This is a genomic window from Lacimicrobium sp. SS2-24 (genome assembly GCF_002201535.1).
GTDB lineage: Bacteria > Pseudomonadota > Gammaproteobacteria > Enterobacterales > Alteromonadaceae > Lacimicrobium.
In genome coordinates, this window is record NZ_NIWW01000001.1 from 1 (window position 1) to 57,671 (window position 57,671).

The following is a 57,671-nucleotide window of genomic DNA, read 5'->3' on the forward strand; positions in this document are numbered from 1 at the left end:
ATCTCTGTAATACCTTCTCAAGATTAAACAACACATTCCCATTTAAGAAAAATAATAGCCGGCCTTAAACCGACGCTTCGCGTGCGCTTCAGGTGCTCGCCAGCTCCATGTGGCTCACTCGCTGCGTGGGCCAGCTGAAGCTGTCAAATATTGCTCAGACATTTCAGCTTTCTTCTATCGGCAGGGGTATCACAACGGTGACAGTATTTCGTACGGTGAGGCTCGTCAGCTGCAAAAATGAACGATAAGCAATCAATTCTGTACTCAGTAACAATTAAATCAATATCCATCAACTTAAACTGCTCTCATTGATTTAACGCTCATACTAAACATTGAGGTCAAGGTTATGAAAACAACAAAGCATCCCCTTATTATTGGGTCTACAGGTAAAACCGGCTCGCGGGTTATGCAACGGTTAAAAACCCTTGGTTATATGCCTAAAGGTGCGGCTCGCACCGGTGAAGTTCACTTCGACTGGGAAGCACCTACCACCTGGGCGCCAGCACTAAATGGTATCGATTCTGTGTATATCACTTACTACCCTGACCTGGCGATGCCCAGAGCTCCGGAGGACATTTCGTGCTTTTGTGCTTTGGCGAAAATGAAGGGCGTTAGACACATTACTCTGCTGTCAGGTAGGGGCGAGCCTGCAGCGCAAAGATGTGAAGATATCGTCAGGCAATCTGGTATTGATTGGACAATAGTTCGTGCAGCATGGTTTAACCAAAACTTTAGTGAGGGGTTGTTCAGGCAGTTCATTACACAGGGCAATATTGCGTTACCGGTAAACAGTGTGACGGAACCGTTTGTCGACATTGATGACCTTGCTGATGTTGTGGTCGCGTCATTGACCGAGCCAGGTCATGAAGGTCAGTTGTATGAGATAACCGGCCCCGAGCTGCTCAGCTTTCCTCAGTTAGCCGTTCGTTTCAGTGCATTACTCAAACGCCAGGTGACGTTTGAACAAGTAAGTCTGGAGGAGTTCCAGCATCGCCTGGAGCAGCAAAATGTTGCGCCAGAGTTCATTGCAGCCCTCACGTACCTGTTTACAGAGGTGCTTGATGGCCGAAGTGAATTCTTAACTGACGGCGTGCAACGAGCGCTTGGCAGAGAACCTAAAAGCTTCAATCAATACATTTTGGATAATGCACGCTACTTTGAGGGTTCAGCATGAACACTTTAACGGTTCTCATACAAATAGCAGAGCCCATATTGAAGTTGTCAATGCTAACCATGCTGGGTTTGTACTTTGCGTTTTCGAATACCATTATGACATCACTCAAAGGCATGAGTAATGGCGCAGAGGTTATGGTTCAGATTAATAAAGTAATATTGAATCCGCTGTTTATCACATGCTTTGTGCTTTCTGGAATAAGCTCACTTTATTTTGCTATTTTTGGCACTGATATGATGAGGGTAAGTGGTGTACTGTTCTTTATCGGGACGACGCTGATCACCGTAGGTAAAAATGTTCCACTTAATAACGCACTGAGGGATTCAACCCATGAGGTAAGCCGAAAGCATGTATGGGATGAATATTTAGATAAATGGGTATTCTGGAATCACGTGAGGACGGTCAGTGCTGGCGCATCCGCTATTCTGATGGTGATATGACGCAACTCAGCAAGAACTGAAAAGCCCTTTTAGGATGGGCTTTTTTTTTCGTCCCCGCTATAGTGCTATTCAATACTTTAAAAAAGTCATACCAATGGAATTCGACTATAACAAACGCACAACAACGAAAATTAAAGATGGTCCGCTGGGCAAACTGTTACAAAGCTTGCACATGGAAAGCGCTTTTTATACGAATTCGACACTATCTTGTCCTTGGGCTGTGAGTATGCCGCCCATGTCCAATTGTATGATGTTTCATCTGGTGATTGATGGCTGTGCCCACTTCAGAATTGAAGAAGAGCACTTTAGCTTGCAACGTGGAGACTTTGTTCTATTCCCCAAAGGTGAAGGCCATATTTTGTGGGATGGCGAATGTCAGGCAGTAACGGCACTTGCCGATCTTCCCATTCAACATATTACGGAACGCTACGAAACGCTTCACTTCGGTGGAGAAGGGGAAATGACCAATCTGATATGCGGTGTCTTGCTGTTTCAACATCCGCTGGCCATCAAGCTTCTTGGTGTCCTTCCCTCTTTTATCACGATCAGAAAGAATGACCAGGACGCGATTGGTATCGTCGAGGCAGTGAGTGCTCTGCTTAAATCTGAGGCACAAAGTATCTCTGTTGGTGCTGAGGCGGTGATCGCAAGATTGGCAGATATTCTGGTGATTGGTGCGATGCGTCAGTACCTTAAAGAGCTGAGTGATGAAAAATTGGGCTGGCTTGGTGCGTTGGATGATGATCGGATCGGAAAAGCGCTCAAGCTGATTCATGATCAACCTGATAAACACTGGTCGCTGGAGGACCTGGCTTCAGCGATAGGTATGTCACGAACCAGTTTCGCGTTGCAGTTTAAGCGTCTGGTTGGAAATACCCCTATGGATTATCTGACTGAATGGCGAATGTCATTGGCATATTCAAAGTTACAACTAAGTAAAGACACGGTATTGTCCATTGCCCTTGAACTGGGGTATCAGTCAGAGGCGGCATTCTCCCGTGCGTTTAAAAAAGTGATTGGTAAAAGTCCCGGTGAGGTCCGCAAAGCCTATCAGTTAACATCATCATAACGGCGGTTCACTTTCGTCTTCTTCCACAATGAAGGTGTCTTTACTTTCTTGTCAGAAAAACCTCTTTTTTTATCCTTACCAATATTGTCTGGGTAACGCTTATTGCGCTGCGCTCGTGAACGTCGTGTCATAAAGTCTGTACGGGCTGCACAATGGCGCAATCGTTAAAGCGGTAAGCTTTGCCAATTCATTTTGTGGAGTCTGAAGATGGTAACGCTTGCCAGGGTGCTGATTTCTATAGGTGTGTTGTTTTACATATTGCTCATACCATTACTCGAATGGAATCAGACCCACGTATTTCACCCGGATTGGCCGCCTCATGCGCGCTTTCATCATGTTTGGCAATTAATAACCAATGTGACTCTTGGAATTCTCGTCCTCTGGCTAAGCTGGAGGCGCAGAGCACTAAACATTGCTGCCGCTATCTCCTGTTGTGTTATGGGGGGTGTCATCCTGTCTTATATGTTGTCTGGGTATACGGGCAGCAGTATTCAATCAGGGAATATTACTGAGCAAGTATGGGGATTAGATATAGCTGCATGGGTTGCATTATCCGTGGTGGCTGTGTCGGTCTTCGCGTGCTTCTTAAATGCTTATGCAAGAAAAGCATAAGTACCTTAATGTTATTTGGGTATCTAGGAAGTCCGTTTTCTGCGCATAACTTTACCAGTATATAAGTGATATTCAGAAAAATTTGCAGATAAAAACTCTTAACGAAATAAAAGGCTAATTTTAATCTCTTAGGTGTTTGTGGAAGTTGAATTTATATTTAATGGTGCATAAATAAATATTATGTATTTATTTTAAATTCTGAGTTTTGGGTTTTTTTAATCAGGTGTTTTTAGGTGGCGAATGAGTTTTGAATCTGATAATGAAACGTTAAGAAATAGTTTGGAATGTGCTGTATTCAGGCATGCCAGAGAGGATGAGGTAAGTGCCTTAGTATCACTGTTAGCAAAGGATGATCTGGGAAATTTGAGAGAGGACTCCTCTTTCCCCCTAAATGAAAACTATGAGTTTGCATTTAAGGCAATCCTTAATGACGCGAATAATGAGCTTATTGTCCTGGCAGATGGGAAAAAAGTATTAGGTATGATGCAATTAACCTACATACCCTCTCTCACGTATACAGGCAGTTGGCGATGTCAGGTAGAAGGAGTAAGAGTCGACAAATCCATGAGAGGTAAAGGGGGCGGTAGAAAAATGCTGGAGTTTGCCATAAGCGAAGCACGGAAAAGGAAATGTAAAATGCTGCAATTAACCAGTGATAAGCTTCGACAGGAGGCCATCAATTTTTATCAACGCGTCGGATTTGTTGCAAGTCATGAAGGAATGAAGCTGATGCTCTGACGATTGTTTTTTTTCGACGAAAGGCTCGTTGTTTTATATACCGATACATGAGATTTGCTGATGAATAAAAAACGATCTGCTCTGCTGGCTGCATTGATTTATGCTTTTGGTATTCATTTTTCTGAGGCAGATCAAAGAAGTAATATTGGCACGGAGCATATAGAACGTATTGTGGCTGCCAGCGAAGAAATCATACAACAGTACGTTAAGATGGGGTGGTTTTCGGGAAACCTTTTCATAGGCACAATAAGTGGTGTGGCGGAGACCAGAACGTACGGTTTTTCCGACAGGGATAAGATGCGGCCGAATACCATTTGCACCCGTTTTAATATTGGCTCTATCGCAAAACATTATACTGCAGTATTAGTATTGCAATTAATAGAACAGGGAAAGTTAGGTTTTGACACTGCTCTTGCCGATTTCGACCTCAATTTAGATACTTCACTGACACAGGGCGTGACCATTGAGCATCTTCTTAATCATCAGTCAGGTTTTGGGGATGTTTTTATACCTGCATATATGGAGTCACCGTTACGCTTTGATACATTGGAAAAAAAGATTCAGTTACTAAAGGATCAACAACGTCTTTTTGAGCCAGGAACAGACTATAGTTATTCAAATTATGGTTACATTTTACTCGGCGCCATCTTGGAAAAGGTGACAGGGAAATCTTTTAATACACTATTAGACGAGCAGATATTTAAACCCATTCAGGCAAAGGACAGTTCTCTAACTCGTTGGGAGGGAGACAAATGCCAGTCTGAACGATACATCTTTACTCTCGATCAAAAGCTGCAGCCGACGCATTTCAGAGAGGTCTCGGGGCCTGACGGCGGTATCGAGGCAACGGTGCAAGATGTTTTCAAGTTTTATCGAACGTTATTTTTCTCCAGTACATTACTAGACAGAGACGGACCCACCTTTTCTGAACACTTTGCAGTTAACCGTGATCATGTCAGTTCTTATGGTGGGGGAACAGGTGTCAGTGCAGCCGTTGAAGTGCTGGTGGATAAGGGCATCTTTATTATTGTTTTGGCGAACAGTGACGAATTGGTCGCAGAGAGAATAACACATCGAATTGTGCAATTTATCAATAGTGGTCGTTACCCTGAGATCAGGCTTCCAGCGACACACTTTGTCTATAAAAATTATAATGTTTTGGGTATCCAATCGTTTAAAAAACATTTCTTAGATATCTACAAAAACTCCGGATATTCAACCTTTATGGGTAAGGCGATTAATGAGTCTGGCCTGAGTCTTGTTCACCATAACAAAGCTGATGAAGGATTAGAGATCCTGGAGACGCTCATACACTTCTATCCTCGCGCCCCACAAGCTTATGACAGTCTGGCCTACGCTCATTACTTTCTTGGCGACATGGCCCGGGCGAAAGCAGTGTTTCAGCACGCTTTAGCAATTAATCCTGAATTTAACAGTGAATATCATCAACATAATTATCGTGATGAGTTTTAAAAAATTTTTCGTATTGAATGTAGGATTCTTCTGACGTGAGAAATAAAAGATGAGAAAAATAGTAATGAAAAAACCGGGTAGCCTTAGTCCAAATAAGGCGTTTGTTGTCAACCTAAACAAACCACCTGTCATAGTAGCCAGTAAATTACATCTGATTGCTCTATTCATGTTGTTATTTGCAATGACCGGCATCAGTAAAGCAGAGGAGAAAGCTCGGCTGCTTGAAGGCCCTTATCTCGGGCAAACACCTCCGGGAAATACACCCGAGGTATTCGCCCCTGGTATTGTATCGACAAAACACTACTCTTACGGTGGGGTATTCAATCCGGACATGAATGCTTTTTACTTCCTGCGTAAAACCAGCGAAGAGGCTGACATTGAACTGGTTCTTTATCGCTTCGAACAGAATCGATGGTATGAGCACAGTAAATCCAGGCCAGAAGGGCAGCTCTCTTTCTCACCGGATGGTGACATGATGCATCTTGGTGACAAGTACAAACTCAGAACACAGAGCGGATGGTCAGAGACATTTGGGCTGGGTCCACTGTTCGAAAAGCATGAGATTATGCGTCTCACCAGTTCTTCAAAAGGGACGTTTGTCTTTGACGAAATGGGCTGGCCTGATGGTGATGGTGTTATTCATTTCTCTCGGAGAATAAATGGAGAGCGCGAGGCCCCCAAACCTTTTGGGCCGGCAATAAACACTGGGACCTTTAATGCCCATCCCTTTATTGCGAAGGACGAATCTTATTTGATTTGGGATAGCAGAAGGGCAGAAGGTTTTGGTGGATCAGATCTTTACATCAGCTTTAAACAAGAAGATGGCTCATGGGGAGAGGCCATTAATCTGGGTGAAGGAATCAACACGAGTGGCTGGGATGCAGCAGCGAGTATTACACCTGACGGTAAATACCTGTTCTTTCATCGCTTGAATGAATCTGGCAATGCGAATATCTATTGGGTTGATGCGACGTTTATTGAAAACCTACGACCGACAAAATGAGCGTTTATTGAGAGGTTTAGAGCTAGAACGACCTCTCCGCTGCAGTGTTAATGTGGTTGTTCAGGCGAATTTCATCAGGCTAGCGGGCACCATATCCAGTGAATCAATCAGGCCCAGCAGGCCGCCCACTTCATGACTGTGAAATGCGCAGTTGACGAAGTTGGGTAACAGGTTGGCCTTGCGGGCGTAGCCATTGGTATCGAAATTTATGCCGCTGATTCTGGCGATAATGTCATCGGGTAGGGCCAGTCGGGTAGCCAGAAATAAATGCCTGGAGGCTCTGTAGCGGCGCACTTCCGCCAGAAAAAAGATATCACAGGTGAAGCGTTTGGTGGCTTCCGGGTTATTGTTAAGAATATAGTCTGCCAGTAACAGTGGAATGAGCGTGCGGTTTTCCGCCTCGCTATTGTCTTCACTCAATACAATGGCCGGATGACCGAGGCGGGTGGCGTGGGGCGCCAGCAACACACCTTTGTCGGCGCTACTGAAGGTCTTGTAGGCAATGGCGCAATTGAGTTGTTCGGCCAGTGCAAAGGTATCCACTACCTCATCATGGGTGCAATGCTCAACCAGTTTTTGCAGGTATTCCCCTCGGGAACTCATGGATTACATCGTCTCTTTCGGTGGGTGACACAAGTCACCCGGGTTGAATGTTCTGTCAGTATTATTGGTGCAGGTGCAACGAAAAAGCAATGCTCCTTGTTACACGGGGGCCAGGCGCTGATTTTCAAGTCTGTCTTTTACTGCTAGCCTGAGGGACATCCTCAGTGATCCCAAAAATGATAAGCATGTTATGACACATCCTCAGCTCGTTATTCTGGCAATATTAGTGGCTACCATGGCCATGTTCCTCTGGGGCAAGTGGCGTCACGATATGGTGGCTCTGGGGGCCTTACTGGCCTGCGTGATTTCCGGGGTGGTGTCGCATTCGCAGGCATTCAGTGGATTTGCTCACCCTGCGGTCATTACGGTGGCCTGTGTGCTGGTGCTCAGTCGTGGTCTGCAAACCTCTGGTGCAGTGGATGCGCTGACCCGCATGGTATTGCCCGCTAAAGCCGGTATCACGCTGAGTCTGGGGGCACTGGTAGGGGTGTCGGCTTTGCTCTCAGGCATTATGAATAATGTGGGGGCGATGGCATTGCTGATGCCGGTTGCGGTACAAATGGCGCGCCGTCTGTCCTTGCCGCCGGGACAAATTCTGATGCCTTTAGCCTTTGGTACCATACTGGGGGGCATGACCACTTTGATCGGTACGCCTCCGAATCTGATTGTAGCCGGATTTCGGCAGCAGTCGGGTCTGCAAAGTTTCTCTATGTTTGACTTCACACCGGTAGGGCTGGCAGTGGCCGTGTGTGGCGTCGTTTTTGTGGTGTTGCTGGGCTGGAGACTGGTGCCGGGTCGAAAGCAAAGTGGTGTTGAAGGGTTTGAATCCGATGCCTATGTGACTGAAACCCGGGTGGAAGAGGGCAGTAAGGCCGAAGGAAAGTCAATGCAGGAGGTGCAAAGTGCCCTCGAAGAACATGATGCGCAGGTGTTAGCCCTGGTGCGCCACGCCATGCGTATGACGGCACCGAATCCCCATCGGGTGGTGCGCGCTGGTGATATTCTGGTGATTGAAGCCGAAAGTGAGTCGTTGTCTAAGGTGTTATCGGCGCTGGGGCTGAAACTCGAAGAAGCAAAGGAGCAGGAGGCGCAAGACGACGCGTCAGAGCACCAGCAAAGCGCTGCTGATGAAAACGCTGAGTCGGCGCGTCATCGCGACAATCAGCCCCGGCCCTCTGTCAGCCAGAGCCCCGCGGATGCTGAAGAGGAAGATCCTGACGAGGAAAAGGAGGATGACAAGGATTCAGGTACTTCGGACAATGAGATTGTGCTGCGCGAACTGGTGGTATTACCGGGGTCATCGCTCAGTGGCCGTTCTGCGTCTGAGTTATTGCTGCGTACCCGCTACGGATTGAATCTTCTGGCCCTGTCCCGACAGGGGCATCGCTCGATTAAACGGTTGCGCCAGACTGCCTTAAAGTCGGGCGATCTGTTATTGATGCAAGGTAGCAAGGAAGCCATTGGCGAGTTTGCGGCTGATAACAGTTGCGTGCCATTGGCGGAACGGGAACTGAGTATTCCTAATACCACCAAAGCCTGGCAGGCGAGCCTGATCATGCTGTTTTCAGTGGCGCTGGCAGCGTTGGGGATATTGCCTGCGGCGATCAGTTTTACCCTCGGTGTGCTGGCATCAATGGCGCTCGGTACGGTGGCGCCGCGGGCCGTTTATCAGCAAATCGACTGGCCGGTTATTGTCTTGTTAGCGGCGCTGATCCCGGTTGCCGAAGCCATGGAAACCACCGGCGCTGCCAGTTTAATTGCCGGGGTGTTATTAAACTCTGTGGCCTTCGGGGATGCAGTGGTGGGGCTGGTTTTGATCATGGTGGTGACCATGTTTTTGTCTGACTTGATGAACAACGCGGCAACAGCCGCCATGATGTGTCCCATCGCACTGGGAACGGCAGCCACATTGGGGGTAAGTGCCGATTCTTTTTTAATGGCCGTGGCCATCGGTGCGTCCTGCGCTTTTCTGACGCCAATCGGGCATCAGAACAACACCATGATTTTGGGGCCAGGAGGCTTCCGCTTTGGCGATTACTGGCGCATGGGCTTACCACTGGAAATATTGGTGGTACTCGTCAGTATTCCCATGTTGCTGTGGATATGGCCGTTAAATGGGGGTTAAAAAAAGCCCGCCAGTAAGGCGGGCCGGGTAAGACAGGTTTGAATCAATAGAACTGTTTTCTGAACTCAATGCCAAAGATACGGGGCTCATTGACAAAGATGGTATTGTTATTGAAATCAATGCCGCCTTTGATGTTGTCCTGGTCGGTGATATTGCGACCAAACAATGCCACGGTATATTCGTTGACATAGTTTTCGTAGCCGATACGCAGCCCGCCCTCATAATTGCCACTGGTGTGATACTCCACTGACTCGTACAGGAACAAGTTTGTATCGCCCTGCCACGCCCAATCCGTGTAGATAAACATCTCACCGTCATCACCCATGGGCATGGTATAGCGAGCCGTCACGTTAAAGATGGTCTTCGGTGCCTGAGGGAAGGGGTTACCATCAATCAGGGCGTTGCCATCTACCAGTGGATCGAGCACCGTGCACTGGCCGGAGCCACAAGGCGCAACACTCAGGCTGGCATCATCCAGCTCGGTATCGTTGTAGCTGTATCCTGCTGTCAGTGTCAGGTTGTCGCTGGCCAGGTATTCCACATCCAGCTCAAAACCCTGACCCTTGCCCTTATCGGCATTGATCAACTGGTTCCCCTGCGTTTCGCCGCCGATGGCCGACAACTGAATGTCGTCAATCTGGTACATAAATATCGCGCCATTGAGACGCAGGGTGTCTTCAAGTAAATCGGACTTAAAGCCGATTTCTACCGAGTTGATGGTTTCAGAATCGGCCACAGAAGGCGGTGCTTCAAAGGCCACATCACGCCCCTGAATGGTTTGCGCACGGAAACCTCGGGCAATACGGCCAAACACCATTGAGTCTTCGGTTAACTGGTAGTTGGCGGACAATTCCCAGCTGACCTGATTGTCGTCGACGTTGATGTCGTCATAGTCCTGAATTTGTGCGGCGCCGATAACCAGTGCAAAGCCATCGACGTTCTGATCGCCCACCCTGAAGTCTTTTTCATCGTAGGTGTAACGCACCCCGCCGGTCAGAGTGAGCTTGTCAGACACATCATAGGAGCCCTGGCCAAACACCGCCCAGGTCATGTTGTCATGAAAGACCGTGGTGGCACCAAAAAAGCCATCGACACTGGTTACGCCAAAGGAAGAATCAAAATAAAAGCCACCAAACTGCCAGTCATAGCCGTCTGTACCGTCACTGGCGAAGCGTACTTCCTGAGTAAACTGTCTGAGATCCTGCAGTCTGTCTTCTGTTACTGCATCAAAGGGGATAAAGCCCGGACCATCACCGGCGACACCGCCGTCGATATCACCCTTACCAGTACCATTGGCTTTTTCATAAGCGGTAATCGACGTAACGGTAAAGCCATCGAAGCGCTTATCCAGTTTGAGTGAGGCGCCATCGGCGTTATAACGCTGAAAGTTATCGTCGCCCTGGTTGTAATAGACCTTGTCGCGATCATAATTGGCGTTGAGATCATTGCTGCCGGTGCTCACACCATTTGCGCGGAAAATAGAGGACGTGCCGTTTAAATCTCGGGTATGCAGGTTCAGTAATGCCGAGAAATCATCCATCTCATAAAGCAGTTGCAGGCGAGCGGCATTCTCATGGAAACCTCCCATGGCGTTTTTGTCGCCGGTGAAGCTGTTTTCGATAAAATCTTCACGGTTTTGTGACATCACTGAGAGACGGTAGGAAAGCTCATCGGTAATGCCGTTACCCATGGCGGCTTCGACGTTCAGGGTACCGAGAGTACCGAGCGCGGTTTCCAGTACCGCATCAAAATCCTGGCTGGGTTTAACCGTATCAAATTTGATGATACCGGCGGTGGTATTGCGACCAAATAATGTGCCCTGAGGACCACGGATGACTTCCACCCGTTCCACATCAAAAAGGGGGAAGCTTTTGAGGATGACGTTTTCCATTACCACCTCGTCCATGATAATGGAAACGGGCTGAGAGGCGGCCAAATCAAAATCAGAGTTACCTAAACCCCGAATATAAAAGCGCGGTGCAACACGGCCATTGGATGACTCGGCATACAGACCCGGAACCCGAGTTGCCAGCGCCAGAATGTCTTCTCCGGCAGAGAACATGTTTTCAAACTTTTCACCGCTTAAGGTGGCTATTGAAATCGGCACTTCCTGAATACTTTGGGTACGCTTTTGCGCTGTAACAGTGATTTGCTCCAGCACCTTGGCTTCTTTGGTTTCAGCCTGTAGCGTATCCTGCGCCAGTGCCGGGGTGGCGACTAACAAGCCCTGAATGCACAGCGCCAGTGCTGTTTTTCTGGAACGAAATAGTGTGTGTTGAGTTTTCATGGAGTTGGACCCTTTAGTGTGTTCAATGCAAAGCCTAGTCTTTTTTTTAATCTTACTAAGTCACTTATCTTTAAGGCAAAACCTACGAGGAAAGAGCAAGGTTGAGATTGTGACCAGAACATCGCTGTAATTCAGTACAGTGATGATTGGTGTGCGTGTCTGTTCAGCGTTTATTCTTTGTTTTGAGCCGCCAGACCCTCTGTGACGCTACCTTAAAGCGTTAGAATCTGCTACCTAATGTTGTCTCTGGTTATTGTAGCATGGGATGTGGCTGCGACATTGCCATCAGCAATCTGAAAAGCAAAACAGCCCCGTCTGCAGGCAGGCGGGGCTATTTATTCTCACCCAATGATCAGCGCTCAGGTACCGCTGAAGCGGCCAATCAGGGCGCGACTGTTGTCTATCATCACCCGGGTCTTGTGCCGCAGTTTGAGCAGCAGCAAGTAGGTGAGCGGCAGTAATAACAGGCTGGTGACGGTAGAGAAGATGAGCCCGCCAATAATGGCAATGGCCATGGGCGAGTAGGGCGGGCCGTCGCCACCGATCTGGGTACTGCCCAGGGCCAATGGCACCAGCCCCAATACCGTGGTGGCAACGGTCATCAGAATAGGCCTGACCCGGTTAAGACAGCCTTCGATAATGGCATCGGTTGCGCTAAAGCCCTGTTCGATAAGCTGATTGACCCGATCGACCAGCACAATGCCATTGTTGACCACAATCCCCATGAGGATGAGCATGCCGATCATGCCCATGATTGACATGGAGGTGCCGGTAAGCAGAAAGGCCCAGAATACTCCGGTAAACGAAAACAACAGCGAGGTGATAACCGCGGTAGGCAGTAGCAGTGACTCGAATAGCGCCGCCATAACGATATAAATCATGCATACCGCCAACAGCATATTGATCTGCATGACCGACTCGTTCTCGTTCTGGTTGCGGAAACTGCCATCCAGTGTCCAGCTGTAACCGCTGGGCAGGGCAAGATTGCCCATGACCTGTTCGATACCTTTGCGGGCCTGTTCCAGTGTTGTGCCTTCCTCAAGGTTGGCACCAATACCCAGCGCTGTCTGACGATGGAAGCGGCGAATTTCAGAAAGCCGTGGCACGATACGGATATCCGCCAGCATGTCGAGGGTGACATTCTGGTTTTCATCCCGTTTGATGGTGAGGTTTTTCAGTGCATCGACAGAATGTTGCAGTGTTTCGTCAAACATCAGCCGAATGTCCACCTCGCCGGTATCGCCGTGGCGGAAGGTCCGTAGGTTATTTCCACGCAGAGCCGTGGTGACTACCTGTGCCACGTCCTGTGCACTGATGCCAAAACGAAAGGCCTTGTGGCGATCTACCAGAATCTGTAACTCTTCCTTGTCGGCGCTGATATCGGCGCGCACATCGGTGAGCCCCGGTACCGACTTGATGACCGGCACAATGCGCTCTGCCATTTCCATCAACACCTCTGAAGACTGGCCGAGCAGCGTTAATCTGACGCCGCCATTTTGCTGATTCCAACTGAACGAGGGTTTTGCTCTGACAAAAGCCGGGAAGCCCTCTTTGATTTGCTCTTTAATGGCCTGTTGGCGCACAGGCAACTCATCATTGAGGGTAATGCCGGAAACGGCATGCCCGGTATTGTAGTAGCTGTATACCTGTTTGATATGAAAGCGCTGCTGGTTGGCATACAGATACGCTTCCATTCTGTTCACTTCTTTTTCCACTTCCTCAAGGCTGTAGTTACCCTGAATATTATAATTCAGCCACAGTTGATTATTGGCGTTTTCATTGTCCTGATCACTGCTGACCACGCCCATTGGAATGGCGGTGCTGAGCAGAATGGCCAGCGCAATCAGGCTGGTCTTGCCCTGGTGAGCTAACGTCCAGTTGAGTGCGCCGTGATAGGCCCTGCGAAATCTGCCCGGCCCCTCTTTGCCGGATTTTTTCCGCGGTTGCATGCGACTGGTCAAAAGCGGAATAAGGGTTTGGGCAATAAGCAGTGAGGCGAACAATGAGATACAGATGGCGATGGCCACATGTTCAAGAAACACGGTGACATTGACCTTGGCGCCGATGATATTCGGTAAAAACACAATGGCTGTGGTGGCGGTACCGGCAATTACGGCCAGACTGACCCGGGACACGCCGGCTTTGGTGGCTTTGACAGGATCCGCTTCGGATTCTTTCTCATGGAAAATGCTTTCTGTGACCACCACCGCATTGTCGACCAGCATACCTACCGCCAGCATCAAGCCCATCATGGACAGAATATTCAGGCTATACCCCATAAAGTACATGCAGGCCAGTGCAATGCAGATAGAGAAGGGCACAGACAACACCACGATAAGGGTGCTGGTCCACTGGCGCAGAAACGCAAACAATACCACCACTGACAATAAGGCACCGATTAAGCCGGCCTGAAGCAGGTCGCTGAGAGATTCGGTGACGCTGTCTGCTTCATCCTGCATGATAAACAGCTTAATGCCATTAAACGCCGGGTTATCGTTAGCCTCATCAATCACCTTGAGTACGGCCTGGGAAACCTCTACCAGGTTGCTGGTGGACTCGCGGAAAATATTCAGGCCGATGGCGTAACTGCGATCCAGGTGGCGACCTTCGGTGCGCTTGGGAGTCTCGTAATTGATATCGGCGATATCTTTAAGACGCACACCGCGGCGAATGAAGAGATCTTCGATTTCCTCTTTGGAACGGAATTCTCCCTGAGGATTAATCATGATCTTCTGGTCAAGATCCTGAATATGACCGGCGCTCATGGAAAAGTTAGCCGCACTGAGACGTTCACTCAGTTGTGCGACATCCACGTGCAAGGCGGCGATGCGCGCGGCATCAAGACGAATCGCAATTTGTTTTTTCAGGACGCCATACAGTTCCACTTTGGAGACGCCCGGTACCCGTTCGATGGGCATTTTCAGGTTGCGTTCCAGCAAGTCATAGGCATTGGACAAGTCCCGTTCACTGGAGATGCGCAACTGAAAAATCGGCATGTCACTGGTGTTGAACTTGTAGACCAGCACCCGTTCCACATCCTGAGGCAGTTCATCGCGAATGGCGTCAATCTGTTCACGGGCTTCGATGCTCTTGGCGCTGATATTCTCATCCCAGGCAAATTCCAGATAGATCTCGGCTCGGTCTTCATTGGAAGACGAAGTCATACGTTTGATACCGGAGAGCGTAGCCAGGGCCTCTTCTACCGGTTTGGTGATCATGCGTTCGATTTCCGCCGGACTGGCATCCTTGTAGGGGACCTGAACCATAATTTGCGGAATGTCGATACCAGGGAACTTTTCCAGCGGAAGCAATCGGCTGGCCAGTAATCCCATCAACAGCATGGAGAAGAAGAACATGCATAAGGTAACGGGCCTGCGCATGGCAAAATCCGCCAGGGAGGCCCCCATGTTATCAAGCTGTTTCATGGCGTAGCTCCATGTTGGCCGGGGCGCTCTGAAAGGTTTTGCGATCGAACAGGCTGTACAACACGGGGATCAGCAACAGCGTGAGTAAGGTCGCAAAGACCAGTCCCCAAATTACCGTCACCGCCATCGGTGTGCGGATCTCTGCGCCTTCTCCAATACCCAGTGCCATGGGTAATAAGCCCAGCGTCGTGGTCAGGGTGGTCATCAGTATTGGCCGCAGACGACTGCTGGCGGCATCGAATATCGCCTGATCTTTTTCTTCACCACCGGCGCGCAGCTGATTGATGCGATCAACCAGAACAATGGCATTATTGACCACAATACCGGCGAGCATTATCAGGCCGATAAAGACCACCACGCTGATGTGGGTGCCACTGAGATACAAACCATAAATGGACCCGGCGCACGCCAGCGGCACGGTGAACAGAATCAGGAATGGATGCAGCAGTGACTCGAACTGTGAGGCCATGACCAGATAAACCATAAAGACGGCCAGTAGCAGAGCCAGTTTGAGGGAATCAAAGGACACCTGCATTTCCTCGTTCTGACCTGCAACACGGGCTTGCATATTCAAAGGCAGATTCAACTCATTAACCAGCTGCTTGGCGAGCAGCGCCGCTTCACCGAGGTCACCATAGGCCAGGTTTGCGGAGATAACGGCAACGCGCTCCTGACCCACACGGGTAATTTCACTGGGGCCGACTGACATCTGAATATCAGCCACGGCATCAAGCACAATGGCCGGACTCTGTCCTGGATTGACAATCATGGTGCCGATATCGGCAATGGAATCGCGCTGATCGGTCTGACTGCGCACCAGAATGTCGACCTTGCGGTCATCAATGGAATAACGACTGGCAATTTCGCCGCCGACTTTTGCCGAGACCAGTTTTGCCACCTCCGCTGCGGTCAGTCCCAGTTGCGCCAGCCTGCCGTGATTAAAATAGATCTTCAGCTCCGGGTGACCGGCTTCCAGACTGGATTTCACATCCACAAAACGCGGTTCTTTTTGCATCAGAGCTACCAGCCGGTCGGCCTGCTCAGACAGGGCATCAAGCTGATAGCCACTGATTTCGATTTCCAGCGGCGTAGTAAAGCTGAACAGCTGAGGGTTGCCAAACTTAGCATCAACGCCGGCCTGGGATTGCAGATACGTGCGCATTTTTTCTTGCACATTCAGCTCGTCCTGGGGACCACTGTCTGGACTCATGACCACATTCACTTTGCCCCAGTAGTCTCCGCCTTGGGTGCTGGAGGCATTCATCAGACTGCCGGTTCCAGTGAGGGAGTAGGTGCGTGCGACATGGTCCAGTTCTTCGGTGAAACGGGTCAGGTCGGCCACCACCCGGTCAGTCTGTTGCAGGCTGGCTCCGGTAGGCAACGTGACTTCAACATGGAACTCGCCCTGGGCCATGGACGGGATCAGCTCCATGCCCAATTTAGGCAGCAGAAAAAGGGACGCGGCAGACAGCCCAAGGATGCTGAATAATACCAGCAGACGCTGATGCAGCGCTTTACGCAGCAGAGCCAGATAGCCAGTTTCAATGGCGTTAAAGGCGCTCTCAAAGACCCACAGTACGGGTTTTAGCAGCGTGCCAAAGAGCTTGCCCAGCAGCGCTTTAATACCCAATACCAGGGTACTCAGGGCAAAGCTCAGCGCATAGATGGTTTTGGATATCAGCCACACCAGTTTAGCGAAAGGCCATAGCAGCACTGCACCGATTTTGCCCAGCCGACCCTTTTTCTTGTTATCCGTTGCAGGGGTATTGAGATCCAGTGATGTGGTCTCAGTGGCGCGTTCACGTTTTTGTCGTGATGCGAGCATGGGGATCAGTGTCAATGCCACTACCAGAGAAACGCCCAGCGCGAAGGTAACGGTCAGGGCCTGGTCACTAAACAGTTGCCCGGCAATTCCCTCTACAAATACCAGTGGGAAAAATACCGCCATGGTTGTCAATGTCGATGCAACAATAGCGCTGGAGACTTCCTTGGTGCCTGTGGCTGCGGCTTGTGTGACATCGTTGCCGGAACGTTTGTGACGATCAATGTTTTCCAGCACCACGATGCTATTGTCCACGAGCAGGCCTATGGCCAGGGCAATGCCGCCAAGGCTCATGATATTGAGACTGATATCGTTGGCATACATGAGGTTAAAGGTGGCGATGATAGAAACCGGTATAGACAGCGAAATGATCAGCGTTGGCCACAGATTTTTCAGAAACAGATACAGCACTACCATGGCCAGAAGGCCACCTACCACGCCGGCAGATTTGACTTGTTCGATGGCACTGGCAATAAAGCGTGACTGATCGTAAACGGTGCTCAGGGCATAGTCCCCGGGGAGCTCCTCGGTGATCTGGCTGAGGCGCTTGCGAACGTTGTTGGCTACCTGAACCGTGTTGGCATCACCTTCTTTGTAAATGGCAATTTCGACTCCTTCGAGGCCATTGAAACGGGTGATGGCGTCTCGTTCTTTATGGCTGTCACGGATTTCAGCCAGATCAGAAAGGCGAATATGGCGACCCTCACGGGTGGCGACAAACAGGTTGCGCATTTCATCCAGATTGCTGAACTGGTTTAGGGTTCTGACCAGGTATTCGCGGCTGCCCTCCTGCACACGGCCACCGGAACTGTTAATGTTTTCCGCTTTGAGGCGCTGGATGATTTCATCCATAGAAATATTCAGCTGACTGGCCTTTTGCTGATTCACTAATACCTGGATTTCATTTTCCAGGCCGCCGCCAACTTTTACGGAGGCCACACCGTTAACCGATTCCAGTTTACGTTTGATCTGTTCTTCAGCAAATACCCTTAAGCGTTTGTGCGCCTGCAGGTCGCCTGAAGTGATGGTGTCAGCGGTCAGACCAAGTCGCAAGATGGGGTCCATATCCGGGTTAAACCGCATTAACAGAGGTTTTTTAACATCCAGTGGCAGTTGCAGCACGTCCAGCTTTTCGCGCACATCAAGGCTGGCCATGTCCATATCTGTGCCCCATTCAAACTCCAGAATGACATCCGATTGACCGGCTTTAGACATGGACTTCACCTGGCGGACCCCTTTGACCACTCCGATGGTTTCCTCAACCGGTTTGGATACCAGTTGCTCTACTTCGCCGGGAGCGGCGCCGGGGTAATCGGCGCGGATGGTGAGGGTGGGGTAGGAAAGCTCAGGCAGTAAGTTCAGCGCTAAGCGTGACAGTGACACCATGCCAAAAAGCAGGATGGCAAAAGTAAACATGCACACGGTAACCGGCCGTTTTACGGCGATATCCACAATACTCATAATGTTAGCCTTTGAGGGTTAGCCGTTTACGACTTCAACAGTCGCCTGATCCTTAAGATTGTGATGACCGGTGATCACCACCTGTTCATCGCCATTGAGGCCTTCAAGCACTTCCACTTTGTCACCCTCGCTAAAGCCTGTGAGGACTTCTTGTTTGCTGGCAATGCCGTCTTTGACCACAAACACCGAGGTCTTGTCGTCAATGTTCAGTACTGCGCGACGAGGGAGCAGGGTCGCATCCTGGTGGGTTTCGTAGTTGAGGTTTACCTGAGCAAACATACCGGCTTTGAGCTGGTTCTGCGCATTGGGTACACGCAGGGTGACTTTAAAAGTACCGGTCTGCGCATCAATAACCGGGCTGATACGTTCTACATAGGCATCAACCTGTTGCTCACCCAGTGCGGTAATGGCCAGGGCGGCAGCCTGATTTTTATGTACTCGAGGCAGCTCTTTTTCTGGCAAGTGCACAACACCGTACAGGTCTTTTTGCTGAACAATGTGGAACATCCGTTCACGCTGAAAAGACTCCGTCAGGTTTCCGACTTTGGCGTTGCGTTCGGCAATATAACCTGAGATAGGGGCTGTAATGGTGGTTTCTGCCAAATCCAGGCGGGCCAGATTAAGGTCTGCTTTAGCAGCATCGTAGGAGGAGCTGAGCTTGTCAAAGGCATCTGCGCTGATGAGTTTTTTGGCATACATGTCGCGCACTTTTTTCAGCTCTTTCTCGATACTGGTCAGGTTCGCCTGAGCCCGGTCAAGGTTAAGCTGATAACGCTCGGTCTCAAGACGGGCAAGGGCCTGGCCTTTTTCAACATAATCCCCTTCTTCAACCAGTATTTCGCGAATAATGCCAGAGGCCCGTGCCACCACAAACGCTTCTTCCTTCGCTTCCAGAATGGCGGTGGTGCTATAGGCCGAGGATATTTCACCCTTGCTAAGTTGAGCCACTTCCACCGGAATGGCAAGAACCTCTTGTTTAGCTTCAGTCTGGGTTTTGGCGTCGGCCCCGCCGCACCCGCTGAGCAGGCTGGCACAGGTCAGTAGTGAAAGGGCGATCGTGGATTTAAGTAGGTTGCTGTTCATGTCCCTGAGTTCCTGATGTAAGTTAAAGCAAAATTAGGTGGTTCATTAGCATTGAATTTGCATAGCCTGTGCCAGATATAAAGTCCATTTAAATCAATGAGATAGCCTTTCTCTTGTTTTGGGTGTGGGGAATTACACCACTTGAGTTGTTCAATCTGACCAATGTATGACGAAACTCAAAATTCTTGCTGAAGGATAGGTCAATCATAGAGGGAGACAGGGAAGGGACGTAGTGAAGAATTGTAAGCAAATACGATGGGCGATTGCCTGAGTCAGCAAAAGCCTGGGTCAAACTATGGCCTCAGGCGTTGAGGCCAAATGGTATGATAAGAATTAAACCAGGCTGTCATTGTAGGCAAACAAGGCGGGGCTGCCACCTGTGTGCCAGAACAACACCTTGTCGTCGGCAGCAAACGCACCCTGACGGTACAAATCCAGTAATCCGGCAAAGGCACGGCCGGTATACACAGGGTCGAGCAAAATGCCTTCCACCTGTGCCAGGGTTTTAATGGCATGGCGTTCAGCCTCTCCCACCACGGCATAACCGCCTCCCAGATAGTCAGCGTTAAGGTGCACCGCCTCAGTGGCGAAAGAAGACAGGCCAAGGTGCTTAGCAGTGTCGTTGGTTAACTCAAGTACACGTTGTGCAAAGCTTTGCCCCTCAGATTCACTTTTATCAATGCGAATTCCCCATATTTGGGTTTGCATATTGCACAGTTTTGCACCATTGAGCATACCGGCATGGGTTCCGCCGGAGGCAGAAGCAAAAACAATGTGGCTGAACGGTTCAGTACATTGTTGTTGTAATTCCGACATGGCATTCACATACCCCAGCGCGCCACTCACATTAGAGCCGCCATAAGGCACCACAAAAGGTGTTTTACCCTGAGCCTTTAGCTGTTTGACCAACTCAGGAATGTCTTCGCCCTTGCGTTTTTCACCGGCCCAGTGAACCCGGGCATTGAACAATTGATCTAACAGCAGGTTGCCATTGCAGTGCTCAGGGGCCTGGCCGCCGAGAACCAGATGGCACTCCAGTCCCAGTTTGGCCGCAGCGGCAGCGGTCTGACGGCAATGATTAGACTGAATGGCGCCGGCGGTTATAATGCAGTCGGCCTTGATATCCATGGCGTCGCACAGAATATACTCCAGCTTGCGGGTTTTATTGCCGCCCAGCGCCAGTCCGGTCAGATCGTCGCGCTTTATCCACAATGGTGGCCCGTTAAGCTGTTCACTGAGACGTTGAAGGGGCTCAACGGGTGTTGGCAGAGTGCCAAGGGACAGTCTTCTGGTCAGCATCAATCGGACTCCGGTTGCTCAGGTTTTTGTACGCGTTTTTGAGTCATAGGCAGCTTGATCACGGGGGTCTGTAAAATCAGACTGTTAGGATAGGTAATCAGCTCCCCTTCGTCTTTTCTGATCATCACATGAAATGTACTGATTTCTTCTATCACACCCACCATCTCGAAGTCTTTGTTGGCGACGCGAATGCGATCGCCGACCCGGTACGGAAAATTAAAGAAAATCAGGATACCCGACGTGACATTGCTGAGAATGGACCATTGGGCAACCAGGGCGACGCCGAGAATGGCGAAAGTTGAAGATAAAAACACCACCAGGTTGGAGTAGTCTATTCCCAGTACCATCAGCGCAGCAAAGATGAACACCATCAGATGAACAATCCCCAGCACTTTCTTAATCAGTGCTTTGCGCTTGTTCGGAGCTTCTTTGGTGTCCACCACCCGGCGCATAAAAATGCGAATCGCAGCGCCGCTCAGGAAGTACAATCCAAGCACAACAAGCAATAAAAGAACCTGGGTTTGCATAGCCTATTTCTTAACCCATTCGCCGTCGAGAAGGACATAGTGACCCGCCTGGGTTTTCTCGATGGCTTTTTTCCCGGCCAGGGCTTCAACCTGAGCTAACTCGAGATTGTTCTGTTTTGCCAGTTGCTGATATTTGCTTTTGCGTTTGCCGTTAATATCATCAACCAGTTCCGATACACCCTCGGCCTCTTTGATGATGCCGAGGTAACCGTCGACGCGTTCACCAACCAGTCCCTGCGCTTTGGCGTCATCCAGTTCAATGGCCACCGCGTGAAAAGCCAGCAGCAATAGAGGCAGTAACAAAATGCGTTGTAATGTTTTCATGGCGCGCTCCTTAGAATAATTCGCTGTCATCACTGAACAGCTCATCCAGTTCTTTATCAACTTTTACCCGAATCTGATGGTCAACTTTCACATTCAGGTTAATGGTAATGGGTTCTTTGGTTTCTACCTGTACCTTGTGGGTGCAGCCACCGATGAGAAGTCCCAGCAGTAAAACGCTGCAGAGAGTTTGCGTTGTTATCCTCATTTTATTCCTTGCTCCAGTTTGTCTTGTATTTCATCACCCAGGCGCAAAGCCCTGAGGAGGGTATACACGTTTTCTTCATGACTGTAGTTAAAATTCACATCCTGTTTCTTATCAGGGTTGTGTCCTTTTATCTGCATTTTCAGATTCACCAGCCCTTCTTTATCCATACTGACATCGGATTTTAACTGGTTGAATTCCAGGTTTTGTAGCAGTGATAACACCGGCGCCAGTTGTGGCTGCGTTTGTTTAAGTGACGCAAAGGCGGCGTTGTCGGTAATGCGCAGCTGTCCTTTATTCAGGTTGAATAGGGTACCGTTGCTCACTTCTACCTGCCTGTGTTCGATCTTAAGTGGAATCTTACCACTGATTCGTCCTTGTACATCAATACCGGTTTCCTGCTGCAATGCCAGAATCCGGGCCATGTCCAGATTATTAAGACTCAGTACACTGGTCTGGGATGCGTCAGTCAGTTCAACCTTGTCGATGGTAAACTGACCGTCAAAGACCTTGCCGTTGATCTCTTGCATAAAAACTGTGTCGTTGTCTGATGCGATGCGGGCACGGATATCGCGAACATCGATGCCGGTATCTACTCTGTCTATGCTCAGGGTAGTGGGTGCAATCTGAAGCTGGCCTGAATCAGCTTGCACATTCACCTTCGCATTTACGCCTTCTACCAGATAAGTGGCATAACCGAAGTCAATATCACTTAAATTGACCTGAGCCTGGGTCTTTCCGGTATCTAAGCGATAACTGAGATTGGCACTGAACTCTCCGCTTCCGGGTAAAAATTTGGGTAGCGCTTTTTTCAATGGCGCACTGAGTCGTTTATAGGGCTGAGACGGGATATTCAACCAGATAGTCTGCCCCTGCTGCGTCAGTTCGCCATTAAAACCGGAGGGTAATGTCAATGTATGAGCGGACTTGAGGCTCTCTGGCAGTGTTGCCAGCGTGTCTTTGCTGACTGACATCTGCCCCTGGTGCATCAGTTGCGGTTGGCTGATATCGACGGTTAACGCCCGCACACTTTGCGCTGAGGTGTTGCCGGTGAGCGAGAGTTGCTGGTCTGCATAGCGCCATTGACTCTGGTGCTTGATCCCCTGAATACGCACATTGTCCTGACTGAACTCTTTGATATTCGCCTGCAACGTGCCCTCAGCACGGTCGATGTCCTTAGCCGTGACATTGAATGTAAGTTGCAGTTTTTTACCCAGACGGGTCTGTTCCTGAATGCCCTCGGCAGTAACCTTGAGCACAGCGTGCAGCCCAGTATCAGCTTTCCATTCTGCATCGAGGTCAAGATTCAGGTCATTCAGTGATACCTGCTCATGCTGCCATTTGGGCATATATAAATGATAAGAAGAGGCGCTGAGGTTAAGGCGCTGCGAGATGGCCTGTGCATCCATATTGCTGATGCCACTGAGTTCGCTGAGACTGACGTGACCACCTCCGCTGAACTTCGCTGAATTCAGGTTGCCACTTAGCTGGTAATTGGTGCTGAGATGGCTAAAGTCTGACTCAATCCCATTTAGCTCAATCACGGCCTCAAGGGGTGAGTCTGAGCTTATCCGCAGAACCGGAATGTGCAGCTGTTTTTTGCTTAGGCGCACCGGTTCTGGAATCCGAATCTGAATTAGCTCCAATGAACCAGGAACAGGCAACTCGGGGAGCCTGTGGGCACATTGCTGCACATTCGCATTAACAGGTAGCGCCGACGCGTCGAGGGATACATCGGAGCCCAGCAGGTTAAGGTCGATGCTGAGGCGTCCCTGTGCAGTGAGCGCCAGGGTGCAGGCGTCAGCGGTCTCTGTTTTGGGAAGGGTGAATACTTGGTTGAGTGCCAGTTGATGTTCACTGCTGAGGTGCTGACCGTCAAAACGCCAGTCACTTTGGATGGGGCTGTCCAGCAGCGCAGGGTCAAGCGTCTCAGGCAGGTCGATAAAGGTACCCAGATCCCGGGGGCGCCAGGACAGTGAGCCTCTGAGCAGATTGTTTTCAAGTGTTGCAGCGAGCATGACCGGCCCCTGCACGTTTAATTGGGGCTGACGGTATTGCAGTGAAAACGTCAGCTTGTGTTTAAGCAGCGGACTGTTCAGGTGCAGGCTGTCAATGTCGATCTGCGGAAGTTCGGGGATGTCCCAGCGCAGCGGCTGGTCTGTCGGTGAAGCGCTGCCAGCCTGAGGGGTGTGATCTACGCTGACCGTTTTAATTTTCAGCTTATTGGCAGAGCCAGCCCAGTGGGCGTCGGTTACTGCTACCCTGGCATCAGGGGTGTTCAGGCACAGATGTTCTATTACCACGTCATCAAGGCTTTCAAGGTGAAAATCGAGACACGTTAAGGACAGGTTTCGGGGCTCAAGATAATGGTTGGCAACGCTTATTAGCAAAGGCACGCGCGCCAGCCATAGCATTGTGATAATGACCAGCAGCAGTGCCATCCCTGCAAGGATAGCTTTGATGAAATGACTCAGATCTTACCCCCTTGGTCTAATCCTAACCGATGCTGAGGTGCTATCGATACACACTGATAACACCTTACCTTAGCACTGTTTTTTACTGCGCCCGAGCGGGCCACAGTAGAAGCTAGTAGATTATCACGCTGCAGGGGATTGCCAACGAATATTAACTGTTGGTAATCGTCACGCGCTGACCTTCTGTAAGTCGCTCAGCACCGCGCGTGGCAACCCGATCGCCAGCTTTGAGTCCGTCGCCTTCAATGCTGACCCAGTCCTGATCGCCAGGACCCACCACCACTTTTTTCCGGTGCACCACATTTTGTTCATCGACCACCACCACATAGGTTCCCTCCTGGCGTAATAACAGAGCATCCCGGTGCACTTTGAGCCGATTCTCACCGGATGTTACACCAAGGCTGGCACGGATATGCTGACCCGCTGTCCAGTTTGCGGGGTTATGTGCGGGCAGGGTGGCTCGAAGTTCTATGGATTGCGAACGCAGGTTGGCGCTGGGGATAATTGCGCTTATTGAGGCCAGTATTTGGTTGTGATTGTCATGCAGCATGACCTCTTGTTGCTGGCGCAGTGCAGCGAGATATTTAACCGGTACCTGAACGCGGGCTTCCAGTTGCTCGGTATCCAGCAAGGTGACTAAAACATCGCTGCGGTTAACGTCACTACCTGCTTCACGCTGACGCTCGGTGATCACACCGGCATAGGGGGCGATGATGGTGGTGCGTTGCAATTGATCTTCGATTTGTGCCAGGCGCACCTGAGCGATATCCAGGTCTGATTCTGCCATCGCCAGTCGTGAGCGCATCTGGGCCAGTTCGAACGCCGAAGCACTGTGTTGTTGGGCAAGAGCCTCGAGGCGAGAGGTTTCGCCTTGCAGGTAATCCATTTCGATACGCGCACGCTTGATTCTGGCTTGCTGCTCCTGTTGCTGAAGCTTCAGCGGAACAGGATCGATTTGTGCGAGGGTGTCTCCTGCATTGAGGTGTGTGCCAGGTTCTGCCACCCATTGAAGCTGTCCCCCAACACCCGCAGTGACTTGGGCATTGTGACGACTGAAAACACTGCCGATAAACTCCATCATGGGACTGGCCTGAAGTTCCTCGACTTGCTCAACGGCCACCGGAATAACGCGCTCTGGCTCAGCGGCGTGAAGGCTTGTGCTGATGGCCAGGCTGATAACAGCGACTTTTAAAAAAGATTTCATGGGTTTACTCCGCGTGAAGTTCGGTTAACGAGTGAAGCGTTTCTTTTGAGCTGCCCTGTCTGGATTCGCCCAGGCGCAGCAAGGCTGGCATTAATATCAGTGTGAACAGGGCGCTGACGGCCATACCGCCGACGATGACCGTTGCCAGCCCCCGATAAATTTCTGAACCCACCCCTGGTACCAGCATCAGTGGCAGCATGCCAAACAGACTGGTCAGGGTACTCATATATACAGGTCTGGCTCGGATACTCACGGCTTTTTCTGTGGCATCGCGGCAGGACAAGCCCTGCTGCTGGCTCTGTCTGGTTTGATCCACCAATAAGATGGCATTGTTGACCACCAGTCCCAGCAGGATAATGAAGCCAATCATGGTGAGCAGATCCAGAGACTGGAAGCTGAACAGGTTCAATACCCACAGGCTGATGACCCCTCCAGCCATAGCCATGGGCATCACGCTTAACACCAGCAAACTGTCTTTGGCGGACTTAAATAAGGCCGTCATCAGCAGGAACAGAATGAAGATGGCCAGCACAAAGTTAAGCAGCATATCGTCAATGGCCTGGTTCATACGGTTGGCGTTACCGCTGATTTGGAAGCTGGCATCAGCAGGTAGTTCACTGCGTATCAGAGGCAGCACCTGCTCTTCCAGCGTCGCCATGATCTCCTGCAATGAGACCTCTTCAGGCGGATTGAGAATGAGACTGACTGTGCGCTGCCCGTTGATTCTGCGTAAGTTGCTGGGGCCGACGGTGCGGGTTACCTGTGCCAGCTCACTCAGAATCTGAGTCCCTCCGAAAGGCGTCGTCACAGGCAGTGCAGCCAGTTGATCCGGGTGCTGCCAGTTTTCGGCGCGTAAAATGACGTTCATTCTGTCATTGCCGTCAAAATATTCACTGACAAACAGCCCACCGGTCATGGCCCTGATAATGTTGCCCATTTCTGCGCGGGTCAGACCCACGTCGCTGAGACGTCTGTCATCAGGGATGAGTCGTAACTCGGGCTCTGTCAGGGCAAGTCCGGGCACAGGTTGGGCGCTGACGCCAGGCATGGCCTCATTAATCCTTGTGATGGCTGCGGCGGCGGTTTGCATCAGTGGACCGAGATCCGGACCCTGCAAATCAATATTCACAGAGCGTCCATTTCCGGCACCTGCTACATTGATCATGGAGCCGCGGAATAAAAAGGTTTGGGTATCCGGCAGTTCGGTAAAGACCTGAGTCCGTATTTCTGTCATCAGCTCTTCTACCTTGGTGGGGTCCGCTGCATAGATGAAACCGCCACTGGCGTTTGAACCGAAGGTGTAAAAGTTATAACTCCTGATAGCGGGCTGTTTATCGCCATTGAGGTAAGGAGCGAGACGCTCTTTTACCCGCATCGCCAGCTCTCGTTCCAGGTATTCGATGTTGCCACCAGGAGGCAGATTGAAAGAATAGAAAAATCCGTCGATGGGTGCCCTGGGCATAAAGTCGGTTTTAGGCAGCATTAGACCGATAATAACCACAGAGCCCAACATCAGGGAGGCGACCCACCCTAGACGTTTGCTGTGGCTGTCGGTCAGCTGCATGATTTTAGCGGAGAGCTTGTCCCAGTAGCGCTGCAATGGGTCCTGGTGATCAACCTGTTTACTTAAGGCAAATTTGCTCACCAGAGGGACAATGGTAATGGCGCACAACATTGACGCCACCACCGCTACCGAGAGTGTCAGGGCCAGATCGGAAAATAACTGGCCTTCAATACCCTGCATGGTCAATATGGGTAAGAAGATAGCGACACTGGTTGCGGTAGAGGCAAACAGCGCCCCGGTGACTTGTGTGGCACCTTTTAACACCGCTTTTTTGTCTTCCAGCCCTTCGTTTTTTAACCGTACAATGTTTTCCTGAACGATGATGGCGGCGTCCAGCACCAGTCCTACCGCGAAGGCAATGCCCGCGAGAGAGATGACATTGATGGTGCGATCCATAAGATTGAGCGCTAAAAGTGCCAGCATCACGGAGAAGGGAATGCTCAGGGCAATGATGAACGTTGCTTTCCAGTTGCGTAGAAATAGCCACAAAATCGCGAGTGCCAGGATAACGCCCAGCCCCAGGTTACTTTTCACCAGGGTCAGTGCATTACGGATATGCAACGAGGAATCAAAGCTCAAATCGATTTGCAGACCGTGCGCAGCCAGCTCACCCTGATTGAGTTCTTGGATGGCGACATTGATTTCATCTACCAGAGCCACGGTATTGGCACCATTGTTTCTCTGGATGGTGATATAAAACGCCGGTGCACCGTTTCTCAGGGTGATGCCGTTCCTATCAGCCAGTGTACGTTCAACAACGGCAATATCGTTGAGGTGCACAGGCACACCGTCCACCTCGGCGATGATGAGCTGACCAATTTGCTCGATTTGGTATTGGCCAGCAAAGCGCACAGTATATTGACGTCGTCCCACATCGGCAAAACCACCAGAGCTGTCTGTTGCACCGGCCAGACGGTTGCGAATGGTATTGATGGATATCCCCAGCGCGGCAGCCTTGCGAGGATCAAAAGTGATACGTATTTGCTCGGGTCTGCTGCTGTTAAGATCAACCTGAGCGACGCCGTTGATCGCGGATAGGCGGGGTTCAATCCGATCTTCAATCAGCTTCTGGTAAACGGAAATATCGGTGACGGGGTTATCATCTGTGGTTCTCACCAGCAAGGAAGCCGCAGAGGCAAGACCACCCTGACCGCCACCTCCAGCACTGATAATCGGATCAAGTGCATCGACAGGCAAAGGTGGCGCCTGATTAAGACGATTAATCACCTCCAGCATGGCGGCCTGCATATCGGTGCCAACCTCATAGGTCAGCGTAATGTTACCAAATCCCCGTCTGATATTGGTTGAGGTCTCGACTACACCCGGCGCACTGCGAACCGCATTCTCCAGAGGTTCAATGATGACAGATTCCACTTCCTCCGGTGCGGCATTACGCCATCCGGAGGCAATATTAATCTGCGGCTGTTGAATATCCGGAATCAGCTGTATTGGCAGCGAAAACAGGGACATCATTCCGAACACCAATAACAGGGTCATGATCACTAACAGAGCGGCCGGATTTTTTATACTTGTTCGGGTCAGGTTCATAAACATGAATGCATTTTTCTGAAGTTGACAAGAGCCTAGCCTCAAAAGCGTTCGTTTCTATCACTTTGCGCTCACTGACTAAAATTCCGGGGTGAAAAATGGCGTGGTTAATACTCTGTTACAGGTAGCAATATCTGCGCGGTGTAGCGTTACATTTTCACTCTGGGTCACAGGGGGAGAGTGGCTGCAAAAAAGGACCGGGGAGATTGCTATGGGGAAAGGACGTATAGCTATCAGCCATCAGACATAAAAAATGCCGGTCAGTGACACTGACCGGCATTGTGAACACGTGATTGCCTTTAGGGCAGAGTGTTATTTTTTCAGCGGGTTAAATTTACGCTGAGCATGACCTGTGTACAACTGACGAGGACGACCAATTTTCTGGCCGGGCTGGCTCAGCATTTCGTGCCAGTGAGAGATCCAGCCTACAGTGCGTGCCAGGGCGAAGATACAGGTAAACATGTTGGTAGGAATACCAATGGCTTTAAGCACAATTCCGGAGTAGAAGTCCACATTCGGGAACAGCTTCTTCTCTTTAAAGTACGGATCACTGACAGCGATGCGCTCCAGTTCCATGGCCACATCCAGCAATGGATCCTTGATGTTCAGCTCAGCCAGCACTTCGTGACAGCTTTCACGCATGACTGTTGCACGGGGATCGTAGTTTTTGTAAACGCGATGACCAAAACCCATCAGGCGGAAGGGGTCATTCTTATCTTTAGCACGTTCAATGAACTCAGGAATACGATCCACCGAACCGATTTCCTCAAGCATGTTAAGGCACGCTTCATTTGCGCCGCCATGTGCCGGTCCCCACAAAGAGGCTACCCCGGCAGCAATACAGGCGTAAGGGTTGGCGCCTGAAGAACCTGCCAGTCTGACGGTTGAGGTTGATGCATTTTGCTCGTGATCGGCATGCAGTGTGAAAATGCGATCCATGGCACGGATAACCGCTTCACTGGATTTGTAGGGTTCAGCCGGAACAGAAAACATCATATTAAGGAAGTTTTCTGCAAAGGACAGTTCGTTGCGCGGATACACAAACGGCTGACCAACATTGTATTTGTAACACATGGCGACCAGCGTCGGCATTTTCGCCACCAGGCGATAGGCACTGCGAATACGTTGCTCCGGATCGGTGATATCCAGATCATCATGATAGAAGGACGCCATAGCGCCTACAGTGCCACACAGCATGGCCATGGGGTGAGCGTCCCGTCTGAAGCCACGGAAGAAATTATTTACCTGGTCATGAACCAGAGTATGGCGAGTGATGGTGTGTTTGAATTCAGCATATTGCTCGGCATTGGGTGCCTCACCGTGCAGCAACATGTAACACACTTCCAGATAATCAGCGTCGCGGGCCAAGTCTTCAATAGAGTATCCGCGATGTAGCAGCACCCCGTTGGCACCATCGATATAGGTAATATCCGATTCGCAGGAACCGGTCGCCATGAAGCCGGGATCGAAAGTGAAATAGCCATTAGCGCCTAGGGGTCTGACGTCGATAACGTCGTTACCTGCAGTTCCGGATAAAATAGGAAGTTCGATTTCCTTATCACCTACCTTCATGATGGCTTTTTGATCTGCCATAAGATGCTCTCCTTCAGATTGCTTCTGTGGTGTTTAATGGAAGTTTTCAGCTCTTTGCATACGCTGAGAAACGCTTGCCGGATTAACGGAAAATTCTCACATAGGCATAAAAAGTGCGGCTATTTGTACTGATATTAGCTGCTCAAGTCAATTTTAATGCGTTTTCGCTCGATATCTATTCAACTAAAGTCCAGTGTTATCGCCCCATCGTATGAGGCTATGCTGTACCGGTGTTAACAGCACCTAAGCGTAAACCAGTGTGTTTCATGTTTTTTACACCGGCATCGAAACAGCACCGCTGTGTTCGTTCGGTCACTGATCCCGACGGGCGTCTGTTGACTATTTTATCAGACAACAGGATGTTGTGAACAAAATGGCATGGACTGAAAAAACCACTGAGTGAATTTTGCGCGACTGATGTGTTTATATGCTGCCAGGGGCGGATTCCCTTGTAACAAAAATTGTAATTATGCATTTGGCTGGATATACTTTGCATCGTTTAAGTATCGGTGTTTGTAGCATTTTTTTAACAAATGGCATGTCACCACGTCACTCAAAAACGACGGCTTGAATCCTTAAGGTGTTAATCCAGCGCAAAGTCGGGTTAACAGCGATAAAAATTCAAACCCTACAGGGTAAAACGGGCAACAAATCGTGAAAAAACAAAGACCAGTAAATCTACAGCTTAATACGATTAGTTTTCCTCCTTCTGCTATTTCGTCCATCTTGCATCGGATCACCGGTGTCGCCATGTTTTTCGCTCTGATCTTTGTGATCTGGGCCTGGGCGGTATCAGTATCTTCTGCTGAGGGCTATGCGATGGTGGTGGAATGTATGAACGGTGTACTTGGCAAGGTGATTGCCATCGGTACCGCTTCAGCGTTTATTTATCATCTTCTTGGTGGTCTGCGTCATCTGGTGATGGACATGGGGCATTGGGAAGAACTGCAGTCCGGTGACCTCAGCGCTAAAGTTGTCATCGCCCTGTGGATCGTGCTGACGATAGTAGTAGGAGTCATACTGATATGATTACCAATCAGGCGAGTTTCAAGCGTGATGGTGTGCAGGATTACGTTTCCCTGCGTGCCACAGCCTTAATCATTACGGCCTTTGCGCTGTACATGCTTTGGTTTTTTGTTTCAACCCCAACTGTAACGTATGAAATCTGGCGGGATCTCTTCTCTGGTCTGGGCACAAAGGTGTTCACGCTGGCGGCATTGGTCAGCGTCATGATTCACGTGCGCATTGGTTTATGGCAGGTGCTGACCGATTACGTCAAGGCGCCGGGTTTGCGCGCGTCATTACAGTTTATTTTGAACCTGATGGCTTTCGTCTATGTGGCGGCAGGCCTGTTTGTACTGTGGGGTGTGTAAGTGACTATTCCAATTCGCGAATTTGATGCAGTGGTAATTGGTGCCGGTGGCGCTGGCATGCGTGCCGCGCTGCAAATTTCTCAGTCCGGTAAATCCTGTGCGCTGCTCTCCAAGGTTTTTCCGACCCGTTCTCACACCGTGTCGGCGCAAGGCGGTATTACCGTTGCGCTGGGCAATGCCCACGAAGATAACTGGGAATGGCACATGTATGACACGGTGAAAGGTTCTGATTACATCGGTGATCAGGATGCCATTGAATATATGTGTAAAAACGGGCCTGAAGCCATTATTGAAATGGAAAATATGGGCTTACCCTTCTCTCGTTTTGAAAACGGACGCGTGTATCAGCGTCCCTTCGGCGGTCAGTCCAAAGAATTTGGTGGTGAACAGGCTGCCCGGACTGCAGCCGCAGCAGACCGCACCGGTCATGCATTGTTGCACCTGCTGTATCAGCAGAATGTGAAGAACAAGACCAAAGTATTCAGTGAATGGTATGCACTCGACCTGGTTAAAAACCAGGACGGTGATGTGGTGGGTTGTACCGCCATCGATATCGAAACCGGTGAAGTGGTGTACTTCAAGTCCAAAGCCGTTGTGCTGGCGACCGGTGGCGCAGGCAGAATCTATGCCTCTACCACCAATGCGCACATTAATACCGGTGATGGCGTCGGTATGGCTCTGCGCGCGGGTGTCTCTTTGCAGGACATGGAAATGTGGCAGTTCCACCCTACGGGGATCGCCGGAGCCGGTACGCTGGTAACCGAGGGGTGCCGTGGTGAAGGTGGTTACCTGCTAAATAAAGACGGCGAACGCTTTATGGAGCGTTATGCGCCAAATGCGAAAGATTTAGCCGGCCGCGACGTTGTGGCCCGCTCGATGATGACCGAAATTCGTGAGGGACGCGGATGTGAAGGCCCCTGGGGGACACACATTAAACTTAAACTGGATCATCTGGGCAAAGAAGTGCTGGAATCCCGTTTGCCGGGTATCCTCGAACTTTCTCGTACCTTTGCGCATGTGGATCCGGTTAAAGAGCCAATTCCTGTTATTCCTACCTGTCACTATATGATGGGTGGTATCCCGACGAATGTAGATGGTCAGGCGCTCAGAGTTGATGAACAGGGTAACGATCAGGTGGTCAAAGGCCTGTTTGCCTGTGGTGAAATTGCGTGCGTATCTGTACATGGCGCAAACCGCCTTGGCGGTAACTCACTGCTGGATTTGGTGGTGTTCGGTCGTGCTACCGGAATGCACCTGGGTAAAGCGCTGGATGAAATCGGTGATCAGCGTGATGCCTCACAGAGTGATCTGGACGAAGCATTATCTCGCTTCAACCGCTGGGAAAGCTCAGAGGTGGGTAAAGGCGAAGATCCGGTGCAAATCAAAAAGGATATGCAGGAATGTATGCAGCTTAACTTCTCGGTCTTCCGTGAAGGGGATGCCATGGCCAAGGGTCTGGCAGAGCTGAAAGAAATCCGTGAAAGACTGCAACATGCTCGTCTGGATGATAAGAGTAACGATTTTAATACTCAACGCATCGAGTGTCTGGAGCTGGATAACCTGATGGAAACGGCGTATGCCACTGCTGTTGCGGCAAACTTCCGTACAGAAAGTCGTGGCGCTCACAGCCGCTTTGACTATCCGGATCGTGATGATGACAACTGGTTATGTCACAGCGTTTACCGACCTGAAGATGAATCAATGGTCAAACGTCAGGTTAATATGACACCCAAACTGCGCGAGGCCTTCCCACCGAAGGCCCGGACTTACTAGAGGAGCATAAGATGAAATTGAAGTTCTCAATTTATCGTTACAATCCAGATGTCGATAATGCCCCTCGCATGCAGGACTACGAACTGGAAGTGGAAGAAGGCCGCGACATGATGGTGCTGGACGCGCTGATCCTGTTAAAAGAGCAGGATCCTACTCTGGCCTTCCGTCGCTCTTGCCGTGAAGGTGTTTGTGGGTCTGACGGTGTTAACATGAACGGTAAAAATGGACTGGCCTGTATCACACCGTTGTCAGCATTAGGCAAAGGTAAAGTGACGGTGCGTCCACTGCCAGGTTTGCCTGTGGTGCGTGATCTGGTGGTGGATATGAGCCAGTTTTACACCCAGTATGAAAAGATTAAGCCTTATCTGATCAACAATGACACCAAGCCACCGGCAAGGGAATATCTGCAAAGCCCGGAAGAGCGTGAAAAGCTCGACGGTCTTTACGAGTGTATTCTTTGTGCGTGTTGCTCTACCTCGTGTCCGTCTTTCTGGTGGAATCCAGACAAGTTTATCGGTCCGGCTGGTTTGTTACACGCGTATCGTTTCCTGGCGGACAGCCGCGATACGGCAACCGAAGAGCGACTCAGTGAACTGGATGATGCGTTCAGTGTCTTCCGTTGTCACGGTATTATGAATTGTGTCAGCGTGTGCCCTAAAGGGTTGAATCCGACCAAAGCCATTGGTCAGATTAAATCCATGTTGTTACAACGCGCAGTGTAGTTGGGAGTTATCCGTCAGTGCCATGGCCTAACCAGCAGACTAGCGGATAAATGTATGTTGATAGCTGAATAGCCATCCGACATCGGGTGGCTATTTTCTTATATTTAAGGTGCCCCTATGGCAGTAGTGGCACTTGAAATATGGCACCATGGGTGCCAGTAACAATAGTTAATTCCTGTCTTAATGATTAAGGGACAAAAATGCTAGAAAGCGTGATGAAAGCATGGTGGGAATCATCTCACATGGCTGGTGGAAACGCTGCTTATATAGAAGAACTCTATGAAGCCTATCTGGATGATCCGAAGAGTGTTTCAGAGCAGTGGCGCGAAGTATTCGACCAGTTACCGAAAGTAAATGGTGTGGAGCTGGAGTCAAATCACAGCGAGATCAGGGAGCAGTTTCGCGCAATGGCGCAAATGGGGCCCATGAGTCGTGTCAGTGCAGCCCCCGCCGGCGCATCAGCCAGTGACCAGAAACAAGTCAAAGTGCTGCAGTTGATCAATGCCTTCCGCTTTCGTGGCCACCAACATGCCAACCTGGATCCCCTGGGGTTATGGAAACAGGAACGGGTCCGGGATCTTGAGCTTTCTCATCATGAACTGAGCGAGTCTGATTTCGATTCCAGCTTTAACGTGGGTTCCTATGCCATTGGCCAGGAAACCATGCCACTGGGAGAGCTGTTTAAGTCTTTGAATCGGACTTATTGTGGCTCTATCGGTGCAGAATACATGCACATCACGAACACCGAACAGAAACGTTGGTTGCAGCAGCGTTTTGAGTCGGTTCAGGCCCAGCCCACCTTCGAACGCGACACCAAAATTGGCATTCTCAAAGGCCTGGTTGCCGCCGATGGTATGGAAAAGTATCTCGGGTCTAAGTTCCCAGGTGCTAAACGCTTCTCACTGGAAGGTGGCGATGCGCTGATTCCCATGCTCAAGAATCTGATCAGTCATGCCGGCACAAACGGTGCAAAAGAAGTGGTTATCGGTATGGCGCACCGTGGCCGCTTAAATGTCCTGGTAAACGTACTGGGTAAGAATCCTTCGGTATTGTTTGACGAGTTTGCCGGTAAGCATGATGAGTCGCTGGGCTCGGGTGATGTGAAGTATCACGCCGGTTATTCATCTGACTTTGCAACGCCTGGTGGTAACGTGCACCTGGCCCTGGCGTTTAACCCATCGCACCTTGAGATTGTGAATCCGGTGGTGATCGGATCCGTGCGCGCACGTCTTGACCGTCGTGGCTGCAAAGATGGATCGGCGGTACTGCCCGTGACCATTCACGGTGACTCGGCCATTGCCGGTCAGGGCGTGGTGCAGGAAACCTTCAACATGTCACAGACGCGGGGCTTTGCCGTTGGCGGCACCGTACGCATTGTGATCAATAATCAGGTTGGCTTTACCACCTCCAAAATTGAGGACACCCGTTCTACGCAATACTGTACCGATATTGCCAAAATGGTGCAGGCACCGATTTTCCATGTGAATGCGGATGATCCTGAAGCGGTTGTGTTTGTCACCAACCTGGCGATCGATTATCGCAACACCTTCAAACGGGATGTGGTGATTGATTTGGTTTGTTACCGTCGCCATGGTCACAACGAGGCCGATGAGCCGAGTGCGACCCAGCCGGTCATGTACAAAAAGATTAAGAAGCACCCTGTTGCCCGTCAGCTCTATGCTGATCAATTGATGGCGGAAGGGATCATTGAAAAACACGAGGCCGAGAAGCTGGTCAGCGATTACCGTGCGGCGCTGGATCACGGGGCTTGCGTGGTGGATGAATGGCGCCCGATGACCGAGCATTCCGTAGATTGGTCACCTTATATTGGTCATGACTGGGATACCCAGTATGACGGTAAGCTGTCAGTTGAAAAAATTAAGGCGCTGGGCGAGCGTATCTGTCACTTCCCTGAAGAGTTTGCGCTTAACTCGCGGGTGAAAAAACTGTATCAGGACAGAGCGGCCATGATCGCCGGTGACAAAAAGCTGGACTGGGGTTGTGCAGAACTTCTGGCTTATGCCGCTATTGTCGATACAGGCAGTCGTATTCGTATCAGTGGTCAGGATTCAGGCCGAGGTACCTTCTTCCATCGCCATGCGGTATTGCATAATCAGGAAGATGGTCAGACCTACATGCCATTGCAGCATGTCTCAGATGAGCAGGGGCCTATTGAGATTTATGACTCTGTGTTATCTGAAGAAGCCGTTATGGCCTTTGAATATGGCTATTCCACAGCAGAGCCAGGGTGCCTGACAATCTGGGAAGCGCAGTTTGGTGACTTTGCCAATGGCGCGCAGGTTGTTATCGATCAGTTCCTCAGTTCCGGTGAGCACAAATGGGGCCGTCTGTGCGGTTTGACCCTGTTGTTGCCCCATGGATACGAAGGGCAGGGGCCAGAGCACAGTTCTGCCCGTCTCGAACGCTTCTTGCAGTTATGTGCTGATCACAACTGGCAAATTTGCGTGCCATCCACACCAGCACAGGTTTACAATATGCTGCGCCGGCAGATGGTGCGTCCAATGCGCCGTCCTCTGATTGTGATGTCGCCCAAGTCGCTGCTGAGACACGCGCAGGCGACGTCAACCTTAGAGGAACTCGCTGAGGGACAGTTTAAAAATGTTATCGGTGAAATTGACGATCTGGATCCTAAGAAGGTGAAACGGGTGGTCATGTGTTCCGGTAAAGTGTTTTACGATTTGCTCGATCAACGTCGTAAAAACGAACAGGATGATGTTGCCATTATCCGCATCGAGCAACTGTATCCGTTCCCCCATGACGAGATTGCAGAAGTCATCAAGCCCTATCAACATGTGAAAGATTGGGTATGGTGTCAGGAAGAGCCTCAGAACCAGGGGGCCTGGTACTGCAGTCAGCATCATTTTTATGCTGCTATCCCGGATGGGACAAAATTAACTTATGCAGGGCGCTCTGCATCTGCTTCGCCAGCCGTAGGCTATGTTTCATTGCACAATCAGCAACAAAAAGCGCTGGTTGATGATGCATTATCGATAAAGAAATAAAGGGACCACTATGACCATTGAAATTAAAGTTCCGGTATTGCCCGAATCCGTGGCGGACGCCACTATTGCCACCTGGCACGTTAAGCCGGGTGACAGTGTTTCCCGAGATCAGAATCTGGTGGACATTGAGACCGACAAAGTGGTTCTTGAAGTGGTCGCGCCAGCCGATGGCGTGATTGGCGAAATCATCGAAGAAGAAGGCGCCACGGTGGGCGCCGAGCAGGTCATTGGTAAGCTGGACGAAGGTAAGTCTTCAGGCTCAACATCTGACAAGAGCTCATCTGATGACGATGATAGCGATGGTGACGATAAAGACACCGAAAAGAAAACCGCGTCCACCAGCGGCAAGGGCGAGAACATGGAAATTAAGGTTCCTGTGTTACCCGAGTCAGTTGCCGATGCCACCATTGCCACTTGGCATGTAGAGCCTGGTGAGTCGGTGTCCAGAGATCAGAATCTGGTGGATATTGAAACCGATAAAGTGGTGTTGGAAGTGGTCGCCCCGGCAGATGGCTCAATTTCAGAGATTCTGGCCAAAGAAGGTGACACGGTTACCGCTGAAGAGGTGATTGCGAATTTCAGCGCCGGTGCCTCAGGTTCTGGCGCATCAAAAAGCAGCAAACAGGAAGAGAAGTCTGAAGCCGAGTCTGAGGAAGGGAGCAGCGATGCACTCAGCCCCTCGGTTCGTCGTTTGTTAGCCGAAAAAGGTGTGGATGCCGCGAAAGTTAAAGGGACCGGCAAAAACGGCCGTATCACTAAAGAGGACGTTGAAAAGTATCTGAAATCAGACAATACGTCTGGTGACAAAGCCTCAGGTGAACAGGCGACACCTGCTGCGGTAGCCGGTACCGCTGACCGTACCGAAAAACGCGTACCGATGACACGCTTACGTAAGACGATTGCCAATCGCTTGCTTGAGGCGAAGAACTCTACAGCAATGCTGACCACCTTCAATGAAGTGAATATGAAGCCGGTAATGAGTCTGCGCAAACAGTATCAGGAAGCGTTCGAGAAGCGCCACGGTGTGCGTTTAGGCTTTATGTCGTTTTATGTTAAGGCCGTTGTCGAAGCCCTCAAGCGCTTCCCTGAGGTGAATGCTTCTATTGACGGTGATGACATCTGCTATCACAACTATTTTGATATCTCTATGGCGGTTTCTACCCCACGTGGACTGGTGACACCGGTGCTGCGGGATTGCGATCAGTTGTCCATGGCCGATATTGAGAAAGGGATCAAGGATCTGGCCATCAAAGGCCGTGACGGTAAGCTGTCGATGGCCGACCTGCAGGGAGGTAATTTCACCATTACCAATGGCGGTGTGTTTGGATCATTGATGTCAACGCCCATTATCAACCCGCCACAAAGCGCTATCCTGGGCATGCATAAGATCCAGGATCGCCCCATGGCGGTGGACGGCAAGGTAGAAATTCTGCCAATGATGTATCTGGCATTGTCTTATGATCACCGCATCATCGATGGTAAAGAATCGGTGGGCTTTTTGGTGACCATCAAAGAATTGCTGGAAGATCCCACACGTCTGTTGCTGGACGTGTAACGAAGTGAGTGATGTTGCTGGTGCAGCATCACCTAAGAACAGGCTCTGCTATGGTTAGTTGTAGCAGAGCAGCGTGCTTAGTTCGCTGATTGTTCTAAGTGCACGCGGTTTAATTCAGTTGCTATTAGGCCGCGAACTGGGGGGGACCCCGCGAGCCGGCGCTGGTGCCGGATAACCCGCCGGAATGTGAATTTCGGTAAATTCTTACTGCATATGCAGTTTTTCGCAAAAAACGGAAAGAACACCATGAACTTGCATGAATATCAGGGCAAAAAACTCTTTGCCGAATATGGTTTACCCGTTTCCGAAGGGTATGCTGCTGAGACTCCTCAGGCAGCAGTAGAAGCCGCAGAACGTATCGGCGGCAGTGAATGGGTGGTGAAATGCCAGGTGCACGCCGGTGGCCGTGGTAAGGCCGGCGGTGTCAAGCTGGTAAAAACCAAAGATGAAATTCGTCAGTTTGCTCAGCACTGGCTGGGTAAAAATCTGGTCACATATCAGACCGATGAGCATGGCCAACCGGTTAACAAAATCCTGGTTGAGTCCTGTACCAATATTGATAAAGAACTTTATCTGGGTGCAGTAGTGGACCGTGCCACTCGTCGTATTGTCTTTATGGCGTCTACTGAAGGCGGTGTGGAGATTGAGAAAGTTGCTGAAGAAACACCTGAGAAAATCCTCAAGGCAGCGGTTGATCCGCTGGTAGGTGCGCAACCTTATCAGGCCCGCGAAATTGCCTTTAAACTGGGTCTTGAAGGGGTTCAGGTTAAACAGTTCACTAAAATCTTCATGGGTCTGGCAAAGATGTTTGAAGAGCTGGACGTGGCACTGATTGAAATTAACCCGCTGGTCATTACCAGTGATGGTGATCTGCACTGTCTGGATGCCAAGCTGGTTATCGACAGCAACGCGCTGTACCGTCAGCCTAAAGTCCAGGATATGCATGATCCGTCTCAGGAAGATGCTCGCGAAGCGCAGGCCGCCAAGTGGGAACTGAACTACGTTGCACTGGACGGTAATATCGGCTGTATGGTTAACGGTGCAGGCCTTGCTATGGGTACTATGGACATCGTTAAACTGCATGGCGGCGCGCCGGCTAACTTCCTTGATGTAGGGGGCGGTGCCACTAAAGAGCGTGTGACCGAGGCCTTTAAGATTATCCTGTCTGACAGCAATGTTCAGGCTGTATTGGTGAACATTTTTGGCGGTATCGTGCGTTGTGACATGATTGCTGAAGGTATCATTGGTGCGGTTGAAGAAGTTGGCGTCAATGTACCGGTTGTGGTGCGCCTGGAAGGTAACAATGCTGAACTGGGCACACAGAAACTGGAAGAGTGTGAACTGAATATTATTGCCGCTACCAGTCTGACCGATGCAGCTGAGAAAGTGGTAGCCGCAGCGGGAGGTGCAGCATGAGCGTCTTGATTGATAAAAACACCAAAGTGATTTGCCAGGGCTTTACCGGCGGTCAGGGAACATTCCACTCTGAACAGGCCATTGCTTATGGCACACAAATGGTTGGTGGTGTAACGCCCGGCAAAGGCGGTACTGAGCATCTTGGTTTGCCTGTCTTTAACACCGTGCGTGAAGCTGTTGAAGCAACAGGTGCAACGGCCTCTGTTATTTATGTACCAGCGCCATTTTGTAAAGACTCGATTGTTGAAGCGGCAGATGCCGGTATCGAACTGATCGTATGTATTACGGAAGGTATTCCCACCATCGATATGCTGTATGTAAAAGAGTATATCGCGCAAAAAGGTGTGCGCATGATTGGTCCAAACTGCCCGGGCGTGATCACACCCGATGAGTGCAAGATTGGTATCATGCCAGGTCATATCCACAAAGCCGGTAAGGTTGGCATTGTGTCCCGCTCAGGTACCTTGACTTATGAAGCCGTCAAGCAAACGACCGATGAAGGCTTTGGCCAGTCTACCTGTGTAGGCATCGGTGGCGATCCAATCCCGGGCTCTAACTTTATCGACATTCTCGAGCTGTTCGAGAAAGATGCCAAGACAGAAGCCATTGTTATGATTGGTGAGATCGGTGGTACCGCAGAAGAAGAAGCGGCAGCTTACATTAAGGATCACGTCACTAAGCCTGTGGTATCTTACATCGCCGGTGTAACGGCACCTCCAGGTAAGCGTATGGGCCATGCCGGTGCGATTATCTCTGGTGGTAAAGGAACCGCTGATGAGAAATTCAAGGCGCTGCAGGATGCTGGTGTGACGACCGTGCGTTCACTGGCAGACATTGGTAAAGCATTGCGCGAAGCGACAGGTTGGTAATCATCACCTGAGTGTGAAACGCCAAAAAACCCGCTTCGGCGGGTTTTTTTATGCGTGTATCGTCCCTGATACTCACCCGATTCGCGGGTTCACTAAAGCCGTCCTAAAGTTCTCCCGGAATTTGAATGTTCCCTGGCCGGGAACACGAGAAAGTGCGCAGTGCTCTTTGATAAAATTAAACGATCACGTTGATGAAGTTTTAAAAACATGGTTTTAGGTACATTCACCGGTAATGTCTTGTTGTTCGTCTTTATGGTGGTTGCAGGACTGACCAGTTAACAGCATACTGAGGAATGTTAATGAAACGTTAAGGAGACAGGCCAATGCCATCAACGACACACGCAGGATTTCGCTATTCCCTTATCACTCTGACAATGCTGGGGCTTACCGGTTGTCTGGGAAGTGACAGCACTGAGTTGCCAACACCCACGCCACCGCCCACCGGCGCACCTGCACCGGCCCCGGAGCCTGAGCCTTTACCCGAGCAGCCTGAGCTCAGTACCTTTGCACCTGACGGCGAGCCCGTTGCCGCCAGCATTACCTGGACGGATTATGGTGTGCCCTATGTTAAAGCCGATAACCTGGAAGGACTGGGATATGGTGTGGGCTATGCTTTTGCGAATGACAATATCTGTATTCTGGCTGACCAAATCATTAAGTTTAACGCGCAACGTTCACGGTTTTTTGGTCCTCACACACCCGGTACACAAGACAATGCCAACCTGATAAACGATTTTGGTTTCAAGGCGTTGGGGATACGCGACAATGCCGAGCAGCAGTATGATGACATGTCTGAACAAACCCGAGCACTGCTTGAGGGATATGCGCAGGGGTACAATGAATATCTCTCTACCACAGGGGTGAGTAATATAGATCCCGGATGTGCCGGACAGCCCTGGGTACAGCCAATCAGTGCCGTGGATTTGCTCACCTATGCTCAGGGGGTTGCACTGTTGCCTGGCGCCAGTAATTTTGTCGGCGCCATGTTTATTGCAGCCCCTCCGGGGCAGTCCTTTGCCCCTGTACCTGCGGCCGCAGGTCAGCTCCCGGATTCGATGAAGTTTGATGTGCAGGTTAATGGTATTCCTGATCCTAATCCCACAGAAGCCGGGTCAAATGGGTGGGCATTGGGTAAAGACCTCACTTCGAACGGGCAGGGGATGTTGCTCGCTAACCCTCATTTTCCCCATACAGGCAATCAGCGCTTTTGGCAGTTTGGTACGGAAATCCCCGGACAGCTGAAAGTGGTGGGCGGCTCACTATCGGGCATGCCCGGCATTATCAATATTGGTTTCAATGAGCATGTGGCCTGGACCCATACCTTCTCGACAGCCGATCACTTTGTTTTACACCGTTTGAACCTGAATCCGGCGGATGCTTCGGGTACCAGTTATATGATCGATGGCGAGCCGGTGGATATGACCAGCAAAACCATACAAGTGGAGGTGGCAGTGGCACCTGGTGTCACCACAACGCTACAAAAAACCAGTTATTACAGCGAGTTTGGCCCGCTCATTGTCGTGCCGGGAGCGCTGCCCTGGGGCACCGACTTTACCGGTGAGAAGGTGGCGTTTGCCATTAAAGATGCCAATTTGCCCAATTTCGATATTTTCGATCACTGGTTGGGGTTAAACCGTGCCCGCAATATCGAAGAGTATAAAGAGGTATTCCAGCAACGCACCGGTATTGTGTTTAACAATGCGATGGCCACAGACAAGGATGGCAATGCTTTTTATATCGACGGTTCTTCTGTGCCCAATTTGTCAGAAGAGGCGGTAAGTGCCTGGTCATCAGACGTGTTTTATCAGAGTTTCAGTCAGGAAGCGGGATTGCCCATCGTGCCGGGTAACTCCAGTTTATACCTTTCCCAGGGCACCATGGGGTACGAACGTGCACCTAAATTGTCACGCACGGACTTTGTGCAAAACTCCAATAACAGCTATTGGCTGACCAACCCCGCTGAGCCTATTACCGATGTGCCGCTACTGTATGGCACCACCAATACACAGCAGACATTGCGCTCGAGAATGGGGCAGAAGATGCTGGCCGAAGGTGGTTCCGATAATGGGTTATTTACCCTCGCGGATCTGCGCGATGCGCTGACTAATAATCGCAATTATCTGGGTGAAGCAATCCTTGATAGCCTACTGGCAGCCTGTACCGCCAGAGGAGATGAAGGCGTACTGGTCGACGGACAGAGCGTCAGTATCGCACCTGCCTGTGATGCACTGGCTATGTGGGATGGGCGTATGAACCTGGACAGTGCCGGGGCCATGATGTTCCGTGAATTTGCGACGGAGTTTGCCAATGATCCGCAATGGCAGGTGCCATTCAATCCGCAGGATCCGGTCAACACCCCAAGAGATATCAAAGTTAACGAAACGGTTATGCAGCAACTGGCTGTGGCCATGCTGAGAATTCAGAACGCCGGACTGGAGGTGGATGCCACATTGGGCGAAGTACAGTTTGTGGAACGCAGTCTGCCTGATGGTAGTGCCTCCGGGATACGTTTGCCCTGGGCCGGTGCCAATAATGTGGAAGGGGGCTTTAATGTGTATCGCTCCAACATGGCAAATGATGGTCTGATTCTGCCTCGCCATACCTATCCGCTGTTGCCGGGCTCACAATTGAGTGAAGAGGGGCAGGGTTACCATATTACTTATGGTTCAAGCTGGAAGTTTGTGATGGCGTTTACAGAACAGGGGCCGCAGGCAGAAGGCATTCTGACCTATTCACAATCCAGAAATCTGTTTTCCGACCATTACTCAGATCAGACGCAATTGTATTCTCAGCAACCGCAGCTAAGGCCGATTCACTTTACCACAGAGGATATTGAAGCCAATGCGATTAAGACGCTGACCTTAAGTTCACAAGAATAATGTATAAAGGTTAAGCATTTATAAAAAACGCCGGTTGTCAGACCGGCGTTTTGTTTTCAGCTGAGAGCTGCTGGCGGCAAGCATGCGGTGCTCTGACGAAAATTAACTGTTACAATCGGCGTTTTGTTTCTTTATGCACTGTTATAGGGGTTCAGATGGCCGAGACTGATGTGCGTCCGTCCAATTTTATTCGTCAAATAATCGACAAAGATCTGGCTGAAGGTAAGCACCAGCAGATCCACACCCGTTTCCCTCCGGAGCCAAACGGTTACCTGCATATTGGCCACGCCAAATCCATTTGCCTGAATTTCGGTTTGGCAGAGGATTATCAGGGGCTGTGCAATTTGCGCTTCGACGACACCAACCCGGAGAAGGAGAACATCGATTTTGTTAATTCGATCAAAGACGATGTTCACTGGTTGGGTTTTGACTGGCATGGTTCAGAACGATACTCATCGGGGTATTTTGAACAACTGCACGGCTTTGCCATTGAGTTGATTGAGAAGGGGCTGGCCTATGTGGATTTTTCTGCCCAGGACAAAATGCGGGAAATGCGGGGTACGCTCAAACAACCTGGCGTGAACAGTCCTTATCGTGATACATCGGTTGAAGAAAACCTGACTCACTTTGAAAAGATGACCGCCGGAGAGTATCAGGAAGGGCAGTGCGTACTGCGTGCTAAGATTGATATGGCGTCTCCTTTTATGTGCATGCGTGATCCGGCCATTTACCGGGTTCGCTTCGCCCACCATCACCAGACCGGTGACAAATGGTGCGTGTATCCTATGTACGACTTTACCCACTGTATCTCTGATGCCATTGAGGGGATCACGCATTCTCTGTGTACCCTGGAGTTTCAGGATAACCGACGGCTGTATGACTGGGTGCTGGATAACATCACCATTGATGCCAGACCCAGGCAGTATGAGTTTTCCAGGCTGAATCTTGAGTACACTGTGCTGAGCAAGCGAAAGCTAATTCAACTGGTTAGTGAGAAACATGTGGATGGCTGGGACGATCCTCGCATGCCAACCATTGCAGGACTGCGTCGTCGTGGCTATACCCCTGCGTCCATTCGCGAATTCTGTAAGCGCATTGGCGTGACCAAAATGGACAATATGGTGGAAATGGGGGTGCTTGAATCCTGTATCCGTGATGATCTTAATCAGCATGCCGCCAGAGCGATGGCGGTATTGGACCCGGTTAAAGTGGTCATCGAAAACTACCCGCAAGATAAAACCGAGATCCTGACCGCGCCGAATCATCCTTCTGATGAGTCCATGGGGACGAGAGAAATACCCTTTAGCCGCGAGCTTTACATCGAACGCGAAGATTTCCGTGAAGAAGCGAATAAGAAGTTCAAGCGTCTGGTGCTGGGCAAAGAGGTGCGTCTGCGCAATGCCTTTTTCCTCAAAGCCGAGCGCGTGGATAAGGATGAACAGGGCAATGTTCAGACCATTTATTGTACCTACGATGCGGACACCCTGGGTAAAGATCCGGCAGATGGCCGCAAAGCCAAAGGCGTGATTCACTGGGTCAGTGCTGAACATGGCGTACCGGCAGAAATACGCCTCTATGATCGCTTGTTCAAAGTACCTAACCCGGCGGCTGAGGAGAACCTCACACAAAGCCTGAATCCTGACTCACTCAGCATTGTGGAGGGTGTTGTCGAACCGAGTCTGGTGGATGCTGAACCGGGTAAAGCGTTGCAATTTGAGCGTATTGGGTATTTCTGCAAAGACAAGCACGCCAGTAACCTGGTATTCAACCGTACTGTCAGTTTGCGGGATACCTGGGCGAAGATAGAAGGACAGTGAAACAGGTATCCGTTTTCAGAAGTCAGTTATCAGTGAAAACAGATCGTCAGAAGCGTGCCTTAGCAGGCACGCTTCTGACGATTGGCTGCTACTTCGGCTGTGCGTCCAGGCTTTGACCACTGATGTCTTTGCTCTGATCACTCATCAAATAAAGGTATACCGGCATAATCTCAGCCGGGGTCCTGAGCTTCATCGGATCTTCTCCCGGGTAAGCCTTAGCGCGCATACTGGTGCGTGTGGCCCCGGGGTTGATACAGTTAAAGCGCAGACCGCTGGACGAATACTCATCCGCCAGGACCTGCATCATGCCTTCGGTGGCAAACTTGGAGATGGCATACGTTCCCCAATACGCCCGTCCCTGACGACCCACTCCCGAGGACGTAAAGACCACTGAGGCCGTTTCACTCAGAAGCAGCACTTCCAAAAGAGCTTGTGTCATAAAGAATTCACTGTTGAGGTTAACCTGCATCACGTGTTGCCATTCCTCTACAGGGATTTGTGCAAAGGGGCGCAGGTTACCTAACACACTGGCATTGTGCAGCAAACCATCGAGCCGCCCGAACTGCTCTTTAATGGTCTGTGCCAATTGCTGGTAATGAGTCGGGGTGGCGCCATTGAGATCCAGTGGCACAATGGCCGGCTCTTTGCCCTGCTCAGCAATAATCGTATCGTAAACGGCTTCCAGTTTTTCCACCGTACGGCCAAGTAAAATCACCTCCGCACCGTGTCTGGCAAACTGCAAGGCAGCTTCCTTACCAATACCGTCCCCGGCTCCGGTGACGAGTATCACTTTGTTTTCTAATGCATTCTCTGTAACGTGGTATGAAGACATAAGGGTAGATGGCTGATTTACGATGGTGAGGATTCTAGCATCTAATGTGCAGGTTGTGGGGGCAATTCTTGTGCAAGAATTTTTGTCACAAGCGATTAACAAATCTTTGCAAAAGGCTAGCAAAGTCAATAATATTGCAGTAACTTTAACTGGTCGTACATGTTGGTGAAGCCCGCACTGGTTAAGTCATATACGCCCTGGGTGGAACAAAAACAAAAACAGGATTTTGGGGAGACACAATGAAGAAACTAATAATAAGCGCAACAGTCGCAGCCGCTATGGGGCTCTCAGGCTGTGGCGGTGAAGACACGCTTAACGATGTCAGGAATGAAGCTAGTCAGGATCCTGCTAAACCCTTCGCCCGGGTGGTATTTGATCCTGCTACCAGCAATCTGAATATTCCCAATGATCTGTTGATGATTCCTAACGGGAGCTTTTTTGATTTTACTCTCAATACCGAGGGTGATGCGCCGTTTGATCCGGCCAATCCTCGCCATGCACTGAGTGCACTGGATGGATGGTCGACTCATCATCCTTTTCAGATTCAGGTTACCATGCCTGACGGTGTTGCCTTGGATGCACAATCTGCCGGTGCCGGCGCTATTCGTTTATATGAAGCGACTCAGGCATTAGAAGGCGACAGTGCCGTTTGCCAGGGCATTGCCGCACAGGCCGCAGCGCCGGGTTTGCCCTGTGAACTGGGAACTGAACTGACCTGGGGTGTGGATTTTGTCACTCAAGTGAGTGATGCAGAAGCCGGCACCATTAGTGTGGTACCACTGAAGCCTTTAAAAGCCGCGCAGGGTTACATGCTGGTGGTAACGGATGAGTTAATGGACAATGAGGGGCGCTCTGTGCGGGGCTCAACGACTTGGGAGCTGGTCAGACAGAATCCGGAAACCAATCCTCTTGGCTCTGCTGAGCAAAAGCAGCTTCAGAATATTATTAACTTTTTTATGACTCTGCTGGGTGGTGAAGGCTTTGCCCGTGAAGATATTTCCTATGCAGCCTATTTCTCCACGCAGTCAGCCGGAACAGTGTTGTCCACGGTAAAACAGCTGCAGATTGGTCAGTTCGCACAGGCCTTCGGTGCAGCCCTTGCCGGCGGTGCCGACCAGGCAACTGCATTACAACAAGCTGCACAATATCTGCCCGTGATCCCGGTAACAGAAGCGCCGGTGGCGGATGCGTTTAGCGCCGTTGCACCCGGTGTGCTCGGGGCAGAAACCTGGGCCCAATTGCAGGCGCTGGGGCTGGACAGTTGTGCTGGACTCGCGGCGGGCATGTCAAATGCTAATGCCCAGATTGCCGGTACCGCACAGCAAGTGTTTGGTCAGCTGGGTGCGTTTTGTGCCGCCAGCCTCAAGCAAGGCTCTATCACATTGCCTTATTACCTGAGCACTACAAACCCTACGGGTGACTGGTGGCGTGCTGCCTGTACCAATGGCGCGATGTTGCAGCTGTTAGGACAGGAGCAGGTAGCCGCGCTGATTTCACAGGGGCAGGTCGGGGATAATAATCTTTTCTGTCAACAGGCTTCAGGTGGGCAGTTAGTAGACTTGGATTTGAGTGTGCTGGGTATTGATGATCCGCGTCACCTGACCAAGGTTAACCCGATTCCTCAGGCCCAGAGTGAACAGAACATCGAGGTACAGATTACAGTACCGGATCCCTCCTATGCCAATATGATTAATGCGCAACTGGGACAACCTTCCATTGCAAAACCAGACGCAGGCTGGCCGGTTGTGATCCTGCAACATGGTATTACATCGAAGAAACAAGACATGTTGGCGGTAACGGGTGCCTTATCGTTGGCCGGATTTGCGACGGTGGCTATTGATCATCCCTTACATGCCAGCCGTGGCTTTACCATTGATGGTGAAGCAGTGAATGCCTCAAACGGGTTTGGTGGCAGTGCGACAGATTATCTGAACCTGTCCAGCTTACTCACCGCCAGAGACAATGTGCGTCAAAGTATCGCCGACATTATGGGGCTGAGACTGGGCTTGAACGCGGTTGTTGATACTACCGGTGGAAGCGTAGACCTGGATGGAAGCAACGTTTCCTTTATGGGCCATTCATTAGGCGCCATTACCGGTACGGCAGCTGTCGGGCTGGCAAATAGCAGTTTAGGCGGCCAGTTGGCTAACTTTGATAGTATGTACGCCATGAATGCTGCGACGCTGGCTAATCCGGGCGGCGGTATTGCGGGCTTCCTGCTTGAATCGGAAGCGTTCTCGCCGCTGATTAAGGCGTCCCTGCTGTCTGAGGCACTGCCTGAATTTTCGCAGGCGCTGCAACAGTATATGCAGGCCAATGGTATTGCTGAGGTGACACCTGAGTTGCTCACGGCGTTTTATCCGGTGTTTGAATCTCAACTGAGTGCAGAACAGTTAGCGGCGGCCAATGCAACGTTCTCTGAGTTTACCTTTGCGGCACAAACGGTCATTGATGCCGGTGACCCAAATAACTATGGAGCAATGATAGGCGCCAACACGCCTGTTCATATGTTACTGGTTGTGGGCGACGGCAGCGAAATGAACCCGCCAGATCAGGTTGTTCCGGTGCAAACCAGTCTGCCACTGGCAGGCGGCCTGCCACTGGCGCAGCAGATGGGACTGCCAAGTGTCAACAGCACGACTCAGGGCAGTGGCGTAGTGAGCTTCCTGGCCGGTACACACAGTTCCATTCTGGATCCAGGTCCGAGTGCGGCCGTCACCACAGAAATGCAGCGTCAGCTGGCAACATTTATGGCGACTAAGGGCAGCACCATTCTGGTTACCGATACGTCGGTGGTGGCTCAGTAAATAACGTTTAAGTCGTAAAAATAAAGCCAGATCCTATGCAGGGTCTGGCTTTTTTATTGGTAATAAGGGCACAAACACAAGCAACAGGCTGGCCGTTCTTCAGCCGTTAAGCGAAGTGTCTGTCATGAATATCAGCGCTGTTCGTTTCAGGCGGCGCAGAGCAACGATTGAATACCGTATTATTGGCCTTATTATATTCACTGGCTTTTTGACTAAATGGAGTGTCAACCTTGGAATTTTTATATGAGTACGGCTTATTTGCGGCTAAGGCCATTACGCTGGTTGTGGCGTTACTGCTGGCTGTGGGTGGAATTGTAGGTCTGGCGAGCAAACAAAAGCAGCGAAAAGGTGAACTGGAAATTAACTCCATTTCAGAGCGTCTTGATGAGTTGAAAGAACAGGCGAATCAGCTGCTGCTGGATAAAGATGAAGTTAAAAAGCTTCAAAAAGAAGAGAAAAAACGCAAAAAAGCAGAGAAAAAATCTGCCGAAAAACCTTCCACAAACCTCTTTGTGGTGGATTTCAAAGGCTCGATGGATGCCCATGAAGTGGACTGTCTCAGAGAAGAGGTGACAGCCATACTCTGTGTCGCTAAGCCTGAGGACCAGGTATTAGTGCGCCTTGAGTCAGGCGGTGGGGTGGTGCACGGATATGGTCTGGCCGCATCACAGCTGCAGCGTTTACGCGATGCTAATATTCATCTGACCGTGGCCGTTGACAAGGTGGCCGCCAGTGGCGGTTACATGATGGCCTGTGTTGCCGATAAGATTATCGCCTCTAAGTTTGCCATTATCGGCTCAATTGGCGTCATTGCTCAGCTACCCAACTTCAATAAGCTGCTTAAGAAGCACGATATTGACTGGGAACAGCACACGGCCGGGCAATATAAGCGAACGCTGACTCTGTTCGGGGAAAACAATGAGGCCGGACGGCAGAAATTTCGTGATGAGCTTGAGCAGGTACATGGCCTGTTTAAAGACTTTGTGGCCGAACACCGTCAGGAACTGGATCTGGATAAAGTGGCGACCGGCGAGTATTGGTATGGGATTCAGGCCAAGGAAATGAAGCTGGTTGATGCGTTGAGCACCTCAGATGATTATCTGCTCAGTGCCAATCAGACCCATAAAATCTATCAGGTAAAATACAGCCTGAAGAAAAATCTCATGGATAAATTTGGTAAAGCCGCGAGCATCGCCATTGAATCCACCATCGGCCGCTTATGGCAAAAGTCCCAGCATCCTGGGGTCTAAGCTGTCAGTAATCAGCTGTCAGTTATCAGTGTTTGCTGACGACTGATAGCTGAAGACTGACACGTGCTCCTGTTTATTTATTCTTTTCAAAGTGCTCAAAGTCGACATCTTCTTCTCGACTGCCGGCATCGATATCATTAAAGCGAGCCTCGTCAAGTTCACCTTCACTCTTGGCGACAATAGTGGCAACAGTACAATCACCGGTCACATTCACTGCTGTACGGGTCATATCCAGTAATCTGTCTACACCGATAATCAGAGCGATCCCCTCTACAGGGAGTCCTACTTGTTGCAGCACCATGGCCAGCATGATCAGCCCCACGCCCGGCACACCAGCGGTGCCAACAGAAGCCAGTGTGGCGGTCAGAATTACCATGAGATAATCCGTGACAGACAGGTCAACCCCATACACCTGCGCAATAAAGACCGTCGCTACTCCCTGCATGATCGCTGTGCCATCCATATTGATGGTGGCGCCCAGTGGAATGGTAAAAGATGACACTGAATTACTGATACCCAGCTTATTTCTTGCCGTTTCCAGTGTCACCGGCAGGGTCGCACTGCTGCTGGAGGTACTAAAAGCAAACAGCGCGGCATCGCGCATCTTGCGCAGCAGCATTACCGGGTTCATACCTGAAAGCAATTTCAGGATGATCGGATAGGTCACCAGACCATGTATGGCCAGCACAAAGAGCACCAGGAAGAAGTATTTAATCAGGCTGGCGAAGGTATCAAATCCTATGGTAGCCGCCAGCTTGGCCATCAGGGCAAAGACACCATAGGGTGCCAGGTTCATCAGAATCGTTACCAGGCGCATTACCACTTTGTTGAGGTCTTCAAAGACTTTCCCCAGTCTGTCACCGGCACTGCCTGCCATCGCCATGGCAACACCAAAGAGCACTGCAAATACTATAATTTGCAGCATATTACCCTCCGCCATCGCATTAATGGGGTTGGTGGGGAACATATTAATAATGACTTCCGCTAATGAAGGCGCTTCACTGGCAGTAAACTCAGCTTCTGTTTCCAGGTTAATACCTTCGCCGGGTGATACCAGGATCGCGAAACTGATGGCAAGGGTAATGGCTATGGCGGTGGTCAGCAGGTAAAGGCCGATGGACTTTCCGCCCATTCTGCCCAACTTACTTGGTTCGGAAAGATTGCAGGTGCCACATACCAGAGAAATGAACACCAGGGGTACAACCAGCATCTGCAAACTGGCGATAAATATCTGACCTATAACGTTAAATATACCATCGACTAGAAGTGCATACGTTGAAACGTTAAGCCCGAATACCCCAAACGTAAAATCTCCGCTATCATCAAACAAGGTTCGCAGAAGGATTCCGGTAAGTATTCCGGCTAACATGCCGAAAAAGATTCTTGTGGTTAAGCTGTGTTTTTTATCAGGGGTTGCCATAGAGTTTCCGGTTATTGTTCTTATTAGCGGCTAAGACTAACAAGTTTGATGGGTAAGCTGAACTGAAAAAAATGACAATGGGTTCAGATTTCCCACATTAAATAAAAAAGGGAGAAGAGAATGAAATCAACGCTAAGGGCCACGTTAGCGGGCCTGCTCAGTCTGGCGATGGTTGCCTGTGGTGGCGGTGGTTCTGTTGAAAGAGAAGGCTCAGATAACGGAACAGGAGGTTCTGGTTCGGGACAAACTGCCACCATTAGCATCAGCTTTGAGGTGCTTGACTCAGCAGGTAATACAGTGGATACCAACGAGCAACAGCTTTCGGCCTCTGATCCCTGGACCATTCAGGCGACCGTTACCGAAGATGGCACGGCCCAGGGAGGTGAGTTAGTCACCTTTACTCTGCCTGTCGCTGGCTATGCCACGTTGTCACCGGATAGCGGCACGGCCACGACCAATAATGATGGGGTGGCGACTATCGACATTATGGCAGGAGAGGTAGCCGGTGGATTCAGTGTGGTCGCAACTGTATCAGGGGATGAAGAGTTTGTGCTTAACCTCACTTCCATGGGCGATGGTTCGGTGGCGGACGAGCAACCGGCATCGCTGGAAGTCTATGCCGAAGATCTGCAACTGGGTTCTTCAGGCTCGGGAGAAGCAGTGATCATCGCTTCCATCAAAGATGAGAACAATCTTGCGATGGAAGGTTTTGCCATTGCGTTTTCATCTGATTCTGGTTTGTTGGTGGTAAATGATGATGTGACCTCAGCCGATGGCACAGCCAGAGCCACGCTGAGAACACCTAATAACCCGGAAAACCGCGATATTAGGGTAACAGCCTCACTGGCAGGCATGTCTTCATCGGTTGTGGTGAGGGTTGTTGGTACGGAAGTCAGTATCAGTGGAACCCGCTCCGTGACAGTCAATGCCTCATCGACACTAACGGTGTCACTGACCGACTCTGAAGGTAATCCGATTGCGGATCGGGCGGTGACCCTGTCGGCTGCAGATAACAGCAGGCTCAGTGCTGTCAATGGCCGACGTGACGACAACAATGCGCTAGTGGTTGATACCAACGTTAACGGTGTGGTTACGGTGAGCTACGAGTCGGCTGCGTCTGGCACCGATACCGTGCTTGCATCTGCACTGAATGCTTCTGGCAGCTTTGATATCGTGATTCAGGAAGATGATTTTAGCTTTACCAGCTTGCCAGATGCAGATGTTCCGCTCAATGAAACGGCAACCTTAACCATTACCTGGTTACAGGATGGCAGCCCTGTAGCCGGTGAACAGGTTTCACTGACAACGTCACGGGGCACAGTGACCTCGGCGAATCCTGTTGTGACCAATGCCTCAGGGCAGGCAACGTTTTCCCTGGAGTCAAATAATGCGGGAATTGCGTCAATAACGGCTACAGGAAATGATGGAAGTGGCAGTGAAGTGACCGTTGCAGCTGAAGTGAATTTCGTTGCGACTGAGGCTGCCACACTAATCGCTGATGCCAGTCCCGACATCCTTAATGCCGATGGGGATACCAGCACCATTACTGCGGTAGTGAGAGATGCAGCGGGTAACCTGGTAAAAGGTGCGGTGGTTAATTTCAATGTCAGTGACACCAGCACTGGCTCAATCTCACCGAACCAGGCCACGACTAACGGTAAGGGGGTTGCTACCACTATCTTTACATCAGGGGCTGTGACCAGCCCACAGGCTGTTGAAATTAGCGCTGTTGTTAATGATGTGCCTGCGGCAAATGATTCCATCTCATTGACGGTCGGCGGACAAGCCTTTGATGTGTCTCTGGGTACGGGAAGTGTAATAGATAAGCCTGATAATGTGACCTATCGCAAAGAGTTTGCTGTTTTTATCAGTGACTCTGTGGGCAGTCCCGTTTCGAATGTGGATTTGACCACACAGTTGGGGCCAGTCAAATTTAATCAGGGTGGCGTATACCGCAAAGGTTATTGGGTTTGGAATGATGCTCTGGAGATCTATCAGCCTTTTGTGACGGCGATATGTGCAAATGAAGATGTTAATGGTAATGGTCGTCTTGACGCGGGAGAGGATAATAATGGTGATGGCGAGTTGACTCCGGGTATCGTCGGTGTACTTAGCTTTACCGAAGACGACAGCACTGATGAAAACGGTCAGGCCAATCTGGATTACCTCTATCCGCGCGAGTATGCCGCTTGGTATGATGCGGAAATCTCAGTATTTGCTCAATCGGCAGGTAGTGAAGCAATGGAGAGCATGGATTATACTCTGGGCGTGTCCTCAGAGGATATAGTTGAGCAAGCGTCGCCACCGCCGGATAGTCCATATGGAATCGGTGAAGACTGCACGAATACCGATTAAGGAAAATAAAAAACCCGCCTACCAGGCGGGTTTTTTTAGCGCATAAACGCACATTCAATCAATGAGATTAACGCTGGAATGGGTATACCGAGCCCAGTTTCAGGATCTGGGTCAATTCGTCCAGCGCCGTGCGTGACTCGATGAGCAACTGAGGATCACGTAAATCGTCGAAACTCAGCTCATCACGGTAGTGTTTATCCACCCAAGTATTCAGACGTTCAAACTGTGTATCGTTAATCAGGGTGTTGGGGTTAACGGCGTCCACTTCCTGATCCGTCAGTGCAACGCGTAAGCGAAGGCAGGCGGGTCCGCCGCCATTGCGCATGCTTTGTTTCACATCAAAGTAGTGCACTTTCTTAATTGGCGTTCCCAGCGTCACCAACTTATCCAGATAGGCTGAAACCGCGGCATTTTCCTGGCACTCAGTGGGCGCAATAATCGCCATTTCGCCATCGGGCAGGGTAATGATCTGGGTATTAAACAGGTAGGTCCTGACTGCATCTTCAACAGATACATCATCGGTGCTGACCTTGATGAAGTGCACTTTCTCTTCACCAAACTTGCGCTGAATTTCGTCCAGTTTCGTCTGCGTGTCGAAAAAAGCCTGTTCGTGATAGAACAAGACATTCTGGTTACCCACAGAAATAACGTCGTTGTGGAATACCCCCTGATCGATCACATCCGGGTTTTGCTGAACGTACACCACATTTTCGTCACTCAGGCCATGCAGGCGAGCGATAGCCTGACACGACTCCAATGTCTGTCTGGCGGGGAAGCGCTTAGGCGCCGGTTTGCTGGTATCAAAGGCATAACGGCCATAACAGAATATTTCCACACCCGGACGGCCATATTCCTGACACAAACGAGTATGGTTTGCTGCACCTTCGTCCCCGAAATGTTCGTTATCGGGCAGATGACGGTGATGCTGGAAATATTTTTCATTGGCAAAGGTGGCTTGCAAAATCCGGCCAGTCACATCGGGTTCTAATGAACGATGGAACTTGTTGGTCAGGTTTGCCGGGGTAAAATGGACACGACCATCAGCGGTGTCGGCACTGGGAGAGACAGTGGCGGCGTTGGCTGTCCACATACTGGATGCAGAACAGCAGGCCAGAAACACTTCTGTGGCTTGCTTCGCCGCTTTTTCCAGCACATCGCCGTCGCTACCGGTAAAACCGAGGCGTCTCAGCGTGGCAATGTCAGGGCGCTCCTGAGGTGCCAATACACCTTGCAGCATGCCCATGTCGGACAGGGCTTTCATCTTCTTCAGCCCTTGCTTAGCGGCTTGTCTGGGACTGCTGTTTGACTTGGCGTTGTTAAGGGACGCCACATTACCAAATGACAAACCTGCATAATTATGTGTAGGGCCGACTAATCCGTCGAAGTTGACTTCAAACTGTTTCATTATTTCCTCGATGGTTACGTGTTGAGAGGATGCTCTGCCTTCTCAAGCTGCTGAATGGCGTTTTTATGGGGCTGGCCTGAAGCAGAGAAATTCATTATACGAGTTTTTAACAACCTGCCAAATTTGCATAATGGTAAATCTGCGCATAATATTGCCGCCCGTTGATAACAAGTGAATACGGGCTGCAAAGTTCAGCATAACTATTTGTAAGAATCTTTATATTCCAATGGGTTAGGTGATTTTTGAACGCATAAATCTGCATTCAAAAAAAATTAAAATATTTTGCTGATACCTGACTAAAACGGCGTTAAATCGACTTTTGGGCAAGAATCGGACGTCGTTATCGAAGATTTCATCGGGTCAGGCCATGTCGTGACATTTCGGTTTTTTTTGTCCATCTTTATGACTGATCTTCAGCTTGTCGCAAAGAGTAATGGCACGTTAGCGACAATGTGATTGCAATCAGTCCTGTGATTTTTATGCACGGATGGCGAAAAACTAATAGGTATGAACACCTTGTTTTCGGCCCTCAGAATAGATATATCTAAAAAGATGCAGTGCCGAGATGGCACCTTTCGGGCTTTCAATAAAAGTCAGCACACAAATAAAAGAGCAAAAGTTATATGGCAAAGTCTCTGGTTATAGTCGAGTCCCCCGCAAAAGCCAAAACCATAAATAAGTATCTGGGCAAAGACTTCGTAGTGAAATCCAGTGTCGGGCATATTCGTGATCTGCCAACGAAGGCCCAGGGTAAAGTACCGGCTAAAAAACCTGCTAAAGAGCTTAAAACGCTCAGTGATGAAAAACGTGAAGCCTATTTACGTGAACACGAATACCGCAAGCTGGTCGATCGTATGGGCATCGATCCGCAAAATGACTGGGAAGCGCATTACGAGGTGCTAACCGGTAAAGAGAAAGTGGTCAACGAGCTGAAAAAGCTGGCGAAGAATGCCGACACCATTTATCTGGCGACGGATTTGGACCGTGAAGGGGAGGCTATCGCCTGGCACCTGCAGGAATTGATCGGTAATAAAGACAAAGTTTTTAAGCGGGTGGTCTTTAACGAAATCACTAAAAAAGCCATTCAAGAAGCCTTTTCCCATCCTGGCGAAGTGAATACCGACAGAGTCAATGCCCAACAGGCCCGACGTTTTCTGGACAGGGTAGTGGGCTTTATGGTGTCACCGCTACTGTGGAAAAAAATTGCACGGGGCCTTTCTGCCGGGCGGGTGCAGTCAGTTGCTGTGCGCCTGGTGGTTGACCGAGAGCGTGAAATCAAAGCCTTTGTGCCGGAAGAGTTCTGGGATGTGCATGCCGATTTAAACCGGGCTGAGCAGAAACTGCGGATGCAGGTGGTTAAGCAGCAGGGTAGTGCTTTCAAACCCAAAAACAAGGCGCAAACCGATGCGGCCGTGGCGTTACTAGAGAAGGCCCGCTATGAGGTCATTAGTCGCGAATCCCGGCCCACTCAGAGTAAGCCCTCTGCGCCGTTCATTACCTCTACCTTGCAGCAGGCGGCCAGTACACGTCTTGGCTTTGGTGTGAAGAAAACCATGATGATGGCACAGCGCCTTTATGAGGCGGGCCATATTACCTATATGAGAACGGACTCGACTAACCTGAGCGGCGAAGCGGTTGATGCCTGTCGTGAATATATTGATTCACAGTTTGGACAAGACTATCTACCCGGTGCACCGATTAAGTATGGTAGCAAGGAGGGCGCTCAGGAGGCCCATGAAGCCATCAGACCGTCGAGTGTGAAGGTTAAGGCTGATTCCCTGGGTGATATGGAACGTGACGCTCAGCGGCTGTATGAGCTTATCTGGCGTCAGTTTGTGGCGTGCCAGATGACACCGGCCAAATATGATGCTACCACCATCAGAGTCAAAGCGGATGAATTTGAACTGACCGCCAAAGGCAGAGTGCTGAAATTTGATGGTTGGACCCGGGTACAGACGCAGGCACGTAAAAAGGATGAAGAGGATCTTATTCTGCCGGATGTGAAAGAGGGTGAAGAACTGAGTCTCAAGGCGCTGGATCCCAAACAACACTTTACTAAACCACCGGCTCGTTACTCTGAAGCTTCGTTGGTTAAAGAGCTGGAAAAACGCGGTATTGGCAGGCC

General features: G+C 50.3%; 37 protein-coding genes (1 of these 37 running past the window's edge). 21 read left to right on the forward strand and 16 right to left on the reverse strand.

The features are described 5' to 3' along the window. Positions 1–346: 346 nt before the first annotated feature. The 6 genes from CCY32_RS00005 to CCY32_RS00035 all read left to right on the forward strand — a co-directional run bounded on the left by CCY32_RS00005 (position 347) and on the right by CCY32_RS00035 (position 6,509). Positions 347–1,174, forward strand: a complete 828-nt coding sequence (locus CCY32_RS00005) for an NAD(P)H-binding protein (protein ID WP_088328315.1) — start codon at positions 347–349, stop codon at positions 1,172–1,174. Next, on the forward strand, positions 1,171–1,614 hold the full coding sequence (locus CCY32_RS00010; protein ID WP_088328316.1) for an anthrone oxygenase family protein: 444 nt from the start codon (positions 1,171–1,173) through the stop codon (positions 1,612–1,614). The genes CCY32_RS00005 and CCY32_RS00010 overlap by 4 nt, the downstream gene beginning before the upstream one ends. A 94-nt stretch (positions 1,615–1,708) precedes the next feature. Beyond that, the gene (locus CCY32_RS00015; protein ID WP_088329192.1) at positions 1,709–2,683 is read left to right on the forward strand and encodes an AraC family transcriptional regulator; all 975 of its coding nucleotides are present in this window, start codon (positions 1,709–1,711) and stop codon (positions 2,681–2,683) included. 852 nt (positions 2,684–3,535) lie between these two features. Continuing rightward, a complete protein-coding gene (locus CCY32_RS00025) occupies positions 3,536–4,033 on the forward strand; it encodes a GNAT family N-acetyltransferase (protein WP_210401660.1) in 498 nt (165 codons plus the stop codon). 60 nt (positions 4,034–4,093) lie between these two features. After that, complete coding sequence (locus CCY32_RS00030; protein WP_088328318.1) at positions 4,094–5,506, forward strand: serine hydrolase domain-containing protein; 1,413 nt, start codon at positions 4,094–4,096, stop codon at positions 5,504–5,506. Positions 5,507–5,555: 49 nt separating this feature from the next. After that, a complete protein-coding gene (locus CCY32_RS00035; protein WP_246840483.1) occupies positions 5,556–6,509 on the forward strand; it encodes a hypothetical protein in 954 nt (317 codons plus the stop codon). Between the two features lie 60 nt (positions 6,510–6,569). Here CCY32_RS00035 and CCY32_RS00040 read toward each other — a convergent pair whose 3' ends face one another. Then, positions 6,570–7,112 carry a hypothetical protein gene (locus CCY32_RS00040; RefSeq protein WP_088328320.1) on the reverse strand — a complete coding sequence of 181 codons (543 nt, stop codon included), beginning with the start codon at positions 7,110–7,112 and terminating at the stop codon, positions 6,570–6,572. A 190-nt stretch (positions 7,113–7,302) separates the two neighbouring features. On the opposite strand from CCY32_RS00040, the gene CCY32_RS00045 reads away from it, so the two are divergent. Continuing rightward, complete coding sequence (locus tag CCY32_RS00045) at positions 7,303–9,237, forward strand: SLC13 family permease (RefSeq protein ID WP_088328321.1); 1,935 nt, start codon at positions 7,303–7,305, stop codon at positions 9,235–9,237. A gap of 43 nt (positions 9,238–9,280) precedes the next feature. Here CCY32_RS00045 and CCY32_RS00050 read toward each other — a convergent pair whose 3' ends face one another. From CCY32_RS00050 to CCY32_RS00105, 12 genes are all read right to left on the reverse strand, one after another. Further along, positions 9,281–11,524, reverse strand: a complete 2,244-nt coding sequence (locus CCY32_RS00050; RefSeq protein WP_088328322.1) for a TonB-dependent receptor — start codon at positions 11,522–11,524, stop codon at positions 9,281–9,283. A 359-nt stretch (positions 11,525–11,883) separates the two neighbouring features. After that, positions 11,884–14,949 (reverse strand): efflux RND transporter permease subunit, encoded by a 3,066-nt coding sequence (locus CCY32_RS00055; RefSeq protein ID WP_088328323.1) that lies wholly within the window; start codon positions 14,947–14,949, stop codon positions 11,884–11,886. Then, complete coding sequence (locus CCY32_RS00060) at positions 14,936–18,232, reverse strand: efflux RND transporter permease subunit (RefSeq protein WP_088328324.1); 3,297 nt, start codon at positions 18,230–18,232, stop codon at positions 14,936–14,938. The genes CCY32_RS00055 and CCY32_RS00060 overlap by 14 nt, the downstream gene beginning before the upstream one ends. An 18-nt stretch (positions 18,233–18,250) precedes the next feature. Further along, positions 18,251–19,315 carry an efflux RND transporter periplasmic adaptor subunit gene (locus tag CCY32_RS00065; protein WP_088328325.1) on the reverse strand — a complete coding sequence of 355 codons (1,065 nt, stop codon included), beginning with the start codon at positions 19,313–19,315 and terminating at the stop codon, positions 18,251–18,253. A 333-nt stretch (positions 19,316–19,648) separates the two neighbouring features. Then, positions 19,649–20,614: a D-cysteine desulfhydrase family protein gene (locus CCY32_RS00070; protein ID WP_088328326.1), complete on the reverse strand. Its 966-nt coding sequence runs from the start codon at positions 20,612–20,614 to the stop codon at positions 19,649–19,651. Further along, a complete protein-coding gene (locus tag CCY32_RS00075; RefSeq protein ID WP_088328327.1) occupies positions 20,614–21,141 on the reverse strand; it encodes a mechanosensitive ion channel domain-containing protein in 528 nt (175 codons plus the stop codon). The genes CCY32_RS00070 and CCY32_RS00075 overlap by 1 nt, the downstream gene beginning before the upstream one ends. Before the next feature lie 3 nt (positions 21,142–21,144). Continuing rightward, a complete protein-coding gene (locus tag CCY32_RS00080) occupies positions 21,145–21,465 on the reverse strand; it encodes a YdbL family protein (protein ID WP_088328328.1) in 321 nt (106 codons plus the stop codon). Positions 21,466–21,475: 10 nt separating this feature from the next. Further along, complete coding sequence (locus tag CCY32_RS00085; RefSeq protein ID WP_088328329.1) at positions 21,476–21,670, reverse strand: YnbE family lipoprotein; 195 nt, start codon at positions 21,668–21,670, stop codon at positions 21,476–21,478. Further along, positions 21,667–24,108: a YdbH domain-containing protein gene (locus CCY32_RS00090; protein ID WP_088328330.1), complete on the reverse strand. Its 2,442-nt coding sequence runs from the start codon at positions 24,106–24,108 to the stop codon at positions 21,667–21,669. The genes CCY32_RS00085 and CCY32_RS00090 overlap by 4 nt, the downstream gene beginning before the upstream one ends. A gap of 184 nt (positions 24,109–24,292) precedes the next feature. Continuing rightward, entirely contained in the window at positions 24,293–25,345 is a 1,053-nt protein-coding gene (locus tag CCY32_RS00095) for an efflux RND transporter periplasmic adaptor subunit (RefSeq protein ID WP_088328331.1), read from the reverse strand. Between the two features lie 4 nt (positions 25,346–25,349). Beyond that, complete coding sequence (locus CCY32_RS00100) at positions 25,350–28,457, reverse strand: efflux RND transporter permease subunit (RefSeq protein WP_088329194.1); 3,108 nt, start codon at positions 28,455–28,457, stop codon at positions 25,350–25,352. 312 nt (positions 28,458–28,769) lie between these two features. Then, on the reverse strand, positions 28,770–30,050 hold the full coding sequence (locus CCY32_RS00105; protein ID WP_088328332.1) for a citrate synthase: 1,281 nt from the start codon (positions 30,048–30,050) through the stop codon (positions 28,770–28,772). A gap of 654 nt (positions 30,051–30,704) precedes the next feature. On the opposite strand from CCY32_RS00105, the gene sdhC reads away from it, so the two are divergent. From sdhC to glnS, 10 genes are all read left to right on the forward strand, one after another. Beyond that, positions 30,705–31,079 (forward strand): succinate dehydrogenase, cytochrome b556 subunit, encoded by a 375-nt coding sequence (sdhC, locus tag CCY32_RS00110; protein WP_088328333.1) that lies wholly within the window; start codon positions 30,705–30,707, stop codon positions 31,077–31,079. After that, on the forward strand, positions 31,076–31,423 hold the full coding sequence (sdhD, locus tag CCY32_RS00115) for a succinate dehydrogenase, hydrophobic membrane anchor protein (protein ID WP_088328334.1): 348 nt from the start codon (positions 31,076–31,078) through the stop codon (positions 31,421–31,423). The genes sdhC and sdhD overlap by 4 nt, the downstream gene beginning before the upstream one ends. Further along, a complete protein-coding gene (gene sdhA, locus CCY32_RS00120; RefSeq protein ID WP_088328335.1) occupies positions 31,424–33,196 on the forward strand; it encodes a succinate dehydrogenase flavoprotein subunit in 1,773 nt (590 codons plus the stop codon). Positions 33,197–33,207: 11 nt separating this feature from the next. Beyond that, the gene (locus CCY32_RS00125) at positions 33,208–33,918 is read left to right on the forward strand and encodes a succinate dehydrogenase iron-sulfur subunit (protein WP_088328336.1); all 711 of its coding nucleotides are present in this window, start codon (positions 33,208–33,210) and stop codon (positions 33,916–33,918) included. A gap of 200 nt (positions 33,919–34,118) precedes the next feature. After that, positions 34,119–36,941, forward strand: coding sequence for a 2-oxoglutarate dehydrogenase E1 component (locus tag CCY32_RS00130; RefSeq protein ID WP_088328337.1), 2,823 nt, complete (start codon positions 34,119–34,121; stop codon positions 36,939–36,941). Between the two features lie 10 nt (positions 36,942–36,951). Next, entirely contained in the window at positions 36,952–38,496 is a 1,545-nt protein-coding gene (gene odhB, locus CCY32_RS00135; protein ID WP_088328338.1) for a 2-oxoglutarate dehydrogenase complex dihydrolipoyllysine-residue succinyltransferase, read from the forward strand. A gap of 246 nt (positions 38,497–38,742) precedes the next feature. Then, positions 38,743–39,912 carry an ADP-forming succinate--CoA ligase subunit beta gene (gene sucC, locus CCY32_RS00140; RefSeq protein WP_088329195.1) on the forward strand — a complete coding sequence of 390 codons (1,170 nt, stop codon included), beginning with the start codon at positions 38,743–38,745 and terminating at the stop codon, positions 39,910–39,912. Next, complete coding sequence (gene sucD, locus CCY32_RS00145) at positions 39,909–40,781, forward strand: succinate--CoA ligase subunit alpha (RefSeq protein WP_088328339.1); 873 nt, start codon at positions 39,909–39,911, stop codon at positions 40,779–40,781. The genes sucC and sucD overlap by 4 nt, the downstream gene beginning before the upstream one ends. Before the next feature lie 323 nt (positions 40,782–41,104). Further along, positions 41,105–43,660, forward strand: a complete 2,556-nt coding sequence (locus tag CCY32_RS00150; protein WP_088328340.1) for an acylase — start codon at positions 41,105–41,107, stop codon at positions 43,658–43,660. A gap of 155 nt (positions 43,661–43,815) precedes the next feature. Continuing rightward, positions 43,816–45,477 carry a glutamine--tRNA ligase gene (gene glnS / locus CCY32_RS00155; protein ID WP_088328341.1) on the forward strand — a complete coding sequence of 554 codons (1,662 nt, stop codon included), beginning with the start codon at positions 43,816–43,818 and terminating at the stop codon, positions 45,475–45,477. A gap of 88 nt (positions 45,478–45,565) precedes the next feature. Here the strand turns inward: glnS and CCY32_RS00160 are convergent, their stop codons facing one another. Beyond that, positions 45,566–46,309 (reverse strand): YciK family oxidoreductase, encoded by a 744-nt coding sequence (locus tag CCY32_RS00160; protein WP_088328342.1) that lies wholly within the window; start codon positions 46,307–46,309, stop codon positions 45,566–45,568. 239 nt (positions 46,310–46,548) lie between these two features. Here CCY32_RS00160 and CCY32_RS00165 point away from each other — a divergent pair, with 239 nt between their 5' ends. Further along, the gene (locus CCY32_RS00165) at positions 46,549–49,116 is read left to right on the forward strand and encodes a VolA/Pla-1 family phospholipase (RefSeq protein WP_088328343.1); all 2,568 of its coding nucleotides are present in this window, start codon (positions 46,549–46,551) and stop codon (positions 49,114–49,116) included. Between the two features lie 230 nt (positions 49,117–49,346). After that, on the forward strand, positions 49,347–50,366 hold the full coding sequence (gene sohB / locus CCY32_RS00170; RefSeq protein ID WP_088328344.1) for a protease SohB: 1,020 nt from the start codon (positions 49,347–49,349) through the stop codon (positions 50,364–50,366). Between the two features lie 73 nt (positions 50,367–50,439). Here the strand turns inward: sohB and CCY32_RS00175 are convergent, their stop codons facing one another. Continuing rightward, positions 50,440–51,786 carry a dicarboxylate/amino acid:cation symporter gene (locus CCY32_RS00175; protein ID WP_088328345.1) on the reverse strand — a complete coding sequence of 449 codons (1,347 nt, stop codon included), beginning with the start codon at positions 51,784–51,786 and terminating at the stop codon, positions 50,440–50,442. Positions 51,787–51,906: 120 nt separating this feature from the next. Between CCY32_RS00175 and CCY32_RS00180 the strand changes: the two genes are divergently transcribed. Further along, entirely contained in the window at positions 51,907–54,141 is a 2,235-nt protein-coding gene (locus CCY32_RS00180) for an Ig-like domain-containing protein (protein WP_088328346.1), read from the forward strand. Between the two features lie 67 nt (positions 54,142–54,208). On the opposite strand, the gene astB is transcribed toward CCY32_RS00180, so the two are convergent. Then, positions 54,209–55,546: an N-succinylarginine dihydrolase gene (gene astB / locus CCY32_RS00185; protein ID WP_088328347.1), complete on the reverse strand. Its 1,338-nt coding sequence runs from the start codon at positions 55,544–55,546 to the stop codon at positions 54,209–54,211. Positions 55,547–56,169: 623 nt separating this feature from the next. Between astB and topA the strand changes: the two genes are divergently transcribed. Further along, positions 56,170–57,671, forward strand: partial view of a type I DNA topoisomerase gene (topA, locus tag CCY32_RS00190; protein WP_088328348.1) — the 5' portion only. It continues 1,135 nt past the right edge of the window; the window shows 1,502 of its 2,637 coding nt (coding positions 1–1,502); its start codon is at positions 56,170–56,172; its stop codon lies off the right edge, out of view.

Bases quoted from the DNA above. Each gene is read 5' to 3' on its own strand.
- CCY32_RS00100 (WP_088329194.1), bottom strand. From the start codon at position 28,457: ATGAACCTGACCCGAACAAGTATAAAAAATCCGGCCGCTCTGTTAGTG.
- CCY32_RS00035 (WP_246840483.1), top strand. From the start codon at position 5,556: ATGAGAAAAATAGTAATGAAAAAACCGGGTAGCCTTAGTCCAAATAAG.
- CCY32_RS00125 (WP_088328336.1), top strand. From the start codon at position 33,208: ATGAAATTGAAGTTCTCAATTTATCGTTACAATCCAGATGTCGATAAT.
- odhB (WP_088328338.1), top strand. From the start codon at position 36,952: ATGACCATTGAAATTAAAGTTCCGGTATTGCCCGAATCCGTGGCGGAC.
- CCY32_RS00130 (WP_088328337.1), top strand. From the start codon at position 34,119: ATGCTAGAAAGCGTGATGAAAGCATGGTGGGAATCATCTCACATGGCT.
- CCY32_RS00025 (WP_210401660.1), top strand. From the start codon at position 3,536: ATGAGTTTTGAATCTGATAATGAAACGTTAAGAAATAGTTTGGAATGT.
- CCY32_RS00150 (WP_088328340.1), top strand. From the start codon at position 41,105: ATGCCATCAACGACACACGCAGGATTTCGCTATTCCCTTATCACTCTG.
- CCY32_RS00060 (WP_088328324.1), bottom strand. From the start codon at position 18,232: ATGAGTATTGTGGATATCGCCGTAAAACGGCCGGTTACCGTGTGCATG.
- CCY32_RS00180 (WP_088328346.1), top strand. From the start codon at position 51,907: ATGAAATCAACGCTAAGGGCCACGTTAGCGGGCCTGCTCAGTCTGGCG.
- sucC (WP_088329195.1), top strand. From the start codon at position 38,743: ATGAACTTGCATGAATATCAGGGCAAAAAACTCTTTGCCGAATATGGT.
- CCY32_RS00030 (WP_088328318.1), top strand. From the start codon at position 4,094: ATGAATAAAAAACGATCTGCTCTGCTGGCTGCATTGATTTATGCTTTT.
- CCY32_RS00055 (WP_088328323.1), bottom strand. From the start codon at position 14,949: ATGAAACAGCTTGATAACATGGGGGCCTCCCTGGCGGATTTTGCCATG.
- glnS (WP_088328341.1), top strand. From the start codon at position 43,816: ATGGCCGAGACTGATGTGCGTCCGTCCAATTTTATTCGTCAAATAATC.
- CCY32_RS00070 (WP_088328326.1), bottom strand. From the start codon at position 20,614: ATGCTGACCAGAAGACTGTCCCTTGGCACTCTGCCAACACCCGTTGAG.
- CCY32_RS00085 (WP_088328329.1), bottom strand. From the start codon at position 21,670: ATGAGGATAACAACGCAAACTCTCTGCAGCGTTTTACTGCTGGGACTT.
- CCY32_RS00095 (WP_088328331.1), bottom strand. From the start codon at position 25,345: ATGAAATCTTTTTTAAAAGTCGCTGTTATCAGCCTGGCCATCAGCACA.
- sdhD (WP_088328334.1), top strand. From the start codon at position 31,076: ATGATTACCAATCAGGCGAGTTTCAAGCGTGATGGTGTGCAGGATTAC.
- CCY32_RS00080 (WP_088328328.1), bottom strand. From the start codon at position 21,465: ATGAAAACATTACAACGCATTTTGTTACTGCCTCTATTGCTGCTGGCT.
- CCY32_RS00175 (WP_088328345.1), bottom strand. From the start codon at position 51,786: ATGGCAACCCCTGATAAAAAACACAGCTTAACCACAAGAATCTTTTTC.
- sucD (WP_088328339.1), top strand. From the start codon at position 39,909: ATGAGCGTCTTGATTGATAAAAACACCAAAGTGATTTGCCAGGGCTTT.
- CCY32_RS00040 (WP_088328320.1), bottom strand. From the start codon at position 7,112: ATGAGTTCCCGAGGGGAATACCTGCAAAAACTGGTTGAGCATTGCACC.
- CCY32_RS00165 (WP_088328343.1), top strand. From the start codon at position 46,549: ATGAAGAAACTAATAATAAGCGCAACAGTCGCAGCCGCTATGGGGCTC.
- CCY32_RS00010 (WP_088328316.1), top strand. From the start codon at position 1,171: ATGAACACTTTAACGGTTCTCATACAAATAGCAGAGCCCATATTGAAG.
- CCY32_RS00075 (WP_088328327.1), bottom strand. From the start codon at position 21,141: ATGCAAACCCAGGTTCTTTTATTGCTTGTTGTGCTTGGATTGTACTTC.
- CCY32_RS00015 (WP_088329192.1), top strand. From the start codon at position 1,709: ATGGAATTCGACTATAACAAACGCACAACAACGAAAATTAAAGATGGT.
- CCY32_RS00050 (WP_088328322.1), bottom strand. From the start codon at position 11,524: ATGAAAACTCAACACACACTATTTCGTTCCAGAAAAACAGCACTGGCG.
- astB (WP_088328347.1), bottom strand. From the start codon at position 55,546: ATGAAACAGTTTGAAGTCAACTTCGACGGATTAGTCGGCCCTACACAT.
- CCY32_RS00045 (WP_088328321.1), top strand. From the start codon at position 7,303: ATGACACATCCTCAGCTCGTTATTCTGGCAATATTAGTGGCTACCATG.
- CCY32_RS00105 (WP_088328332.1), bottom strand. From the start codon at position 30,050: ATGGCAGATCAAAAAGCCATCATGAAGGTAGGTGATAAGGAAATCGAA.
- CCY32_RS00005 (WP_088328315.1), top strand. From the start codon at position 347: ATGAAAACAACAAAGCATCCCCTTATTATTGGGTCTACAGGTAAAACC.
- CCY32_RS00065 (WP_088328325.1), bottom strand. From the start codon at position 19,315: ATGAACAGCAACCTACTTAAATCCACGATCGCCCTTTCACTACTGACC.
- CCY32_RS00090 (WP_088328330.1), bottom strand. From the start codon at position 24,108: ATGGCACTGCTGCTGGTCATTATCACAATGCTATGGCTGGCGCGCGTG.
- CCY32_RS00160 (WP_088328342.1), bottom strand. From the start codon at position 46,309: ATGTCTTCATACCACGTTACAGAGAATGCATTAGAAAACAAAGTGATA.